This window comes from Psychroserpens sp. BH13MA-6 (genome assembly GCF_052983595.1).
In genome coordinates this window covers 115,343-173,013 of the sequence record NZ_JBRJGE010000007.1, presented here as the reverse complement: position 1 = coordinate 173,013, position 57,671 = coordinate 115,343, and the positions used below count along the sequence as shown (strand labels likewise).

54 protein-coding genes (2 of these 54 running past the window's edge) are annotated in these 57,671 nt (G+C 37.9%); 14 read left to right on the top strand and 40 right to left on the bottom strand.

The features are described from left to right. Positions 1-1,346 carry the 3' portion of a fibronectin type III domain-containing protein gene (locus ACU8DI_RS13935; protein ID WP_447113399.1) on the top strand. The gene continues 190 nt to the left of window position 1, outside the view, so only the last 1,346 of its 1,536 coding nucleotides appear in the window; its start codon lies off the left edge, out of view; the stop codon is at positions 1,344-1,346. Positions 1,347-1,509: 163 nt separating this feature from the next. Continuing rightward, entirely contained in the window at positions 1,510-3,996 is a 2,487-nt protein-coding gene (locus ACU8DI_RS13930; protein WP_447113398.1) for a zinc-dependent metalloprotease, read from the top strand. A gap of 55 nt (positions 3,997-4,051) precedes the next feature. Here ACU8DI_RS13930 and ACU8DI_RS13925 read toward each other — a convergent pair whose 3' ends face one another. From ACU8DI_RS13925 to ACU8DI_RS13900, 6 genes are all read right to left on the bottom strand, one after another. Continuing rightward, positions 4,052-4,801 carry an alpha/beta hydrolase gene (locus tag ACU8DI_RS13925; RefSeq protein WP_447113397.1) on the bottom strand — a complete coding sequence of 250 codons (750 nt, stop codon included), beginning with the start codon at positions 4,799-4,801 and terminating at the stop codon, positions 4,052-4,054. Positions 4,802-4,835: 34 nt separating this feature from the next. Beyond that, positions 4,836-5,714, bottom strand: a complete 879-nt coding sequence (locus ACU8DI_RS13920) for an alpha/beta hydrolase (RefSeq protein ID WP_447113396.1) — start codon at positions 5,712-5,714, stop codon at positions 4,836-4,838. Positions 5,715-5,763: 49 nt separating this feature from the next. Next, entirely contained in the window at positions 5,764-6,459 is a 696-nt protein-coding gene (locus tag ACU8DI_RS13915) for a hypothetical protein (RefSeq protein ID WP_447113395.1), read from the bottom strand. A 68-nt stretch (positions 6,460-6,527) separates the two neighbouring features. After that, positions 6,528-7,010, bottom strand: coding sequence for a hypothetical protein (locus tag ACU8DI_RS13910; RefSeq protein WP_447113394.1), 483 nt, complete (start codon positions 7,008-7,010; stop codon positions 6,528-6,530). A gap of 37 nt (positions 7,011-7,047) precedes the next feature. Beyond that, positions 7,048-7,515, bottom strand: a complete 468-nt coding sequence (locus tag ACU8DI_RS13905; RefSeq protein WP_447113393.1) for a hypothetical protein — start codon at positions 7,513-7,515, stop codon at positions 7,048-7,050. Between the two features lies 1 nt (position 7,516). Then, positions 7,517-7,675 (bottom strand): hypothetical protein, encoded by a 159-nt coding sequence (locus tag ACU8DI_RS13900; RefSeq protein WP_447113392.1) that lies wholly within the window; start codon positions 7,673-7,675, stop codon positions 7,517-7,519. A 149-nt stretch (positions 7,676-7,824) separates the two neighbouring features. Between ACU8DI_RS13900 and ACU8DI_RS13895 the strand changes: the two genes are divergently transcribed. The 3 genes from ACU8DI_RS13895 (at position 7,825) to ACU8DI_RS13885 (ending at position 10,333) form a co-directional block, all read left to right on the top strand. Next, entirely contained in the window at positions 7,825-9,336 is a 1,512-nt protein-coding gene (locus ACU8DI_RS13895) for a hypothetical protein (protein WP_447113391.1), read from the top strand. Between the two features lie 94 nt (positions 9,337-9,430). Further along, positions 9,431-9,892 carry a hypothetical protein gene (locus ACU8DI_RS13890; RefSeq protein ID WP_447113390.1) on the top strand — a complete coding sequence of 154 codons (462 nt, stop codon included), beginning with the start codon at positions 9,431-9,433 and terminating at the stop codon, positions 9,890-9,892. A gap of 114 nt (positions 9,893-10,006) precedes the next feature. Further along, the gene (locus ACU8DI_RS13885) at positions 10,007-10,333 is read left to right on the top strand and encodes a hypothetical protein (RefSeq protein ID WP_447113389.1); all 327 of its coding nucleotides are present in this window, start codon (positions 10,007-10,009) and stop codon (positions 10,331-10,333) included. Between the two features lie 55 nt (positions 10,334-10,388). Here ACU8DI_RS13885 and hemL read toward each other — a convergent pair whose 3' ends face one another. The 3 genes from hemL to ACU8DI_RS13870 are packed head-to-tail and all read right to left on the bottom strand — an operon-like array spanning position 10,389 to position 13,383. Then, positions 10,389-11,675, bottom strand: coding sequence for a glutamate-1-semialdehyde 2,1-aminomutase (gene hemL, locus ACU8DI_RS13880; protein WP_447113388.1), 1,287 nt, complete (start codon positions 11,673-11,675; stop codon positions 10,389-10,391). A gap of 1 nt (position 11,676) precedes the next feature. Continuing rightward, positions 11,677-12,486, bottom strand: coding sequence for a glucosaminidase domain-containing protein (locus ACU8DI_RS13875; protein WP_447113387.1), 810 nt, complete (start codon positions 12,484-12,486; stop codon positions 11,677-11,679). A gap of 6 nt (positions 12,487-12,492) precedes the next feature. Then, positions 12,493-13,383, bottom strand: a complete 891-nt coding sequence (locus tag ACU8DI_RS13870) for a 1-aminocyclopropane-1-carboxylate deaminase/D-cysteine desulfhydrase (RefSeq protein WP_447113386.1) — start codon at positions 13,381-13,383, stop codon at positions 12,493-12,495. Between the two features lie 160 nt (positions 13,384-13,543). Here ACU8DI_RS13870 and ACU8DI_RS13865 point away from each other — a divergent pair, with 160 nt between their 5' ends. Beyond that, positions 13,544-18,580, top strand: a complete 5,037-nt coding sequence (locus tag ACU8DI_RS13865) for a T9SS type A sorting domain-containing protein (protein ID WP_447113385.1) — start codon at positions 13,544-13,546, stop codon at positions 18,578-18,580. Here the strand turns inward: ACU8DI_RS13865 and ACU8DI_RS13860 are convergent. Continuing rightward, positions 18,575-18,898 carry a hypothetical protein gene (locus ACU8DI_RS13860; RefSeq protein WP_447113384.1) on the bottom strand — a complete coding sequence of 108 codons (324 nt, stop codon included), beginning with the start codon at positions 18,896-18,898 and terminating at the stop codon, positions 18,575-18,577. The two genes, ACU8DI_RS13865 and ACU8DI_RS13860, sit on opposite strands and share 6 nt — an antisense overlap. A 47-nt stretch (positions 18,899-18,945) precedes the next feature. Between ACU8DI_RS13860 and ACU8DI_RS13855 the strand changes: the two genes are divergently transcribed. The 4 genes from ACU8DI_RS13855 to ACU8DI_RS13840 all read left to right on the top strand — a co-directional run bounded on the left by ACU8DI_RS13855 (position 18,946) and on the right by ACU8DI_RS13840 (position 23,477). Next, entirely contained in the window at positions 18,946-19,107 is a 162-nt protein-coding gene (locus ACU8DI_RS13855; RefSeq protein ID WP_447113383.1) for a DUF5522 domain-containing protein, read from the top strand. Further along, positions 19,107-21,110, top strand: a complete 2,004-nt coding sequence (locus tag ACU8DI_RS13850; RefSeq protein ID WP_447113382.1) for a urocanate hydratase — start codon at positions 19,107-19,109, stop codon at positions 21,108-21,110. The genes ACU8DI_RS13855 and ACU8DI_RS13850 overlap by 1 nt, the downstream gene beginning before the upstream one ends. A 21-nt stretch (positions 21,111-21,131) precedes the next feature. Next, a complete protein-coding gene (locus ACU8DI_RS13845; protein WP_447113381.1) occupies positions 21,132-21,683 on the top strand; it encodes a DUF4136 domain-containing protein in 552 nt (183 codons plus the stop codon). 117 nt (positions 21,684-21,800) lie between these two features. Next, a complete protein-coding gene (locus tag ACU8DI_RS13840) occupies positions 21,801-23,477 on the top strand; it encodes a SulP family inorganic anion transporter (RefSeq protein WP_447113380.1) in 1,677 nt (558 codons plus the stop codon). A gap of 48 nt (positions 23,478-23,525) precedes the next feature. Here the strand turns inward: ACU8DI_RS13840 and ACU8DI_RS13835 are convergent, their stop codons facing one another. From ACU8DI_RS13835 to ACU8DI_RS13760, 16 genes are all read right to left on the bottom strand, one after another. Beyond that, the gene (locus ACU8DI_RS13835) at positions 23,526-23,897 is read right to left on the bottom strand and encodes a hypothetical protein (RefSeq protein WP_447113379.1); all 372 of its coding nucleotides are present in this window, start codon (positions 23,895-23,897) and stop codon (positions 23,526-23,528) included. 65 nt (positions 23,898-23,962) lie between these two features. Beyond that, entirely contained in the window at positions 23,963-26,041 is a 2,079-nt protein-coding gene (locus ACU8DI_RS13830; RefSeq protein WP_447113378.1) for an alpha-ketoacid dehydrogenase subunit alpha/beta, read from the bottom strand. A 26-nt stretch (positions 26,042-26,067) separates the two neighbouring features. Beyond that, entirely contained in the window at positions 26,068-27,360 is a 1,293-nt protein-coding gene (locus ACU8DI_RS13825) for a dihydrolipoamide acetyltransferase family protein (protein ID WP_447113377.1), read from the bottom strand. A 2-nt stretch (positions 27,361-27,362) separates the two neighbouring features. After that, positions 27,363-27,959, bottom strand: a complete 597-nt coding sequence (locus ACU8DI_RS13820; RefSeq protein WP_447113376.1) for an acyltransferase — start codon at positions 27,957-27,959, stop codon at positions 27,363-27,365. A gap of 1 nt (position 27,960) precedes the next feature. Beyond that, on the bottom strand, positions 27,961-28,713 hold the full coding sequence (locus ACU8DI_RS13815; RefSeq protein ID WP_447113375.1) for an enoyl-CoA hydratase/isomerase family protein: 753 nt from the start codon (positions 28,711-28,713) through the stop codon (positions 27,961-27,963). A 25-nt stretch (positions 28,714-28,738) separates the two neighbouring features. Continuing rightward, the gene (gene paaZ / locus ACU8DI_RS13810; protein ID WP_447113374.1) at positions 28,739-31,237 is read right to left on the bottom strand and encodes a phenylacetic acid degradation bifunctional protein PaaZ; all 2,499 of its coding nucleotides are present in this window, start codon (positions 31,235-31,237) and stop codon (positions 28,739-28,741) included. Positions 31,238-31,348: 111 nt separating this feature from the next. After that, entirely contained in the window at positions 31,349-32,560 is a 1,212-nt protein-coding gene (gene pcaF / locus ACU8DI_RS13805; protein ID WP_447113373.1) for a 3-oxoadipyl-CoA thiolase, read from the bottom strand. A gap of 10 nt (positions 32,561-32,570) precedes the next feature. Beyond that, the gene (locus ACU8DI_RS13800) at positions 32,571-32,978 is read right to left on the bottom strand and encodes a PaaI family thioesterase (protein WP_447113372.1); all 408 of its coding nucleotides are present in this window, start codon (positions 32,976-32,978) and stop codon (positions 32,571-32,573) included. Then, entirely contained in the window at positions 32,979-34,133 is a 1,155-nt protein-coding gene (locus ACU8DI_RS13795) for a 3-hydroxyacyl-CoA dehydrogenase NAD-binding domain-containing protein (protein WP_447113371.1), read from the bottom strand. It abuts the gene before it with no gap. Positions 34,134-34,156: 23 nt separating this feature from the next. Then, on the bottom strand, positions 34,157-34,942 hold the full coding sequence (locus tag ACU8DI_RS13790; protein WP_447113370.1) for an enoyl-CoA hydratase-related protein: 786 nt from the start codon (positions 34,940-34,942) through the stop codon (positions 34,157-34,159). Between the two features lie 120 nt (positions 34,943-35,062). Then, a complete protein-coding gene (gene paaD, locus ACU8DI_RS13785; protein ID WP_447113369.1) occupies positions 35,063-35,560 on the bottom strand; it encodes a 1,2-phenylacetyl-CoA epoxidase subunit PaaD in 498 nt (165 codons plus the stop codon). A 36-nt stretch (positions 35,561-35,596) separates the two neighbouring features. Continuing rightward, positions 35,597-36,352: a 1,2-phenylacetyl-CoA epoxidase subunit PaaC gene (gene paaC / locus ACU8DI_RS13780; RefSeq protein ID WP_447113368.1), complete on the bottom strand. Its 756-nt coding sequence runs from the start codon at positions 36,350-36,352 to the stop codon at positions 35,597-35,599. Beyond that, the gene (gene paaB / locus ACU8DI_RS13775) at positions 36,352-36,639 is read right to left on the bottom strand and encodes a 1,2-phenylacetyl-CoA epoxidase subunit PaaB (RefSeq protein WP_431137168.1); all 288 of its coding nucleotides are present in this window, start codon (positions 36,637-36,639) and stop codon (positions 36,352-36,354) included. Before paaB ends, paaC begins: the two co-directional genes overlap by 1 nt. A gap of 72 nt (positions 36,640-36,711) precedes the next feature. After that, positions 36,712-37,668, bottom strand: coding sequence for a 1,2-phenylacetyl-CoA epoxidase subunit PaaA (gene paaA / locus ACU8DI_RS13770; RefSeq protein WP_447113367.1), 957 nt, complete (start codon positions 37,666-37,668; stop codon positions 36,712-36,714). A gap of 95 nt (positions 37,669-37,763) precedes the next feature. Then, the gene (locus ACU8DI_RS13765) at positions 37,764-38,837 is read right to left on the bottom strand and encodes a 2Fe-2S iron-sulfur cluster-binding protein (protein WP_447113366.1); all 1,074 of its coding nucleotides are present in this window, start codon (positions 38,835-38,837) and stop codon (positions 37,764-37,766) included. Between the two features lie 68 nt (positions 38,838-38,905). Further along, positions 38,906-39,475 (bottom strand): TetR/AcrR family transcriptional regulator, encoded by a 570-nt coding sequence (locus ACU8DI_RS13760; RefSeq protein ID WP_447113365.1) that lies wholly within the window; start codon positions 39,473-39,475, stop codon positions 38,906-38,908. A gap of 49 nt (positions 39,476-39,524) precedes the next feature. Between ACU8DI_RS13760 and ACU8DI_RS13755 the strand changes: the two genes are divergently transcribed. Further along, on the top strand, positions 39,525-39,830 hold the full coding sequence (locus tag ACU8DI_RS13755) for a rhodanese-like domain-containing protein (RefSeq protein WP_447113364.1): 306 nt from the start codon (positions 39,525-39,527) through the stop codon (positions 39,828-39,830). On the opposite strand, the gene ACU8DI_RS13750 is transcribed toward ACU8DI_RS13755, so the two are convergent. From ACU8DI_RS13750 to gldB, 3 genes are read right to left on the bottom strand one after another with little or no spacing between them, the layout of a single operon-like run. Further along, the gene (locus ACU8DI_RS13750; RefSeq protein ID WP_447113363.1) at positions 39,825-40,439 is read right to left on the bottom strand and encodes a DUF4230 domain-containing protein; all 615 of its coding nucleotides are present in this window, start codon (positions 40,437-40,439) and stop codon (positions 39,825-39,827) included. The genes ACU8DI_RS13755 and ACU8DI_RS13750 overlap by 6 nt on opposite strands. A gap of 7 nt (positions 40,440-40,446) precedes the next feature. After that, positions 40,447-40,782, bottom strand: coding sequence for a gliding motility protein GldC (gene gldC / locus ACU8DI_RS13745; protein WP_447113362.1), 336 nt, complete (start codon positions 40,780-40,782; stop codon positions 40,447-40,449). Further along, a complete protein-coding gene (gldB, locus tag ACU8DI_RS13740) occupies positions 40,782-41,741 on the bottom strand; it encodes a gliding motility lipoprotein GldB (protein ID WP_447113361.1) in 960 nt (319 codons plus the stop codon). Before gldB ends, gldC begins: the two co-directional genes overlap by 1 nt. Before the next feature lie 104 nt (positions 41,742-41,845). On the opposite strand from gldB, the gene nadE reads away from it, so the two are divergent. Both nadE and ACU8DI_RS13730 read left to right on the top strand, forming a co-directional pair. Then, positions 41,846-42,634 carry an NAD(+) synthase gene (nadE, locus tag ACU8DI_RS13735; RefSeq protein ID WP_447113360.1) on the top strand — a complete coding sequence of 263 codons (789 nt, stop codon included), beginning with the start codon at positions 41,846-41,848 and terminating at the stop codon, positions 42,632-42,634. Between the two features lie 136 nt (positions 42,635-42,770). After that, complete coding sequence (locus tag ACU8DI_RS13730) at positions 42,771-43,400, top strand: response regulator (RefSeq protein ID WP_447113359.1); 630 nt, start codon at positions 42,771-42,773, stop codon at positions 43,398-43,400. Here the strand turns inward: ACU8DI_RS13730 and dnaG are convergent. The 5 genes from dnaG to ACU8DI_RS13705 all read right to left on the bottom strand — a co-directional run bounded on the left by dnaG (position 43,397) and on the right by ACU8DI_RS13705 (position 49,011). Continuing rightward, on the bottom strand, positions 43,397-45,364 hold the full coding sequence (dnaG, locus tag ACU8DI_RS13725) for a DNA primase (protein WP_447113358.1): 1,968 nt from the start codon (positions 45,362-45,364) through the stop codon (positions 43,397-43,399). The two genes, ACU8DI_RS13730 and dnaG, sit on opposite strands and share 4 nt — an antisense overlap. 87 nt (positions 45,365-45,451) lie before the next feature. Next, entirely contained in the window at positions 45,452-46,525 is a 1,074-nt protein-coding gene (locus ACU8DI_RS13720) for a hypothetical protein (protein WP_447113357.1), read from the bottom strand. Positions 46,526-46,550: 25 nt separating this feature from the next. Beyond that, on the bottom strand, positions 46,551-47,375 hold the full coding sequence (locus ACU8DI_RS13715) for a hypothetical protein (protein WP_447113356.1): 825 nt from the start codon (positions 47,373-47,375) through the stop codon (positions 46,551-46,553). Continuing rightward, on the bottom strand, positions 47,362-47,928 hold the full coding sequence (locus ACU8DI_RS13710; protein WP_447113355.1) for an RNA polymerase sigma factor: 567 nt from the start codon (positions 47,926-47,928) through the stop codon (positions 47,362-47,364). Before ACU8DI_RS13710 ends, ACU8DI_RS13715 begins: the two co-directional genes overlap by 14 nt. Before the next feature lie 105 nt (positions 47,929-48,033). Then, entirely contained in the window at positions 48,034-49,011 is a 978-nt protein-coding gene (locus ACU8DI_RS13705; protein ID WP_447113354.1) for a polyprenyl synthetase family protein, read from the bottom strand. A gap of 157 nt (positions 49,012-49,168) precedes the next feature. Here ACU8DI_RS13705 and ACU8DI_RS13700 point away from each other — a divergent pair, with 157 nt between their 5' ends. After that, on the top strand, positions 49,169-50,098 hold the full coding sequence (locus ACU8DI_RS13700) for a T9SS type A sorting domain-containing protein (RefSeq protein WP_447113353.1): 930 nt from the start codon (positions 49,169-49,171) through the stop codon (positions 50,096-50,098). Positions 50,099-50,149: 51 nt separating this feature from the next. On the opposite strand, the gene rlmN is transcribed toward ACU8DI_RS13700, so the two are convergent. The 6 genes from rlmN to ACU8DI_RS13670 all read right to left on the bottom strand — a co-directional run. Further along, the gene (gene rlmN / locus ACU8DI_RS13695; protein ID WP_447113415.1) at positions 50,150-51,190 is read right to left on the bottom strand and encodes a 23S rRNA (adenine(2503)-C(2))-methyltransferase RlmN; all 1,041 of its coding nucleotides are present in this window, start codon (positions 51,188-51,190) and stop codon (positions 50,150-50,152) included. A gap of 183 nt (positions 51,191-51,373) precedes the next feature. After that, positions 51,374-52,423 (bottom strand): tRNA preQ1(34) S-adenosylmethionine ribosyltransferase-isomerase QueA, encoded by a 1,050-nt coding sequence (gene queA / locus ACU8DI_RS13690; protein ID WP_447113352.1) that lies wholly within the window; start codon positions 52,421-52,423, stop codon positions 51,374-51,376. Between the two features lie 68 nt (positions 52,424-52,491). After that, positions 52,492-53,718: a 3-phosphoshikimate 1-carboxyvinyltransferase gene (locus ACU8DI_RS13685; protein WP_447113351.1), complete on the bottom strand. Its 1,227-nt coding sequence runs from the start codon at positions 53,716-53,718 to the stop codon at positions 52,492-52,494. Between the two features lie 31 nt (positions 53,719-53,749). After that, positions 53,750-54,076, bottom strand: a complete 327-nt coding sequence (locus tag ACU8DI_RS13680) for a nucleotide pyrophosphohydrolase (protein WP_447113350.1) — start codon at positions 54,074-54,076, stop codon at positions 53,750-53,752. 1 nt (position 54,077) lies between these two features. Continuing rightward, positions 54,078-56,099, bottom strand: a complete 2,022-nt coding sequence (locus tag ACU8DI_RS13675; protein ID WP_447113349.1) for a transglutaminase domain-containing protein — start codon at positions 56,097-56,099, stop codon at positions 54,078-54,080. 3 nt (positions 56,100-56,102) lie between these two features. Continuing rightward, on the bottom strand, positions 56,103-57,671 hold the 3' portion of the coding sequence (locus ACU8DI_RS13670) for a DUF3857 domain-containing protein (protein ID WP_447113348.1). The gene runs 336 nt beyond the window's last position; the window shows 1,569 of its 1,905 coding nt (coding positions 337-1,905); the start codon falls outside the window, past its right edge — the gene reads right to left on this strand; it ends in the stop codon at positions 56,103-56,105.

The following is a 57,671-nucleotide window of genomic DNA, read 5'->3' as shown; positions in this document are numbered from 1 at the left end:
CTGGTTTCGCGCTCGGATCTGGAACACAAACGACTGCAACAACTGCTACAACAACACTTACAGCGCTACAATCCAACACGGGTTACGATGTATATATTATTTCGGTTTGTTCTGAAAATAATGAGAGCATGTATTCTGAGATACACAGTTTCACAACCTCTGTAACGCCATGCGAAATAGTCACCAATGTGACTGTAAGTTTGATATCAGACACAACAGCAACCATAACCTGGGAAGACACCATAAACAACGTAGATTCTTATGAGGTTGAATATGGTCTTTCAGGTTTTACTGTGGGTTCCGGAACCATTATTAACACTGGAGAAACGACGCTTGAAATCACCGATTTAAATCCAACAACTCAGTACGATGTCTACGTAAGAGTGATTTGCTTTGAAGGCAACTTGAGTCTCAATACAGAAGTTCAAAGTTTTACAACCTTAGCGATTCCTGTCATTCCTGAGTTTAGACCAACACTTTCAGAATTGAATTTGTTCGTAGGAGATTTAGCTAACCTTGATCCTTCACCCTATGCTTTCAACTATGAACTGAGCACAAAGTTATTTACTGATTACGCAACAAAACAACGGTTAATTGTTTTACCTAACGGTGAAAAATTAACGTATAATGGTAATGGTTTCCCACTATTCCCAGACAATACCTTAATTGCCAAAACATTTTTCTATAACAACGATGATACCGATTTGTCACAAGGGCAACACATTATAGAAACAAGAATTCTTATAAAAATAAATGGATCTTGGGAAACAGGTAATTATAAATGGAACGATGCTCAAACAGATGCCGTATTAGATACTGCAGGCGCTATTGTTCCTGTCACATGGATTAATGCTCAAGGTGAATCACAGAGTATCAATTACGAAATTCCATCGAGTACGGATTGTACTGTATGTCATATTTCGAATGGTGCAACTACACCTATAGGACCGAAATTAAGGTCACTTAATTTTGAAGTGAACGGATCAAATCAATTACAAGCGTTAATTGATTTGAATTTATTGGAAGGTTTAGCTGATCCTTCAACTGTAGATGCCCTACCAAATTGGGAAGATGACTCTGTCACTTTAGATAGACGTGCGAGAGCATATATGGATATGAATTGCGCACATTGCCATATTTCTGGAGGATTTTGTGAAGAACAATCTAACTTAAGATTATCCTATGAAACACCCTTCGGAGAGTCTAATATTATGGAAAGTAGTAATAGTATTTTAGCTAGAATTCAAAATACCATTCCAGAATATGGGATGCCTTACATTGGTACGACAATTTTGCATGACGAAGGTGTCGCTCTTATGATTGATTACATTAATTCCTTGGAATAAAAGACCATAAGATATCATTCACACAGCCACTTCACTTCAAAGTGGCTTTTTTTATAGAATTTTACAGACCATATTCGTTAAAATAGTATTAAAAGCATTCCTACTTTTTTCATGCCAAGCACAGATTTCTTATTTTAGGAGACTAATTTAAAAATCAACTACATTGAAACAATTTTCTATTAAGCTACTTTTGGTAGCTTCGGTATTCTTTGTTGCTGTTTCCTGCTCAACTTCAAAAAAGGCAAACTCATCCAAAACAGCTTCAACAACAGCTAAACCACCAGGAAAAAAACCCGGTAAAAATGACCCTAAACCTTATGACAAAGTCATAACTAAAGATGCAAAAAGTGATCAAGGATTGTTCACTGTACACACCTTAGACGATAAATACTACTACGAAATTCCTGACTCTTTATTTGATAGAGAGATGCTTATGGTAACGCGAATTTCTAAAACGGCTAGTGGCTTAGGTTTTGGTGGCGGAAAGCAAAACGAGCAAGTTTTGCGCTGGCAGAAAAAAGATAAAAAAGTCATTCTTCGTGTTGTTTCATATAATGTGACTGCTGCAGATTCACTACCAGTGAATGAAGCAGTGACCAATTCTAATTTTGAACCTGTGCTTTTTACGTTTCCTATTGCTGCGTTTAGTAAAGACTCGACAAGTACTGTCATTGATGCATCTCCTTTATTTGAGAAGGATGTAAAATCGTTAGGATTACCGCAATTTAGAAGATCACCATACAAGGTTTCACGATTGGAGAGTGACAAGTCCTTTATTGAAAGCATCAAAAGTTACCCAAGAAACATTGAGGCGAGACATGTAAAAACCTATGCGGCTGGTAATCCACCATCCAATTCTAGTACTGGATCCATTTCAATTGAAATTAATAACTCTATGATTTTGTTACCAGACAACCCAATGAAACGTCGTTATTTCGACGAACGTGTTGGGTGGTTTACTAGCAGTACGACAGATTATGGTCAAGAGGATCAGAAAAGTAAAAGCTTGACCTATTTAGATCGTTGGAGATTAGAAGTAAGAGACGAAGATATTGAAAAATTCAAACGAGGTGAATTGGTTGTTCCTAAAAAACAAATTGTTTATTATATCGATAGAGCAACACCAGTTAAATGGCGTAAATATATCAAACAAGGTATTGAAGATTGGCAAGTCGCTTTTGAAGCCGCAGGATTTAAAGAGGCTATTATAGCCAAAGACCCACCTTCTGTAGAGGAAGATCCAGAGTGGACTCCTGAAGATGTTCGCTATTCCGTGGTACGTTACTTGGCGTCTCCTATTCCTAATGCCAATGGTCCTCACGTGAGTGATCCTAGAACCGGTGAAATCCTTGAAAGTGACATTAACTGGTATCATAACGTGATGTCCTTATTGCGTGGTTGGTTCTTTGTTCAAACTGCAGCTATCAATCCAGATGCTCAAAGTCCACAGTTTAAGGATGAAGTAATGGGACGTCTTATTCGATTTGTTTCAGCGCATGAGGTTGGACACACTTTGGGTTTACCTCATAACATGGGAAGTAGTGTTGCCTATCCAGTTGAAAAACTTCGCGATGCTGAATTCACTCAAAAATACGGAACAGCACCATCTATTATGGACTATGCACGTTTTAATTATGTGGCACAGCCAGGCGATGAAGGTGTTGCACTCATGCCAAATATTGGTGTTTACGATAAATATGCCATTGCTTGGGGTTATAAACCAATTTTAGATAAAAGTGCTGAGGAGGAAAAACCTATTCTTAACGAATGGATTATGGAGCATGCAGGTGATCCAATGTACCGATTTGGCCATCAACAGGTTGGAGATATTCACGACCCTAGCTCTCAAACAGAAGACTTAGGAGACGATGCTATGCTCGCTAGTGAATACGGTATCAAAAACCTAAAACGTATTGTACCAAATTTAATTGATTGGACTACAGAAGACGGTGAGGATTATGATGACTTACAAGAAATGTACGGTCATGTGGTATCACAATTTAATCGTTATATGGGCCATGTTTCTAATAATATTGGTGGTGTTTATGAATACTACAAAACCGCCGATCAAGAAGGCGTTGTTTATACACCTGTAGCAAAAGATCATCAAGAACGTGCCATGGCATTCTTACAAGAGAATTTATTTACAACACCAGACTGGTTAATTAATAAAAATATTTTTGATCGTATAGAATATTCAGGGTCTGTAGATCGTATACGTTCGCTACAAGTGAGAACCCTTAATAATATTTTAAGTTTAGGTAAAATGCAGCGATTAACAGAAGCTCATACTTATGACAACAATGCTTACGCACTTACAGACATGATGAAAGATCTTCGCCAGGGCATTTGGAGCGAATTGCGTACGGGTGAGAAAATAGATACTTACAGACGTAATTTACAGCGTGCTCACATCGATAGATTAGCTTACTTAATGACCGCTGAAAACCAAAGTGGACGTACGAGAAGTCCCTATATGAAAGCCACAGCTGTTAACACAAGCCAATCTGATATTAGAGCCGTTGTAAGAGCTGAGTTAAAGTCTTTAAGAAGCCAGTTGCGATCCGCTCGTGGTGCAGATGCTATGAGTAGAATTCATATTGCTGATGCTTTAGAACGTATTGATGCGATATTAAATCCGAATGGCTAGGATATAAGTTTATAATTATACAAAAAAAAGCTTCAGAGATATCTGGAGCTTTTTTTTATTTTAGTATATCTTCAATTCCTTTTCTATATTGCTCAAACTCCACCAAATTATTATGACTTCCACCTTCTAAAGTAATGAATTTGGTGCTTTCAGAAGGCGCAACGATATGTAACTTTTCTGCAGAAGAATAAGGTACCACACTATCTGCTGTGCCATGAAAAATAGCAATGGGACAAGTCACATTTTTGATATATTGATGGGATGGAAACTTATATTTTAATAAAACCGACACTGGAAAAATTGGAAATCGATGTTTTGCCACATCTAGTATACTATAGTAAGGTGTTTCCAAAATGAGTTGTTTCGGCTGGTTTTTGGATGCCAAATACGTCGCAATTCCTGTTCCTAATGATCGCCCATAAATCGTGACATCAGCTTCTGAATAGTGTTGCAAAAGATAGTTATAGCAAAATTGTGCATCATCATAAAAGGCCTGTTCATTAAGTGGACCAGTACTTTTTCCGTAGCTACGATAATCCATCACAAACACATCATAATCTTTGGCGACAAAGAATTCAGTAATTGTTCCCCATCGACTCAGATCACCAGCATTTCCATGTAAATAGAAGATCACTCCCTTAGGATTTTGAGTCTTAAAATGAATCGCATTGATCTGCACATCTTTGTCAGGCTCTAGAAACAACTCTTCAAATGGATACTTAAATTCGTATTGGTAATCTTGTGCTAAAACTGTTGGAAGAAACAGTATTTTTTCTTGTAAAAAATAAAGTGATGTGCCTATCATAACATATAAAATCAAAAGTAGATTAACTACTTTTTTAAGCTTTTTTCTTAGTGGGTTTTGAACTGTGTATGACATGGATACTTGTAGTTTCTAAATCGATGGTTTTAGGGGTTTTATTTAAAATATCATCCAACATTTGATGATAGGATTCAAAATTATTAAGATTTTTATGACCACCTCCAATGACCGTATGTAATGTCGTGAGTTTTGGGTTCACTTTAGACAATTTTACACTGGTTTTAAATGGAATTAACTTATCGTGTGTTCCATGAATAATATGAATTGGACATTGCACATATTTTAGCCACTTATAAGTCGGTAATGGGTATTTCATAAGTAACGAAAAAGGCATAAATGGTGCATAACGCGCAGTCACTTTTGTGAGGCTATAATAGGGTGCATCTAATATCAACATTTTAGGATGATTCATGGAAGCTAATTTTGCTGCGAAACCTGAGCCCAATGAGCGTCCGTAAAGAATAATGCGGTCTTCAGTTGTTTTTTCTTTTATCTTATTATATACCAATTGTAAATCACGCTTAATAGCCTTTTGAGTACGTCTGCCCGTACTTTTTCCAAAGCCTCGATAATCAACCATGAGCACATTATAACCATGCCTGGTAAAGTCTACGGCAAATTTTCCCCAACCTTTAATGCTTTTTGAATTACCTTTTAGGTATAACACAACACCTTTGCTTTCTCCTTTAGGAAAAAAACGCAAACCGTTAATGGTGGCACCATCGCGTGTTTCTAAGTTGTACTCCTTGGTTACCTGATTTTCATAATCAAATTGGAAATCGGCAGGCAGCTTTTCAGGCTTGAAAAGCATATAATCCTGCAAGTAATACAACGCAATACTAATCGCGATATAAATTATTAAAACAGTGATAATTGTGGATAACCAATAAGGCATTTCAAGAATTTTGTTCTAACAAGATAGGAAAAATTTGTGAGTGCTAGTGCTAATGAAAATACTTCAAAAACACGTCTGCAAATGGATCTTGATTAACAACAGTGTAATAAAACAAAGCACCCAACCAGCCATGGAATAGACCCAAAACATACAAGTTTTTTGCCTTCAAATAAACAGACGTGTACACCAATGCAAGTGTGAAGGTGCCAATTATTAGCCAAATCGACGGATAATGAACTAAGGAAAACACCACAGCTGTAATTAGTACTACCAGCCAATTCTTCAGCCTTATAGATTTCATTGTACTCAAGTTTCCCGCAACCAAAGCAATCGTTAAAAATTGTTGAATCGTTCCCCAAATAGGATACGTGACAAGCAAAGGTAATAGGTGCCAACTTAAGTTTAGCGTGTTTTGTATATATCCAATAACAAAGAAGGATATCACTGCAAGAATCACGAATGGCATAATCATAAACAGTACCGATTTAAAATTATCCCTTCGAAATCCCCAATCTTGCAATACAAGTGGATTTTTTCTATATCTCAACACGACATATGTTGACCATGCAAGAATGACAATGACTACATATGGCAATCGCCAATTGAGATAATCCATAAATACAAATTTCCCTGTACCTGTGACGATTACAGCCATAATTTCTAGCCATCGCGTTCTATCAGAAATCGGTCTCGTCAATTGAGAGTTCCAATAGTCAATTAAATAGGTGGTGAGTTTTGGTTTCATAACTAATGCATATTTTAAACCTTCCAGACTTACAGCCTGAAAGGTTTAGGGTTACAATTCAACCATCATCAAAACAAAAAAATCATATAAATAATGATGCCTTCTGCTATACCTGTAATGATGCTCATTCCCAGAACATCCTTTATTTTACTGCGCATAAAAAACACCATGCTGAGAATCGCCATAATGGCGGCCAATAGGATTTCAAGAGCGTCAATCTTAGTCATTAAATAAGTGATTCCTGTGAACATGGCGGTTATACCAATAGTTATAAGGCAAAATTTGAGTATTTCATCCTTGGTATAATTGCCATCTTTAAATCCCTTTCGCAAATCCCTTAAAATGGAGAGAATAAATAGCAAGGGTACTACAGACAAAAATGGCGCAAAAATGACTTTGATTCCCTTTTCAATTCTTAAATTGAATTGAAAGAAAAAAGCGATAGCTGTAAAAGCTAACAAACCAGTCACGATAATGGATTGAAATGTAAACAATAACTCACGTTTATGAGCATCTGTTTTGGGTTTTGGAGGTTGCATAATTGGATTCATAATTAAAAAGTTTTGATGATTTAACAATTAGTTTTGGTTAAGCGGATATAAAAAATACATGGACAGCTAATGCGAGTAGCATACCGCTTAAAATCCCATTAGCTCTCAAGTTGTTGTATAACAAATAATTAAGGACATAACTACTGATGGTTGTGGAATTTATTAAATGCGCAACGATGAGATGATCTTCTAATTTTTGACCTGTGATCCATTCCAAGATTTTCATAACTGACACACCAATAATCACGGTCACAACGAGAAGAATGGTTGCTGGTCTTTGATTTTCCAACTTATACTCATCCGTGTTTTCTGGCATGATATGCTCTATAAGTACAAAACGAACAAAAAACAACAATGGTAGTGGAAACAAAACGGATGCAACGATTTTAACGAGATCCTTTAGTGTTTTGATATCGTCATAGCCTAGAAACACTAGGTAGATGAACACCACTACAGATACGCCAGTAGTTACTAAGAAAGCCGTATTAACTTTTTTGAGTTGCATTCTAAAGTCCTATCGGATTGGTATTGGCTAAGGTGTTTCCTGCCAACTGATTTATGTAATATTCATAGTTCTGAGAAGCATAATTCTGAATCGATTTCGAACAAATAACTATGATTCCAAGACACATAATAATGACGGTGGTTTTCAAATACTGTTTCATTTTTTTGCTTTGTTGATTAGGTTACAAATATGATACGAAGCTCTCACATCCTCAATACAGATTTAAAATATTACTGACGATTTATTTATTTAATAATTTAACATTACCTTTATAATTACTAACATAGGAAACAATATACTGACGATAAAATGACAGACCTTAAAGCCATAATTCAGATACTAACTCCAGAAGAGGAACAGCGTTTTATTGCGTTACTCGAAAGAAACAACAAGCGAAATGACACCAAAAACATTCAACTTTTTAAGCTGCTAGCACAAAATGAATTGAGTTCTAATGATATTTGTTTTAAGATATACAACAGTCATAAAAAAGGCGCTTATCATGCGCTTCGTAAGCGTCTTTACCAATCACTTATTGACTTTATAGCCAATCGAAGTTTAGCTGAAGAAAACTCCGTAGACATGAAAGTTATCAAATACATTCTGGCTTCTAGAACATTTCTGATTCACAAAGAACCTAAAATAGCCTATGATGTTTTAGACAAAGCGGAAAGTCTTGCGCAAGAATATCAGCTATTTCCGATCCTCAATGAAATTTATCACACAAAGATCCAATACGCTTATCTCAATCCATCGATAGATCTAAACGATGTCATTACCAGCTTCCGAAGAAATCAAAAACAACATGCTATGGAAGAGGAATTGAATTTAGTCTACGCAAAAGTGCGACAAACGCTTAGCGATATGACTTATAATGGCAAAGTTCTCGATTTCGAAACCATACTCAACAACGTGCTAAAAGAACACCAAATTGATCTATCGCAAGCTTTTTCATTCAAATCGCTTTACCAGCTAATGACCATTGTGAGTATTTCAGCCTTTGTGAATAAGGACTATTTAAAGATTGAACCATTTCTATTGGCGACCTACGAAAAGATCCATCAACACAAGACTAAAGACAAACAGCTCATATACCACATAGAAGTAGTTTATATGATTGCCAACACGTTATTTCGAAACAAAAAATTCAATCAATCGATCGATTTTTTGGAACAAATGCGGAAGCTCATGAAGCAACAACGCAGTAAATATGAAACCGCCTTCAAACTGAAATATTATTTGCTAATGGCACTCAATAAAAACTATTTAGGTCATCAAGAAGCAGCTATTGATCTACTCGAATCCGTCAAAACCGAAAAACACGTAGATACCGAAAGTATTCTTGATATTCATTTAAGTTTGGTCATGTTTTACATGCAAAAAAACGACTTGAAAAAAGCAAAATCCCTTTACGCTAAATTTTATCACACCGATAACTATTACGCAGAAAAAGCTGGAAAAGAATGGGTAATCAAAAAGAACTTAGCGGAAATCATCCTATATATCGAATTAGGGGAAATTGACTTGGCAGATTCTCGATTTTTAAGTTTTAAACGCTCTTATTATAAGTATTTAAAGGCCATCAATCAAGATCGAGTTATTGTATACCTGAATTTCGTAAATACCTATTACAAACAACCTCATATTGTAAAAACCACCGCTTTTAAGGAGCGAGTTGAGCTCGCCTTTGATTGGGTAAATGAGCAACAAGAAGACATTTTTGTGATGAGCTTTTATGCTTGGCTAAAAAGCAAAATGGAACAAAGGGATCTGTACAAGACAACGTTAGATCTTATCACCAAAGCTCAAAATGTTAATTAGAGGTTAAAATCTAAGCGCTTATTAAACCATAATCCAAATCTAAAGTCAAAGCAGTATCAATTAAAAAACAATAACATATTTAATTACGAAACACATGAAGAAATTATTTTTAATTGCAATTGCTTTTACAACGCTTCAGGCAGTTGCCCAAGACGGAAAGAAACGTGCATCCAATGAAATGAGAAAAGAACGTATGGCAAAATTGCAAGACGTATCTCCTGAGGAAATGGCAACCTTGAAATCTAAAAAATTAACCTTAGCTCTGGACTTATCAGATAAGCAACAGAATGAGGTCAAAGCGCTAATACTAGATGAGGCCAAGAGTAGAAAGGCAAAAATGGAAGCTCATAAAAAAAAGAAGGAAAGCGGAGCATTAGAAAAACTTTCTAAAGAAGAGCGCTACAAAATGAAGAATGAGCGCTTAGATGCACAAATAGCATTTAAACAACAAATGAAATCTATTTTGTCTGAGGAACAATTCCAAAAATGGGAAAAGATAGAAAGCAGAAGACATCACAAAGGGAAAAACAAACACAAAGGGAAACAAAGGCACTAAATGTGATCTATTCGTCTGATTTATCAACAATGCATCGATTTTTGTAATCGATGCTTTTTTTTATCACAAAATTGATTAATTTTAAATCCTGTTGAATTAATTACTACAAAGACCATGAAAAAAATAGTTACTATTTGCGCATTTGCTTTAGCCCTTCTCTTTAGCGCCCAAACATTATCTGCACAAAACACTTTAGAGATTAATGCAGAAGCGAATACAAAGACAAAAGAGCTAAGAAAAGTGATCAAGTTTGAACAAGCCAAAATGCAAGATGTCTACGAAGCTTATCGTAACTATGCTATTGCTTACAAAAAGATCAGTGATAAAGTAGAATTAAATGCCGAACGCTTAGAAAAAATCAATAACAAATTTGACGAAGAACTAAAAGAAATTTTGACAGACGAGCAATACGAAAAATACTTGGCAACGTTTCGAAATTAATCTTTAAGACATCTATAAAAATAGAAAAGCGACCAAAATGGTCGCTTTTCTATTTTTATAAGGTTTGTGCTACTTTTTCAACAGCTTTTATGGTTTCATCGAGGTCAGCATAAGTCAAGGCATCTGTAATAAACCAGGTCTCAAAAGCACTAGGCGCAATATAGATTCCCTCCTTTAATAAGCCATGAAAAAAGGCTTTAAAGCTCTCATTATTACCTTTGGCTGCAGATGCAAAATCAACAACGGCTTCATCAGTAAAATGAATGGATATCATAGAGCCTTTTCTATTAATCGTATGAGTGATCCCAAATTTAGTCAAGGCTTGAGCACATCCTTCATGTAAATAACGGGTTTTTTCTTCTAAGCGTTGAAAAAGTGCTTGATCGTTATCAATGGCAGTCAACATCGCTAATCCCGCTGCCATGGCTAATGGATTTCCACTGAGTGTTCCTGCTTGATACACGTTTCCTAAAGGTGCTAAATGACTCATAATTTCATTACGAGCGGCAAATGCGCCTACTGGTAATCCACCACCTATCACCTTTCCGAAACAGACAATATCAGCATCCACGCCATAAAGTTCTTGAACACCACCTCTGGAAAGTCTGAAACCTGTCATCACTTCGTCAAACACAAGAAGTATGTCGTGAAGATCACAAAGCACACGTAATTGTTTCAGAAAATCATTTTTTGGTGGAATGCATCCCATATTACCAGCAACTGGTTCTAAAATAATACAAGCGATGGCTCCTTCGTTGGCTTCCACTAATGCTTTCACATGATCAATATCATTATAGGTAGCCAAAAGTGTATCTCGCGCAGTGCCCTGAGTAACACCAGGGCTGTTAGGACTACCAAAAGTAACAGCACCACTACCCGCTTGAATTAAAAACGCATCACTATGACCATGGTAACAACCGGCAAACTTGATAATTTTATCTTTACCAGTATAACCTCTGGCCAATCTTACAGCACTCATACAAGCCTCGGTTCCTGAATTCACAAACCTGATCTTATCGATATTAGGCACCATCGAAACCGCTAATTCGGCAATTTTAGTTTCTATTTCTGTTGGCATCCCGAAAGAAGTCCCCTGTTTTGCCTTCTCGATAACGGCATCGACCACTGGTTCATAGGCATGTCCCAAAATCATTGGTCCCCAAGAATTGATGTAATCTATAAAACGATTGCCATCTTCATCGTAGACATAGGCACCTTTAGCTGATTTTGCAAAAATAGGAGTACCTCCAACCGCCTTAAAAGCTCTAACCGGTGAATTTACACCACCAGGAATGACTGTTTCCGCAGATTTAAATAACGTACTGCTACGTTGATATAACATATTAATTTGATTTTACAATTAGCATTTGACCAAGAGAAAGGTCATTGTTCTTTAAGCCATTAAGACGTTTCAGTTCCTCAACCGTAGTATCATACCGTTTTGATAATGAATACAGCGTATCTCCCTTAACCACCTTATGACTAACCACTTCTAGTTCAGGTAAGTCTACTGATTTCGTAGTTTTTACACCATGAAGCACCATATCATCGTATTGATCTAATTGATAACGCTCTATAAGACTTATGAGTTTATCAGGATACTTTCTATCTGTTGCATATCCAGCGGCACGCAACCCTTTGGCCCAACCTTTGTAATCATTTTCACGAAGTTTAAACAAATTCGCATAACGGCCTCTTGAAGTCAAGAAATCAGAATGATCTTCAAAAGATGTTTTGGCATGATCATACTTTCTGAAACACTCTTGTGAACGATCATCATCGTGATAAATTTTCTTACCGCTCCAGCCATGACATTTGATTCCAAAATGGTTGTTAGCTTCTACTGAAAGACGACCTCTGCCTGAACCAGATTCCAAAATCCCTTGTGCCAAAGTAATACTCGCAGGTATTTTATACTTGCGCATTTCCTCCATAGCGATTAAATGATAATCTAAGATGTATTGTTCCGTAGCATTTAAAACGGTCCCTGTTGGTTTACTTATTATCGAGACAGGTTCCTTTGCTGGTTCTGTTTTTGTAGTTGGCTGAACAATCTCTGGCTCAGCGCGCTTTTTTTTAGTCACTATCCTTTTTTTAGATCCACAACTAAAAACGACCAAACCCACAAGTAAAACGATTAGTATTCTTTTCATAAAATTTTAAACGATTAAAGCCTTATTTTGTTGCTTTAATTTTTGATTCATTCCTATTATACCTTGCAATCCGCCAGTATGAATTGCCAATATTTTTGAATGCTTCGGAAAAAAGCCTTGTTGTAACAAATCATTAATTCCGAACATCATTTTACCAGTATAAATTGGGTCTAACGGAATTTGATGCGTTCTTTTAAAATCATTGATAAATGCGATTAAGGCATCATCGGTTTTTGCATAACCTCCAAAATGATAATTCGTTATTAACTCCCAATTCGACAGGCATGCAAATTTAGTAATTTCTTCTTGTAAAAAATCAGCTTTCAATGCAGGAAAACCAAGAATTTTTTGATGTGGCAATGCTGAATTTATGATCCCAGAAATAGTGCCGCCAGTCCCAATAGGACAACAAATAAAATCATAGATTGCATCGTCCTTATTGAGGATTTCTTCGCATCCCTTAACAGCCAAGGTGTTGGTACCGCCTTCTGGAAGCAGATAGAAATCATCAAACTCTGATCGTAATTCTTTTAGCATACTGGAACTTGTCTTGTTGCGATACTTTGCTCGTGATATAAATTTAAGTACCATGCCACAAGATTCCGCAAAGCGCAAGGTCGGATTGTCTTGATAAGAGGCAGCCAGTTCATCGCCTCTGATAATACCTATGGTTTGAAAACCTAGCTCCTGCCCAGCAGCTGCTAAGGCGGCTATATGATTGGAATAGGCACCACCAAAACTAAGCAAGGTTTTGACATTTTGTTTTTTTGCCTCAAAAAGGTTATATTTTAGCTTACGATACTTATTACCAGAAACATAGGCATGATTCAAATAATCGGGCTTTAAGTCTAGTTGATGACTTAGTTTTTGGTTAATATAATCTGTTATTTGTAACATGTTAACTAAAATTGTAATAATTATTTAAAAAAATGTTAAAATTATTATTATTTTTAATAATTTAACACCCTGTTTATCCCCAAATCTATAGCTAATAACATCTACAATTACCCTAGCCATTTTTAAGGAATGGTAAAGTTATTATTAAAACATATAGATTATGATTAAAAGATTACTTTCAAATGTCTTTTATAAGCACATCCCTCGATTACCCATTATTACCATTCTAAGTATTTTCTGTGTCAGCTTTTATTCAGAAGCTCAAACGACCTTGCTCGACCCAACGGGTGATGGTGGCTTTGAAAGCGGCACCACCTTTGCCGCCAATGGTTGGTTGAACGACAATCCTCCACAAAACAATAGAAATCAATGGACCATCAACACAGGTGCACAGGCAGGTTATTCAGGAGCAAGAGCCGCCTACATAACCGATGATGCTAATGGAGCACCACCAACACATACGTACAATTTTGGCACCAATAGGGTTGTACATATGTACAGAGACATTACAGTACCTGCTGGTGAAGATTTAATAACGTTAAATTTTGATTGGGTAGGTATTGGTCAAAATGGATCTGATTTCATGCAGGTTTGGGCAGCTCCAACTAGTTATGTACCAAGTTATGCCACGACCGTTTTATCAGCGGCTCCAAGCTCAACGCAACTTGGCGTTAATTACAGTGGTCAAACAAATTGGACGAACGTCAACCTCACAATTCCTGCCTCTTTCGCTGGCACTACCTTTCGGTTAGTTTTTGAGTGGAGAAATAATAACAATACAGGTTCTAATCCACCAGCAGCCGTTGATAACATTTCAATAATATCAGATACCTCAACTCCTCCACCTCCAAATAATGACTGTACAGGCGCTATTGGCCTAACCGTTAATGCAGATTTAGCTTGTGGTGTAGTAACGGCGGGAACCAATGTGGATGCGACGGCCTCGTCTCAAGCCGATGACGTTACAGGAACGCCTGATGATGATGTGTGGTTTAGTTTTGTAGCAACAAGTACGGTGCATCAAGTAAGTCTCACAAACATTGTGGCCATTGTTGGTGCCTCTACAAATATGGGTATGGGTGTTTATGATGGCTCCTCGGGCTGTGGCGCTTTAACATTTGAGGCGACTAGCGACCCTAACACACTAGACCTAAGTGGGTTAACCGTAGGAGTCACCTATTACATACGAGTTTATGGTTGGGTAGCAGGTGCAGGAAGCGCCCAAACCAATTTTGACATCTGTGTAGGAACACCACCTCCGCCACCTTCAAATGACGAACCTTGTAATGCTATTGCGTTACCGAATAACGCTACTTGTTCGTTTAGCACTTATACCAATGAATCTGCCACAGCGAGTTCTGGTGTGCCAGCACCTGGTTGTGCCGGATACTCTGGTGGTGATGTTTGGTTTACAACCGTAGTACCAGCAAGTGGTAATATCGTCATTGACATGGATACTGGCGTGATGACTGATAGCGGAATGGCCATTTACTCTGGTACTTGTGGCGCACTAACCTTAGTTGAATGTGATGATGATGATAGTCTAAATGGCAATATGTCTGCCATTACCTTAACTGGCAGAACGCCAGGCGAAACTTTATATATTCGAGTATGGGAGCTTGGCAATAATAACAACGGCACGTTCAATATATGTTCTTCACAGCCACCACCGCCACCCTCGAATGACGAATGTGTGAATGCTATTGGTTTGAGCGTTAATACCGATTTAAACTGTGGAAACACAACTCCAGGAACAACCGTTTCAGCAACAGCCTCAGCACAAGCCGATGATGTTATAGGAACTCCAAATAATGATGTTTGGTTTAGTTTCGTTGCGACAAGTTCAGCCCATCAAGTGTCACTTCAAAATGTTGTAGCCGTAAACGGCAGTACAGATATGGCCTTTGGAGTTTATGATGGCACCTCAGGTTGTGCCGCATTAGTATTAGAAAACGATAGTGACCCAAACACGCTTAATCTCACAGGACTAACAATAGGAAATACCTATTATGTGCGTGTTTACGGTTTTTACAACAATTCAAATGATGAAACAAACTTTAATATTTGTGTTGGAACACCTCCACCACCTCCTGTTAACGACACTTGTGCTGGTGCCATAACGTTAACAGTTGATACGGTTTGCAACTATGCGACCTACACGACTGAAAGTGCACTCGATAGCGGTGTAGGTAGTCCAGGCTGTGCTTTTTATTCCGGAGGCGATGTCTGGTTTACAGTTACCGTACCATCTAGTGGTGAAATTACGGTAGATAGTCAAACAGGGGTCATAACCGATAGTGGTATGGCCATATATTCAGGAAGTTGTGGTGCTTTATCACTTATTGAATGTGACGATGATGACAGCCCTAATGGCGCTATGTCTTTAATCACTTTAACTGGACGAACGCCAGGCGAAGTTTTGTATATCAGATTTTGGGAATATGGAAACAATAATAACGGGACGTTTGATATTTGTGTGACGTCGCCAACACCTCCTGTTATTTGTGAAGGTGGTAGCGGCACAATCACATCTGGTATATCATGTAATGGAACTACGAGTTTAGGTGATGCCATAACTGGTAATCTTAATGCCGCAACCGACCCAATTGCTAACCGCCCAATTATTTTTATTGATGATGCAGATGGTTGTGCTTTTGATGCCACTCTTACCTCGAACTATACCACCGTGGATTTTACAGTCACGGTGTCTGGTACTTACTCCTTTACTTCGAACTCTGGATTTGATTGCATGGGTTATATTGTAACCAATACACCAACCGCATTCACTCCGGGTTCTTGTGCTACAGGTACATGGATTACTGGTGATGATGACAATGGACCGGGACTGGAAGCCATGTTAACTGCTAATTTAACCGCAGGAACCACTTATACCTTGATTACAACAGTTTACGATTTTGCTAGCACCACTATTACCTCTGGTTTTACTTGGAATGTTTCAGGTCCTCCTACGGGTATTGAATGGTATACAGCTGCAACTGGTGGTACCGCTATAGGTACAGGATCACCTTTCAATCCAGTTGGAGTAGCAGGTTCTGGATTGCCAGATACCAATACAGCAGGAACATACACCTTTTATTCTGCTTGTGCTAATAGTCCAGCAACTCGTGTCCCTGTAGATTTTGTTATCGAACCATTACCAACTGCGAACCTATCTGGATCGGGATCAGCTTGTGGTGGAACTGTCGATCTTACGGTTACTTTTACAGGTGCGCAACCTTGGAGTTTTACTTACACCGATGGTGTAACACCCGTTACTATAAATGGCATAACGTCATCTCCATACACCTTCAGCGTCACACCATCTGGTGCGACCACTTACTCGCTTACAGATGCTTATGATATAAATTGTATCGCTGACCCTACGGGCCTTACCGGAAGTGTGGTTATTTCTGGCGGCAAAACTTGGGATGGCTCTGCTAGTACCGATTGGAATAACGCGAATAACTGGACACCTGTAGGTGTTCCAACAAGTACCGACTGTGTCATCATTCCAAATAACGGGATTCAGTGTATAATTTCTAATACCACAGATGCCAATGCTTTTAATTTAACGGTAGAGATTGGAGGAAATTTATTAGTTAGACCAAGTGGTACAATCACTGTTCAAGATGCAGTTACTGTTGAACCAGGAGGTACTTTCCTATTAGATGGGTTTGAATATGATACAGGGAGTTTAATCCAAGTGAATGATGTGGCCAATTCTGGAGAAATTACCATGCGAAGAGATACCAATATTAGAAGACAAGATTATGTGTATTGGTCTACTCCTGTTGCTAATTACCCGTTATCGTCTGTATCTCCAACAACACCTGCAACTTTAATTAGTGAATGGATACCTACCATTGATAGACCTGATGGTCCGCCACCACAAAATGTTCCTAATGACTACGGTGAATGGGTCAATGTTACTGGAAATATGCAAACAGGAAAAGGATACATTATACGCGGCCCTAGTGCGTATGACATTGTAAATCCTGCATGGTATTCAGCAAATTTTACAGGTGTACCAAATAATGGAACAATTAGTAAGGCCATTAATAGAGGAACCTACACTGGCTCCAATTATGTGGATCAAGGCGGTCCTGTAACTAGTGATGATGACAATTGGAATTTGGTCGGAAACCCTTATCCTTCCGCACTTGATGCCAACGCTTTCCTGTCTTTTGCTGGAAATGATGTCATTGATGGCACAGTCTATTTATGGACTCATGGAACTAGAGTACAACAAGGATTTGGAAGTCCTTTTTATGGCAACTATGTTTACAATTATAACATTTCAGATTATTTAGAATATAACTTAAGTGGTCCTTCGGTTCAAAATGGCTTTAATGGTTATATCGGATCAGGCCAAGGGTTCTTTGTTCTAATGGAAGAATCACCAAATGCTTCTACCAACGAGAATCTTACATTCAACAATGCCATGCGAAGTAGTACATATGGTAATGATCAATTTTTCAGAACCAATAGCGACTACAACAGCACCACAACGATTCCTAAAGATAGAATATGGTTAGACTTAATTTCTCCGTCAGAAATTACTAGTACAACGCTCGTGGCTTATGTTCAAGGAGCAACCAATAGTGATGACCGACTATATGATGCTTCAACCATAGGCGGAACCGGGAAAAGTATATATTCTCTAATTGGAAATGAGCCTTATATTATTCAAGGTAGAAGTTATCCTTTAGATGTTTATGATCAAGTACCGATTGGAATGTTGATTGAAGAACCAGGAAATCACACCATTGCCATCCATGGCATTGATGGGTTGTTCGCAAGTGATCAAAATGTATACTTAGAGGATCTTGAACTTAATATTATTCATGATCTTAAAAATGCACCTTACACTTTTACTGAAACGATTTTAGGAAATCTGGATGACAGATTTATATTAAGATACACAGAGGACACCTTAGGTTTGAGCGAGTTTGAGAATAGTGCATTAATTACCATTATGGCTCCTAAAGGAGCGTTTATTAAAGTACAATCCAATAGAGATTTAATCGATCGTGTGATAGTTTATGATTTATTTGGTAGAGTCCTTATTGATAAAACAGCAATTAATGCACATGAATTGACTTTAAACCGATTGAATTTTTCTGATGGCGCCTACATAGTTAAAGCCATTCTCAGTAATCAAAAACAAAAAATTCAAAAAGTCGTTATCAAATTATAAATACTTTATAAAACTCCAAAATGGCCTTGATTTTAAATAATCAAGGCTTTTTTCATTGCTATAAGCTTCTTTTTCAAATGAAATACTTGAATATGCAAGTCGCCAATTGCGTTTGTGTATCAACCTTATCACAAACTCCAACACATAAAACACATAAAAAGGTATCATCAATAACTCAAGTTGTTGTCGTAAATGAATGCGCTCATGGTTCATTAAAACACGGTCCTTTTTTAATCGATAATCTTTCAACAAAATAAATGGAAAAATAGTCATCCCTACATACCCTTTAGGTACCAAATATTTTGAAACTAAAACCATATTAACGTGCTTTCAAAAATCTCTCCAATTTACATTATCTTTGTGACATGAAGAAGATTATTCCAATTGAGGAAGGTGATTATTATCTAACTCCTGAGGGCTATCGCTGTTTTACAGAGCAATATCATTTAAAAAGAGGTTATTGTTGCGAAAGCGGCTGTAGACATTGTCCTTACGGTTTTGATAAAAACAATTTAAAAACAAACTAATGCATACATCGACATTATCTTTTAAAGATCAAATCAAAGAAGGTATTCCTAATAAGCTTCCTTACCCAAAACCGTATGATGATAGCATCAATCATGCACCAAAACGGAAAGCCATTTTATCAGTCGAAGAAGAAAAGTTAGCATTAAAAAATGCCCTTCGATATTTTGAAAAATCCCATCACGAATTGTTATTGCCAGAATTTAAGAACGAACTACGTCGTTATGGAAGAATCTATATGTATCGTTTTCGTCCAGATTACAAAATATATGCGCGACCTATTGAAGAATACCCTGCCAAATGTCATCAAGCCGCAGCGATAATGCTCATGATCCAAAATAATTTAGATGACGCCGTAGCTCAACACCCTCATGAACTCATTACCTATGGTGGAAACGGAGCGGTTTTTTCTAATTGGGCGCAGTACCGACTCACAATGAAGTATTTATCAGAAATGACAGACGAACAAACCTTAGTGATGTATTCTGGTCATCCCATGGGACTTTTTCCAAGTCATAAAGAGGCTCCAAGAGTTGTAGTCACAAATGGTATGATGATTCCCAACTACTCTCAACCCGATGATTGGGAAAAATTTAATGCTTTAGGTGTTACCCAATATGGACAAATGACGGCGGGAAGTTATATGTACATTGGTCCGCAAGGCATTGTTCATGGCACAACAATCACAGTGTTGAATGGATTCAGAAAAATAAAAAAGACTCCGAAGGGCCATCTTTTTGTCACTTCAGGATTAGGAGGCATGTCTGGTGCGCAACCAAAAGCTGGTAACATTGCAGGATGTATTACTGTTTGCGCCGAAGTCAATCCTAAAATTACACAAGTAAGATTGGATCAAGGTTGGATTGATGAAAAAATCACAAACTTAGATGCTCTAGTTTCAAGAGTTAAACAGGCGAAAGAACAATCAGAAACCATTTCAATTGCTTATTTAGGGAATATTGTGGATGTCTGGGAAAAATTTGACGAGGAGTCCATTCAAATCGATTTAGGCAGTGATCAAACCTCACTTCACAATCCATGGGCTGGTGGCTATTATCCAGCAGATCTATCGTTCGAAGCTGCTAATGACATGATGGCCAATGATCCAGAACAATTTAAATTGAAAGTTCAAGAAAGTTTGCGTCGCCATGCCACAGCCATCAACAAACACACTGCAAAAGGCACCTATTTCTTTGATTATGGAAACGCCTTTCTCTTAGAAGCTTCAAGGGCTGGTGCAGATATCATGGCTGAAAATGGTATTGATTTTAAATACCCTTCCTATGTACAAGATATTATGGGACCTATGTGTTTCGACTACGGCTTTGGACCTTTTAGATGGGTTTGCGCTTCAGGCAAGCCAGAAGATTTACAAAAAACTGATACCATTGCTTGTGAAATTTTAGAGCAAATAAAATTACAGTCACCTGAAGAAATTCAGCAACAAATGAGTGATAATATTCAATGGATCAAAGGGGCTCAAGAAAATAAACTCGTGGTTGGTTCGCAGGCAAGAATTTTATACGCAGATGCAGAAGGTAGGATGAAAATAGCGGAAGCGTTCAACAATGCTATTGCTGCAGGTCATATTGGTCCTGTGATTTTAGGTCGTGATCATCACGATGTATCTGGAACTGATTCGCCCTATAGAGAAACTAGTAATATATACGATGGTTCGCGCTTTACTGCAGATATGGCTATTCACAATGTGATTGGTGACAGTTTTAGAGGTGCAACTTGGGTCAGTATCCACAATGGAGGTGGTGTTGGTTGGGGAGAGGTTATAAATGGTGGTTTTGGTATGGTTCTTGATGGTAGTATAGAAGCTGAAAGACGCTTAAAATCAATGTTGTTTTGGGATGTTAACAATGGAATTGCCAGGAGAAGCTGGGCTAGAAATGATGAGGCAATTTTTGCGATTAAACGTGCCATGGAGGTTGAACCTAATTTACAGGTGACACTTCCTCATACCGTTGATGAAAAACTTTGGGACTCGTTATTTTAACTCAAATAAAAAGAAAAAGAAATGAAAAATTTATTCAAACTACTACCACTATTGCTCGTGACTGTGTTCATGACGTCATGCAGCTCTGTAAAAGTCGCTGCAGATTATGATAAAAGCGCTAATTTTGACAACTACAAAACGTTTGCGTTTTTTAAAACTGGTATCGATAAAGCTGAAATCAGTGACCTAGATAAAAGAAGAATCTTAAGAGCTATTGAGTCTGAACTATTGGCTCAAGGGTATACCAAATCTGAAAACCCAGATATTTTGGTAAGCATTTTCACCAAATCACAAGAAAGAGTTTCTGTCTATAACAACAACTGGGGCGTTGGCGCTTGGGGTTGGGGCGGTTTTGGTCCAGGATTGGGCTGGGGTTGGAATACCCAACCAACAGTTACGACACGATCTGAAGGCACTCTTTTTATCGATTTAATTGATACCAAAAAGAAAGAACTCATTTGGCAAGGAATGGGAACAGGCTATCTATCGAAAAATATGGAAAAAAAGGAAGAGCGTATTAAAGAGTTTGTTTCAGAAGTCATGAAAAAATATCCGCCAGAATCAAAAAATTAATTCTATCGGTTTTCTAAAGCACTAGCATTATCATGTTGGTGCTTTTTTTTGTAAAACCTAATCATTTTATTCTTCATTTCTAAAACCCTATATTTGCCGACTTCTAAAACAAGTACTATGATATTAGGTCAAGAAACAAGAAAAAACTTCACCCAAAACCCTAAAAACGATATTTTATCGGGCTTAACGGTTGCCCTAGCATTAGTCCCTGAAGCTGTAGCCTTTGCGTTTGTTGCAGGAGTGGATCCGTTGGTAGGTCTTTATGGTGCTTTTATGATGGGGATTGTAACCTCTCTATTTGGAGGTCGACCTGGCATGATTTCAGGCGCAACAGGTGCTATGGCAGTTGTCATGGTGCACCTGATACAAAAAGGAAATGAGGTTGGAATGACTCTCGAAAATCCAACAGAAAACTTAGGACTTCAATGGTTGTTTATCACTTTGCTCATAGTGGGCGGAATTCAAATTTTGGCAGGAGTTTTCAAGTTGGGGAAATTTGTTCGATTGATTCCGCATCCAGTAATGATGGGTTTTGTTAACGGCTTAGCCATCGTAATTTTCCTTTCTCAATTACGATTATTCCCAAATGTAGTTCCTAAAGATATTTCATTTATCAATGATACTTCAGAGTGGTTTTCAGCATTGTTCTCAAACGGAACATTCTGGACCATGATGGCATTTATCGGACTTACCATGGCTATCATGTATGGTTTACCTAAACTTACTAAAAAAATTCCAGCAGCTCTTATAGCGATTATCGCTGTTGCCTGCATCACTATCTTTGGAGGTATCGAGGTAAGTACTGTGGGCTCCTTTATTCGTGAAGGTGGAGGAAGCGGCTTGGAAGGTTCTTTACCGACGTTTCAAGATCAAATTTTCGGATTGTTCGGTTCACTTTCAGGGCATTGGAGTTTGATCATATCTACAGCAATTATTTTAGCTGCTGTTGGTTTAATAGAGTCATTAATGACCTTAAATTTAGTTGACGAAATTACGGAAACACGAGGCAATGGAAATAGAGAATGTATGGCACAAGGTGGTGCGAATATATTAAACGGACTATTTGGTGGCATGGGTGGTTGTGCAATGATCGGACAATCGATTATCAATGTAGATTCTGGTGGTCGCGGACGATTGTCCGGAGCTGTAGCCGCCATTGCTTTATTATGTTTTATTTTATTCGGTGCACCATTGATTGAGCAAATTCCTATTGCGGCCTTAGTAGGTGTCATGTTTATGGTGGTCATCGGTACATTCGCATGGAGTAGTTTCAGAATCATAAGAAAAATCCCCTTATCTGATGCCTTAGTTTTAATTGCAGTATCTGCTATTACTGTTTGGAAAGATCTTGCCATTGCTGTTATTGCTGGCGTCATAATTTCAGCATTGGTGTTTGCTTGGAAAAATGCTACCATGATTAGAGCACGTAAACGTATACAAGCTGATGGTACAAAAACGTATGAGATTTGGGGACCTCTATTTTTTGGTTCCATCCAAAATTTTAATTCAAAATTTGATGTTAAGAATGATCCGCAGCATGTTGAAATCGACTTCATTGAGTCTCGCGTGAGTGATCATTCAGCGCTAGAGGCTATATTCAATTTAGTTCATAAATATGAGGCCGAAGGGAAGTCTATCAAACTGAAGCATTTAAGTGAAGATTGCAAGCGACTCATGTACAAAGCGAGTGCCAAATTTAAAGAAGTCATTGTTGAAGATATTGACGACCCAAGATACCATCTGGCTGCAGATCCAGAAAAATTTACGAAACCTTTATCTGAGTACAACATATAAAAAAAGCGACCCTTTTAGGTCGCTTTTTTTTTGTTTGCTAAAGACGAATTACTTCGCCGATACTTTTTTCATATAAATTTCATATTGCTCAGACGATAAAACCTGCTTCAATTTTGAGTTGATATAATTCTGCATTTTCTCTTTTTTAAGAGCTCTTTCCGCAGGATCTTTAACCGCGTCAATTCCTTGCATTTTTTTATCTACGGCATTGTAAATATCATAGACTTGAGCTTTCTGCTTCGCATCTAACTTTGCCGATCTTTCCAACATTTGAATCACCTTATCTGCATTTTTCTTAGCAGAACTGGCATCATTGTTTACAGATTCAATTTGTGATTTGGATTTAGCCTGTGCAAACGATATTTGAGTTCCTGCAAATAAAAAACATGCAAAAGTTAAGAGTAAGAGTTGTTTTTTCATGATATAAATTAATGAATTAGAGGTTCAATATACAAAATTCAAGGCATTAAATTAAAAATTTTTTACTAATACGCCATTAATTCCTCGATCTTCCGCTTTACTTTTTCTGAAGACGGAATCATCGTTTCTTCTAAGGTCCCATTTAAAGGAATTGCAGGCATATTTTCGCTGCCAATAGTCATCACTGGTGCGTCCAAATACTTAAAACACAGCTCTTGTATTTTTCCTGCCAATGCTCTCGCAAAACTATTATTTGAAGGTTCTTCCGTCACAACTAAACACTTGCCTGTTTTCTTTACGGAAGTCATTATGGTCGTCTCATCTAATGGATACAATGTGCGTAAATCAACAATCTCAATTCGGTCACGAAGGCCTAATTCACCTGTAGCATTATAGGCCCAATGTACACCCATACCATAAGTAATAATGGTCATGGTCTCTTCAGCCTCTTGCTTCCATATTTCTTGTAGTAACCAAGCTTTTCCGAAAGGTAAAACGTAATCCTCATCGGGTTCCACAGACGTTGCTCCTTGTGTTCCTTTGACCTTACTCCAATATAATCCTTTGTGTTCTAAAATCACGACAGGATTAGGATCATGATAGGCAGCTTTCATCAAACCTTTTAAATCAGCACCATTACTCGGGTAAGCGATTTTAATTCCTCTAATGTTAGTAACGACACTTTCAACAGATGATGAATGATAAGGTCCACCACTGCCATAAGCACCAATAGGAACACGAAGAATCATGCTCACAGGCCATTTCCCATTAGATAAATAGCAGCTTCGACTTACTTCGGTAAATAATTGATTGAGCCCTGGCCAAATATAATCTGCAAATTGCACCTCAACAATGGGTTTAAGTCCAACAGCACTCATGCCTACTGTTGATCCAACAATAAATGCCTCTTGAATAGGTGTGTTAAATACGCGACTATCGCCAAATTTCTGTGCCAAGGTTGCAGCTTCCCTAAATACACCGCCTAAGCGACCACCAACATCTTGTCCATACAATAAACATGCTTTATGCTTTGCCATAAGTTCTTCCACTGCAAACAGTGCACAATCCACCATAACCACCTTATCAGCACCTTCCGGTGCGCGTACACCTTTTTCTTCTAAAATGGGAGTTGGCGCAAAATCATGCGTATATAAATCTTCAGCTTTTGGGTCTTCAGCTTTCAAAGCCTTTTCAAAATCGGCTTGCACATTGTTCTTAGCAACTTCTTCTATTTGAGAAACCTCTGTATCGGAGAAACCATGATCTAAAAGCTGCTGTTTTAGTACAGGATAAGGATCTCTAGATTTCGCTTCATCCAAATCATCACGATACCATTCCATGCGAACACCAGAGGTATGATGATTTAAGAGTGGTACTTTGGCATGGACCAAGAACGGACGTCTTTCTTTCCTGATAGTCTCTATCACCTTTTCAAGTGCTTGATAGCTTTCTATAAAATTGGCACCATCAATTGAAATGGCTTCAAGACCATGAAAACCTTTAGCGTATTCGAAGGCGTTTTGTGCTCTTGTTTCAGCTTCATTTGCCGAAATATCCCAGCCATTATCTTGCACCAGATATAAAATAGGCATTTGCTTTAATGCTGCCATTTGAAAGGCTTCAGCAATCTCTCCTTCGGTAACTGATGCATCACCTAATGAACATACCGTAATAGGAGGAACTTGCTTCGACTGCTTTTGAGTTTCTGTATCAAGAATCGGATTATCAAGCTCATGCTTTTCCAAGTATTGCATGCCCATAGCGACGCCAGTTGCTGGAATAGCCTGCATTCCAGTGGCCGATGATTGGTGCGGTATCTTTGGTTTATCCTGATCTTTTAAACTTGGATGAGAATAATAGGTTCTACCTCCAGAAAATGGATCGTCTTTTTTTGCTAATAATTGCAACATCAAGTCATAAGGTTTCAATCCAAATGCCAATAACATGGCATCATCGCGATAGTATGGAAAAGCATAATCTTGCGGCAACAACTGCATACCAAGAGCCGTTTGGATGGCTTCATGTCCTCGTGAGGTAGCGTGGACATATTTTGACACCAATTTAAAGTTCTCTTCATATAATTCAGCCATTGCTTTAGCTGTACATAAATTCGAAAATCCAGTTTTTAATAGTTCTTTATTCATTATCAGGTCTGCCAAAGCAGTCATTATTATATAGTTCTATGTAAATCAAATTTTTCAAAATAGTCGGCCACACGTCGTACGAAACTGCCTCCTAAAAAGCCATCTACGACACGATGATCAAACGATAATGACAGATACATCATACTCCTTATGGCAATTTCATCTCCCTTATCGGTTTCAATCACTTCAGGTCTTTTTTTAATAATTCCCAGAGCCAAAATTGCCACTTCAGGTTGGTTGATAATTGGTGTTCCCATAACGCTTCCGAAGGTTCCCACATTTGAGATGGTAAACGTGCTTCCTTTGATATCATCGCCACTCAATGCATTAGCTCTCGCTTTTTCAGACAACGCATTGACATCTGTTGCCAAGTCTTGTAAATTTTTTGTATCGGCATTTTTTACCACTGGAACAATTAAATTTCCGCTAGGTAAAGCCGTTGCCATACCTATGTTAACGTCCTCTTTTACAATGATGTTCTGGCCATCAACTGAGGCATTTATATTTGGAAAATCCTTAATAGCCTTTGCAACAGCCTCGACAAACAAAGGCGTAAATGTTAATCGTTGACCATACTTCTCCTGAAACGCCTTTTTATTTGCATTTCGCCACTTTACCATATTCGTTAAATCAGCTTCTACATAAGCTGTCACGTGAGGTGATGTGTGTTTAGAGTACACCATATGATCCGCGATCATTTGGCGCATGCGATCCATTTCAATAATCTTCCCTTTACCTTTATCAAAGTGCAACTGCGGAATACGATAAGCGGTTGGATCTGTGACTGATGGTTGTGCAAACTTATAAGGTCGACCATCCTCAATGTAAGCGAATACATCACTTTTTCGCAAACGTCCTTCATGACCCGTTGCTGGAATTCTCGCTAGCTCTTCAAAGCTGATATGATGCGCTTTGGCAATCTCTATAATTAATGGTGAGAAAAAGGTATTGGAATTTGATATATTGAATTGGTGAGACTGTGCACTTATCGCAGGTTTCACTTTCGCCTTTTTCTCTGGCTTAGGGGTCTTTTCAAGCTCTTTATTCGTGGTTTTGTCGGATTTGCTTACTGTAGCTTCTGACAACTCCAGTTCGGCAATCACTTCTCCTACTGGAACAACATCCTTAGCATGATGTATCAATTTTATTATAGACCCAGCTGCTGGTGCAGGGACTTCATTGTCGACTTTATCTGTCGCTACTTCCAGTAAAATATCCCCTTCTTCAAAAGTATCACCCTCCTCCAACAACCAATTGATTATTGTTCCTTCCGTAATACTTTCGCCCATTTTGGGCATTTTTAATTCAAATTTTGACATCCTTAATTTTTCATAAAATCACGCAATGTTTGATAAACATCATCTTGTAATTTCAATTCATTTGGAACCTCTCTTAAAGGCTCTACTTCTTTTAAACTTTCATGACACTCCGCAGGTAATTTTTGATACAACTTAGTGCCTTTGGTCTTCCAAGCTATCATCTCATCACTCACCTCTTTGATAATTTTTGATGGATTACCAACAACGAGACTTCGTTTCGGAATTTTCGTTTCAGCTTTAACAAAGGCCATAGCTCCAACAATCGCTTCATCACCAATATCGGCATCATCCATAATGACAGCATTCATACCTATCAAGCAATTTCTACCCAAATTGGCACCATGAATAATGGCACCATGTCCAACATGGGCACTTTCTTTGAGTACGATAGACTTCCCTGGAAACATATGCACGGTACAATTTTCCTGTACATTCACACCATCCTCAAGGATGATTTGACCCCAATCACCTCTGATAGCTGCTCCAGGACCGATATAACAGTTTTTACCAATAATGACGTTTCCTGTTACAGCAGCCAATGGATGCACAAAACTACTTTCATGAACTACCGGAATAAATCCCTTGAAACTGTAAATCATGCTACTTAAATCCTTTTAATTTTTCTTTAGTAAATTCTGAAAGCACCAATCGCCCACTTGTTTCTGCCCTTTCTGCCAAAAGATCATCCCAATCATCTGTGCCTTTCCAAAAGACTTTTTTCATCTCCTTCATGGCTTCAGGATTATAGGTACACAAATGTTCTGCAGTGGTTTTAACAGCCTCATCTAAGGCTTCCGTACTCTCATAAACAAGAGTATACAACCCTTTTGATTGCGCCCATTCTGGCGAATAAAATGTATTAGCATCGATGGCGATTTGAGACATGGCACTTAATCCCATTTTGCGTTCAATGGCTGGTCCCACAACAAATGGCCCGATACCAATATTCAATTCACTTAACTTAATTGCAGCAAACTTGGTGGCCATACAATAATCGGTTGAAGCTGCTAATCCGACACCTCCGCCCACGGTTTTTCCTTGAATACGTCCGATAATAAATTTCGGGCATTTGCGCATGGCATTGATGACGTTGGCAAATCCCGAAAAGAATACTTTACCAGTTGCAGAATCATTAATATTGATTAGCTCTTTAAAACTTGCACCTGCACAGAACGTGCGATCGCCACCACTTTTTAAAACAATGACTTTAATGGCATCATTTTGTCCTGCTTCGGTAATGGTTTTAGACAAATCTGCTAAAACAGCACCTGGCAAAGAATTATGTGCAGGATGAAAAAACTCTATATATCCTACTTCATTATCGATATCTAACTTCACATAAGGTTCACTCATATTTCAAAATATTTTATCTAATTAATTATATCAATCCGAATTGTTCGAAATGATGGTTTAAATGTTTTCGTTCTAAGAGATAAGACTCATATCTATTTAATTCTCCAAAGACCAAGTTTTTCAATGTGGCATCTGGATGTTCCTTGAAAAATTCTAAATACTTTTCTCTTTGTGTTTTAAATTTTTCGATGGCAGTAGTCAAATCTGGATGCTTCAACTCCGCTAAGGTATCCTTTTCCAATAATGGGAAATTGGTGTTCTGCGGAAACTTCTCGTAATTGTAAAGACTCGCATGTACTTTTTCCAGGATCTTTTCTGGTGTCGCCACCTCAAAATCTTGAATCTCTCCAGCAGCAATTTTATAAGTAAATTCTAAATGCTCAATCATGTGTTGCGGTGTCATAATACCCCATTTTGGCTTCATGTCTTCTGAAAGTTTCGATAAACAAGCATCTATTTTTTCATCAGTCATTTCTACAAATGTTTCTTGTTTCTTTTGAACCATGGTAAGCACCGTTGCTAATGCGACCAATTCATCATCCGCATCAAAAATTTCTGCTAACCATTTTACAATACCGCTAGGATGTTCGGCAGACGCCACATCCCGATCTACTTTTTGCTTACAAGTTAAACGTACATAAATGGTATCGTTATGATACAAAGGACGTAAGAAACGACACTCTTCTAAACCGTAGTTTGCTGAAACAGGTCCTTTATTTGGATACACGAACAAGCCAGCTGCTGCTGCAATTATGAAATAGCCGTGGGCAGTTCGCTTTTCGAAAATGCTTCCATCTAAAGATGTAATATCGGTATGCGCATAAAAGTGATCCCAAGTAAGATTGGAGAAATTGATGATGTCCGAATCCGTAATTGTTCGTTTATGCGTTTTCATGGACATCCCTGGTTGAATATCTTCCCAATGGTACTTAAACGGATGTTCCTCTGCCTCCTTATACTTGGCTTTTTGTTGATAGATTCCTGTAATTTCTGTAATCGTTGTTGGCGATCCTTGTATAGCAGTACGTTGCAAATAATGCTTTATTCCACGCATACCACCCATTTCTTCACCACCACCAGCACGTCCGGGACCTCCATGAACTAAATAAGGTAAGGGTGAACCATGGCCAGTACTTTCTTTGGCACTTTCGCGATTTAATACGAGGATTCTTCCGTGATGACTAGCCGCATTGACCACATAATCTTTGGCGATATTATCGTTAAATGTTGCTATGGAAGATACTAATGAGCCTTTACCCATTTTTGCTAATTCCACAGCTTCATCCATATTTTTATAAGGCATAATCGTACTCACTGGACCAAAGGCTTCACGTTCGTGAATGATGGTGTTTTGAAACGGATGGTCGGCACGAAGTAAAATAGGGCTTATAAAGGCACCTTTATTAGCATCGGCACCTATGGTTTCGAGATGGTCGAGATTGCCATAAACAATCTTAGCCTCTTTGGCTAAATCATTTACTGAATCCTTAACCGCTTGCACTTGTTGTTTACTGACTAAAGATCCCATTCTAACTTCCTTAAGTCTGGGATCACCTATGGTGACTTTATCTAATGCTTTCCCAAGGGCCATCTGAACATCTTCAACAAGATTTTCGGGTACAATGACACGTCGGATAGCCGTACATTTTTGACCGGCTTTTACCGTCATCTCTTTACGCACCTCTTTGATGAATAAATCAAATTCTGGTGTTCCCGGAACAGCGTCCTCACCGAGAATTGAAGCATTGAGCGAATCGGCTTCCATGGTAAAAGGCACTGATTCTTGAATCAATCGTGGATGCGCTTTTAACAAACGTCCCGTACTTGCAGACCCAGTAAAAGTGACCACATCTTGAGATTCTACAGTATCTAATATCGTTTTAACGGTTCCATTAATAATTTGCAGAGCACCTTCTGGAAGGATTCCTGAATTGATGATTTCTCGTGCAACGGCTTCCGCTAAATAAGAGGAGGAAGGTGCTGGTAAGACCACAGCTGGCACACCAGCCATCCAATTAACCGCACATTTTTCTAACATGCCCCAAACCGGAAAGTTAAAAGCATTGATATGTACAGCCACGCCTTTTTTCGGCACCATAATATGATGCGCCATAAAGCGGCCACCACGAGATAAATCTATAGGATCTCCTTCAACATGATAGGGTTGATTAGGAAATAGTTTTCTGAGAGACGCATTGGCAAATAAATTACCGAAACCGCCTTCAATATCAATCCAGCTATCGACACGCGTGGCGCCTGTTCGATAACTCAAATCGTAAAACTGTTCTTTTCTTTTTGTAAGATATAAGGCCAGTTTTTTCAACATATTGCCACGTTCTTGAAAGGTCATCTTTCTGAGAACCTCACCGCCTTTAGTTCTTCCGTAATGAAGGATTTCAGGAATATCTAATCCTTCAACAGCCACACTTGTGAATATTTCGCCAGTAATGGCATCATGGACAGGAGCACCTTCTTCCTTCCCAGTGGTCCATTGTCCTTGAACGTAATGTTGTATTTTATCCATTCTTATTCTTGTTTAAGACCGACACCTGCGTTAGCGATTGAACGGTCTGTTTGAGCGCCTTGAAAAGCGCGAGTAGTGAAAGCGCGACCCTTGGGTAACGCCCAAAACTCTTTAATAATTTATATTTTCAATAATGGCAGCATAGCCTTGTCCAACACCAATACACATGGTCACTAGGGCATACTTTTTACCTTGCTCTTGCAACTCCAGCGCTGCCGAATAGGCAATTCTAGTTCCTGTTACACCAAGTGGATGACCAATTGCTACTGACCCACCATTAGGATTTAATCTCGGATCGTCATCTGACAAACCCCAAGCTCTAATACACGCTAAGGCTTGAGCCGCAAACGCCTCGTTGAGCTCAATAATATCCATATCTGCCATGGTAAGACCTGCTTTTTCAAGCGCCTTATTAGAAGCTTCAACTGGACCAATACCCATAATTCTAGGTTCGACTCCAACGACAGCTGAACTTACAATTCGTGCCAAGGGTTTTAAATTGTATTGTTTAACAGCATCTTCTGACGCAATAATTGTTGCTGCGGCACCATCATTCAATCCTGAAGAATTTCCAGCAGTCACACTTCCATCTTTTTTAAAAGCAGGACGCAGTTTTCCTAAAATTTCCAATGTCGTCGTAGGTTTTACGAATTCATCCTTTGAAAACTTAATTGGGTCTTTTTTGCGTTGTGGTATTTCTACAGTGACTATTTCTTTATCCAGTCGACCGTTTTCTTGCGCCTTGGTGGCTTTCATTTGACTCCAATAAGCAAACTTATCTTGATCGGCTCTCGAGATGTCATACTTTTCTACTAAGTTTTCAGCTGTCATACCCATCGCATCGATACCGTACAATTCCTGCATTTTAGGGTTTACAAATCGCCATCCGAAACTAGAGTCGTACATTTTGGCATCATTTCCGAAAGCACTTGAGGGCTTCGCCACCACATATGGGCCTCGCGTCATATTTTCAACACCGCCTGCGATAAATACATCACCGTCGCCTGCTTTGATTGCTCTATTCGCATGAATGATTGCTGATAAGCCAGAGCTACATAATCGGTTTACCGTTTCTCCTGGTACTGAAAATGGCAATCCTCCCAAAAGCGCTGCCATTCTAGCCACGTTACGATTGTCTTCACCAGCTTGATTGGCACAGCCTAAAATCACGTCATCGTATGCTTCTTTCGGGATGCTAGGGTTTCGTTTCACAACTTCTGAAATAACCAAGGCGGCTAAATCATCCGTTCTGACCGCTGATAAGGTTCCTTTATAGTTTCCAATTGGCGTTCTAATGCCGTCTATGATATATGCGTTTTTCATGTTGTTCAATTTAATCTTCCCAGTCTTTTTGTGTTCTATAAACCACGCCTTTGAATAGCGCTACTAATTGGTCATTGCGTTTCACTTCGATGACATTAAATCCTAATTTATTATTGACCTTTTCGATAACAGATTCAGCTACGAGGTAATCTCCTTCTTCTAAGGCTTCAATATGATTGATACTCGTTTCAATGGACACGGCATATTTACCATGCGTGTTTGCCGCAAAACCGAATGCCGTATCTGCCAAAGAGTAACTAATGCCTCCATGTGCTTTATTCATGCTGTTCAGCATGTCTTTACGTATGGTCATTGCCACTTTACAGCGTCCGACCTCACATTCTAAAATCTCGATACCTAACCATTGGCTAAACGCATCTTGACGTAACATTTTATATGGAATTAGTTCTCCTTTCATTTAAAAGAACGTTTGTTGTTCCTGATTCATTTTTCTCAAAAGCGGACTACAGCGGTAACGATCTTCATGATATATCGCGTAGAGCTCATCCATTTTTTTTACACACCAATCGATTCCCTTATCGTCTGCCCATTGTAACAATCCTTTAGGATAATTAACACCTTTAGTCATCGCGTTATCGATGTCCTCGGCCGAAGCAATATTTAAAAACAAGGCATCTGCAGCTTCATTGATCAGCATCACTAAGACTCGATCAAAAATTTGCTGTGCTAGTAATTTGTCTTCCCTTGGTTTTGGTGGGATGGCATTATCGGAATAATCGTAATAGCCTCGACCAGATTTTCGTCCTAAGTAGCCAGCTTCCGCAAAGCGTTTTTGTGTAAAGGCTGGTTTATAACGTGGGTCAAAATAAAAGGCTGTAAAAACGGTTTCCGTGACTGTATAATTTACATCGTTACCTATAAAATCCATAAGCTCGAAAGGTCCCATTCTAAAACCTCCTAAGGTCTTTAAGCTCCAATCAATAGTGGCAAAATCGGCCATGCCCTCTTCGTAGATTCGCAGTGATTCACCATAGAAAGGTCGCGCAACACGATTGACAATAAAACCTGGTGTGTCTTTAGCCACGGCAACAACTTTCTTCCAATCGGTAATGGTTTGAACAGCCGTTTCTAATACCTCATTAGACGTTTGGATGGCTGGAATCACCTCTACTAATTTCATTAAAGGCGCAGGATTAAAGAAATGAATCCCGATACAACGCTCAGGTTGATTGAGTGCTGCTGCAATTGATGCTATAGACAAACTAGAAGTGTTGGATGCAATGATGCAATCTGAGGACACATAGCCTTCTAATTCAGAAAAGACCTGTTTTTTGACATCCAAATTCTCAACAATCGCTTCAATCGTAAGATTAGAATCTGCCAAGTCATGAAGCTTGTCAACATAGGTTATATGATTCTGAATTCTTGCTTTTTCAGTGGCATCGATACGTCCTTTTTGAATGAGACGCAATAATATTTTTTCCAAGGCGGCTTTCGCTTTATCTAAAGCGGCTTGATTGGTATCATAAAGTTTTACTTGGCATCCAGCGGTAGCCGCAACTTGTGCGATTCCGCTTCCCATGGTGCCGCTACCAATAATTCCTACTCTCATAAATTCGTTGTCATTTTAAGTCTTTATTTTCCTTTGAACTGTGGCTGTCGTTTTTCGATGAATGCCGCCACACCTTCTTTATAATCATCACTTTGAGCCGCTTCTATTTGGTATTTTGATTCCATTTGCAATTGTTGCTCCAGCGTTTGAGTCATGGATGCATTGAACAATTCCTTGATCATACCGAGTGCTTTCGTGGGCATATTTGCCAATTTTAAAGTGAGTTTTTGAACGTCTTGGTCGAAGGACTCTAAAGGCAAAACTTTATAAATCATTCCCATGTTTTCGGCTTCTTCTGCAGAAACTTTATCGCCTAACATGGCCAAGGCAGATGCCTTTTGAAATCCGATTAACCGTGGTAAGAAATAGGTTCCAGCACTATCTGGAATTAACCCAATAAGACTAAAAGCCTGAATAAAACTCACTTTTTCATGAGCCACCACGATATCACAAGCCAAGGCAATATTTGCACCAGCACCAGCAGCTACACCATTCACGGCAGCTATCACTGGTTTTTTAATGGCTCTAATTTTTGTAATTATTGGATTGTAGTGCTCCTCTAGTATTTTTTTAAATCCAGGGTTTAAATCAGGTGTCGTGACTTCCTTCAGGTCTTGACCAGCACAAAATGCCTTCCCACTTCCTGAAAGGACGATGGCTCTGACCTCATCGTTGGCATTACAGTCATCTAAAATGGTCTGTAATTTTAGAGCCATCTCACGATTAAAACTGTTGAAGACCTCTGGTCTATTTAAAGTGACGTGTGCGACACTGTTTTCAATTTTTAATAGAATTGAATTATTGCTCATACCTATTATTTATGCAATGTATACATTGCCATTTTTAGTTTTGCGTTAAGGATGGAGGCTTTGTTGGAGCTCCTTGAAAAGAGCGACTGCCGAGAGCCTGACCCTTGGGTAACGCCATTGTTATTTTAAACATTTAAAATAGTCGAATGGTTCTTGGCAATCGTCACATTGAAACTGTGCTTTACATGCGGTTGAACCAAACTGACTGACCAATCGTGTATTTGTGGATCCACAATGGGTACATTTAACTTTTCGCTTACCTCGAAGCAGCACATCTTTATCGGCTTCTGGCTCCAAAGGTGCTGCAATGCCGTAATCTTCCAGAGCTTTTCGTCCTCGAGGAGTGATCCAATCGGTTGTCCAAGCAGGATGCAAAACGAGTTCTATGTGGGATTCATATCCGGCGTCTTTCAAAGCGCTTTTAATATCGTCACCAATGACGTCCATTGCAGGACAACCACTATAGGTTGGCGTAATCTCCACATGAACCACATGATCGATAATGACCGCAGAACGCACAACACCCATATCCATAATTGACAATACTGGAATTTCAGGATCTGACACCTGTTCCAAAATGGGTATTAATCTTTCATCAATTTGTTGTTCTGTTGTCATCACGTAACTACGACTCTTTCTTTTTTATATTGTTAATTACCATTCCATATTGGGATATGCGCGTTGCATATATTGTAATTCACTCAGAATGTATCCCATATGCTCGGTATGAATCCCTTGCTTACCACCTTTATGGAAGTATTTGGATTCTGGAACCTCTAGTGTGGCTTCTTGTAACACGTCACCGACCTTCTTATAGTAGCTTTCTTTTAGTGTTGTTACATCCACTCCAATACCTTCAGCTACCATAGCTTTATCGGCTTCTGTTTGATGAAACAATTCATCTGTGTACATCCATAAATCTGAAATTGCTTCTTGCATTTTTAATTTGCTTTCATCAGTCCCATCACCTAAACGTCTGACCCAATCTGATGAAAACCTCTCGTGATAACTCACTTCCTTGATTGATTTATTCGCAATGGCAGACAAGGTTAAATCCTTACTTTTTTGCAATTCACGTAAAAATGCTAAATGATAGACATCAAACAAAAACTGTCTTCCTATGGTATAAGCAAAATTCGTATCTGGTTGCTCTACTAATAGGACATTTAAATAATCACGTTCTTTGCGAAGCATGGCAATATCATCTTCAGATCTTCCATCACCAGCCAATTTTGCGGCATACTGATAGTAACTTCTTACTTGCCCAAATAAATCGAGGGAAATATTGGTACAAGCGATGTCTGTTTCTAAACTCGGTCCATGTCCTGTTAATGCTCCTAAACGTTGTCCTAAAATGAGGCTATTATCAGCGATACCAAGAATGTATGTGTATAAATTTTCGTTCTTCATTACATGTGTTTTACATCATCTGGCAAATCATAAAACGTTGGGTGGCGATAGACTTTATCTTGCGCTGGTTCAAATAATTCACCGTTGTGTTCTGGATTTGAAGCCGTGATATGTTTTGATTCTACCACCCAAATACTCACACCTTCATTTCGTCTGGTGTATACGTCCCGAGCATTTTCCAATGCCATTTCTGCATCTGCTGCGTGCAGACTACCAAAATGTCGATGCTCTAATCCGTTTTTGCTTCTTACGAAGATTTCCCAAAGCGGCCAGTTTTTTGTTGCCATAATCATTAGTATTTCATAGTAAGCACTCGTTGAGCGATGTGTTTTCTAACTCAATTGCGCACTTGTTTAAATTTAAACTGCTTGTTTTTCTTTGCGTTCTTGTTGTTTGTCGGCATATGCCATTGCTGCATTTCTCACCCAAGCGCCACGTTCCCATGCGCCAACTCTTGCTTTCATTCGTTCCTTATTCATTGGACCATGACCTTTAACAACTTGCCAAAATTCCTCCCAATCTATTGCACCAAAATCATAACTCCCGCGTTCCTCATTCCATTTTAAATCTGGATCTGGAATAGTCAACCCCAAAATATCGGCTTGTGGTACTGTTTGGTCGATAAATTGCTGACGCAATTCGTCATTGGTCTTACGTTTTAATTTCCATTTCATGGACTGTGCTGTGTGCACGGATTCGTCATCTGTTGGCCCAAGCATCATAAGACTTGGCCACCACCAGCGGTTCAAAGCATCTTGTGCCATTTCCTTTTGCTCTGGGGTTCCATTGGCTAATTTCAACATGATTTCATAGCCTTGTCTTTGGTGAAAACTTTCTTCCTTACATACACGAATCATAGCACGTGCATAAGGACCATAAGACGTGTTACACAAAGGAACCTGATTAATAATGGCTGCGCCATCAACTAACCAACCTATAGCACCCATATCAGCCCAAGTTAAGGTAGGGTAATTAAAAATACTTGAGTATTTGGCCTTACCTGAATGTAATTGTTCGTACAGTTCTTCTCGCGAAACTCCAAGAGTTTCACAAGCAGAATACAAGTATAAGCCATGTCCAGCTTCGTCTTGCACCTTTGCCAATAAGGCTACTTTACGTCTTAGAGATGGTGCCCGTGTTATCCAGTTTCCTTCAGGGAGCATTCCTACAATTTCGGAATGTGCATGTTGAGAGATCTGTCTGATATGCGTTTTGCGATATTTCTCAGGCATCCAATCTTTGGGCTCAATCTTTTCGTCACGTGCGATACGTGCTTCAAAATGGGCCTCTAAATTTTTAATTTGTTCTTCACTCATAACGATTGTTTTTTGTGATTTACGTTTTCTTTTTCAATATGTTGTTCGTTTCAAATAGACCAACCCTATGTTGGTCATTTCAAACTTCTAAAATGCTATACGTCGAAATCGACAATTACCTTTTCTGTAGTAGGAACGGCTTGACAACTCAAAACATAATTTTGAGCTACCTCCTTCTCTTCTAAAGCATAGTTGATTTTCATTTCTACTTCCCCTTCTTTCACTTGACACTTACAAGTACTACACACACCACCTTTACAAGCAAATGGTAAATCGGCTCCAGCACCTAAGGCGGCATCTAAAATATTGTCGTATTCTTTAGTCATGGTAAACTGGAATTCTTTTCCACCATCAACGATAGTGACTTCCACGCCTTCCACATTTTGTTTCGCCAGTCGTTCAGCCCGTTTGATATCTTCCTCAGACAATCCTGTAACGAATAATTCGAAGTGGATTAATTCCTTGGGCAAACCTGCTTGAATGAGGTAATCACTTACAAAGGTCACCATCTGTTCAGGACCACATAAGAACACTTCATTTGTATCTGGAATATCAATAAATGTTTTACTCAGCACCTCCATTTTTTCGTCGTCAAATCTTCCATTGAAAAGGTCGATGTCACGACGTTCTTTAGTTAGAAAATAATAAATTTCTAGGCGACCAAAAAATGTATTTCTCAACTGCTCTAGCTCTTCCTTAAAGATAATGGATTTCGCCGTTTTATTGACATAGAACAATTTACACGTGGCATTTGGTTCTGCATATAAATGCGTTTTGATCATAGAAAGCACTGGCGTGATCCCACTACCAGCCGCAAAGAAAAGATAATTCTTCGCTTGGTTAGGGTCTACATCTACCCCAAAGGTTCCACTAGGCACCATGACTTCTAAAAAATCACCGGATTTTAATTGTTCATTTACAAAAGTTGAAAATTTTCCTCCTGCAATTTGCTTAACAGCGACTTTCCATTGATGATCTCTCGGACTCGAGCACAAGGAGTAAGAACGACGTACATCTTCACCGTTTATATCGGCTTTTAGCGTTAAGTGCTGGCCTTGTCTGAAATTGAATTCATCTTGTAAATTCTCAGGGACCTCAAAAGTCACGACCGAACAATCATCGGTCTCTTTATAAATATCTTGTATTTTTAGCTTATAAAACTGAGCCATATATCTGCCTTAATATCTAACTAACACTTGTTAGTTTGGAGAACAAATATACGAAATTTAATTCTTAATTACTTGTTAATTCCTTCAATGAGGACTTCACTCAGGCTCTCGGCTAAATCGTTTGCGTCCAAATCTTCTTTTTTTGGAATCCACAGATATAACGAACGTAATGTTGTAAGCATTGAAAACATCACAATCTCTGGATTGGTCGACTTGATTTCAGAGGCATGGATTCCATTTTTGATAATCGTTAAAAAATTAGTCTCATACTCATTACGCAATCGCAAATAATAATCTAATTGATCTTCTAAGTGCATCCAATCATTGTTCAAGGATGCCATGCCATTGGTGTTTTGAGCCGTAATATTGACGTGTAAGCTCACAATCTTTTTCAGCTTAGAAATGTTAGACGTTTCAGAATTAATAATCTCAGTCATGCCTTCTGTAAATGTTTCAGCAATTGAGATAATAATATTTTTAAGAATATCTTGTTTTGAGGCTATATGATTGTACAAACTTGCAGCCTTCATTCCCATCGCAGTCGCTAAATCGCGCATAGTTACAGCACTATATCCTTTATCTTTAAAAAGTTTCGCTGCTGTTGAAATTATTTCGTCTTTTCTAGTTTCGAGTTTCAAAGGTTCGTGAGTTCTTGTAATTCTTTGTAAATTTAAATAAAAAGAAACTATGGGATTTTTTGATTTTATTTTTGGCACTAAAAAGCGACAAGTAATGTCCTATTTAAAAAATAATGCACTGATCTTAGATGTTCGAACACAACGTGAGTGGGATTGTGGTCATCTCGAACAGGCGAGACATATTCCTTTAGACGACTTAAACAATCGCGTGGAAGAACTTCAGTCTTTAAATCGACCGGTCATTATTTGCTGTGAAAGCGGTGTTCGTTCTTCTAAAGCCGCTAAATTCTTAAACCTTCATAACATCGACGCTATTAATGGAGGTGGTTGGGTGCGACTCTCAAAACAGTTATAGTTTTAAATCTTTTAGTTGCTCCAAATTGTTCACTGGATTTTCATTGTATTGGAGTGTCCATCCCATTGATTTGGTGAGGATGAAGAATTTAGCCAATTCACTGATGAGTCGATTTTGTGCATTGGATTTAAGATCTGAGGCTTCTATCTTTTTTAATAAAGATTTTTGTACTGTCTGTTTAATGGCATTGTAGTCCTTAGCCTCAAATTGATTGAGGAAATCAGCTTGAATATCATAATATTCGAAATCTGGACTTATCTTAATTTCTTCTTTTGGAATACTTAAAATTCGCAACACTTTTTGAAGCTCATCAATTTCATATTCGATTAGACTTAAGTCATAACCAATGGTGACATCTGCATTAACAACGACAATCGCTTTCTTCTCAGCTTCTATTAAATCGCCAAAAATCGCTTTAGAGTTTTTATATGTAAACACCTCAGAAAAATGTCCTTCAGTCACCACTAACTTCCCCACATTTTTCACCTGTTCTTGTATGAGTGCGGTGTTTTCCTTGAGCGTTATTTCATCTTTCCGCTTATCACCACAGTACTTAAAAGTGAGCATAATGACCAAAGTGATAATGATTCCAAAAAGAATTTTTCGCATAGTGATCTTACTTATTCAATTCTAATTTTTCTGCAAAATAATCACAGAAATCTTTCATTGTGGCTGTCATTTTCTCATCTTGAGTTGCCCTGTGAAATGTGTTAGACATTTCCACTAAGGTCTGATGAAAAAATTGCTTCATTTCGTCTACAGGCATGTCCTTGGTCCAAAGATCAATTCGCAAGGTCTCTTTGGCTTTAGAATCCCACACAGAAAGCATTACTGCCTTGGCTTCTTCCTGAGATATACCGCCATCTTCCGCTGACCAATGCAATTTTTCAGGGACTCTGTTTTCATCGAGTTCTACGCTTAGTTCTATTTTTGAAGTATGTGTTTCTGGCATTATTTAGGTGGTTTATAATTTGAATTGTTAAAAATTTCTATCGCCTCTGTTTGCAACATTTGCTCTAAGGTGACGTCATTGTTTTTCATGTAAGCTCTCACAATTTGCCAACCTATATATTGGCCCAATCGACCTGGAGTTTCACGGTCCAATTCCAAGTAGAACTTTGTAAAAGGCGCTTCAGCAATAAATCGACCTGGCAAACTGCTATCGGTGTCATACAACATTTCATGGGATACAAAATGTCGCCATATCATATCTTCATTAACTCGGGCAAATTCCAACTGATCCTCCGTATACCCTATTTTTTCAGCATCTGTTTTAAAAGGAATTACTTTGTCCTTAAAATATAATTGCTTGCCAAAATAGATCATTTCGTCCAATAAGGTTTTCTTTTGAAACTGAAAAATGCGACGCTCACTGTAAGCTTTGGCTAAGTCGACCACAATCTGTGATGCCTTCATATTTTCAGTTAAATACCGTGGAATTCCATCATAAAATTCATGATTTGTTCCCAGATAGTTATCAATAGCAATTAAAACAATCGTATCTGTAACAACGACTTTATTTCTATAATCGACAAAGTTCGAAAGAGTTACAACTCTTGGTTCAGAGAAGGTTTTATCGTAATACTTCAGGTGTTGAAACAAGCGTTCAATATCTAAAGTTTCAGACGTAAAATCACCAAACACTTCCCCAATCGCTTTATTCAAACCAATTTGCAATGTATCCTGCATTCTCTCTACCCAAACTGAATCTGGAATTCGGTTTGAGAACAAAAAAGGAAATGCCTTTTTTAACTCGTCCAAATTATCAGGTGCTGTATTTGCAAAGGCACGATCGAATCGTTCAACCATCACATTGGCGTCAATTTTAGCAATTTCAGAGGCAAGGCCATCGTCATTTTTACAATTAAAAAGTGTGAGAAAAACTAGAGTTAATAAAGCTATTTGTTTCATGTACTGAATTTATAAAAACTTAATCGAGTAAATTTTTATTACTAACGCTATTAGGTTATTTTTGTTTTGCAAAGGTACTCAATTAGACTAAAACACTCATTAAAATGCAAACAGAAAAAGTTATTGATCATATCGTAAAATGGTTAAAAGATTATGCCAACAATGCTGGTATGAAAGGATTTGTAGTTGGGATTTCTGGTGGTATTGATTCTGCAGTCACCTCAACGCTTTGCGCTAAAACCGGCTTGGAGGTCTTATGTATTGAAATGCCCATTCATCAGGCAGCAAGTCATGTAAGTAGAGCTCAGGAACACATTGAACAATTAAAGCAACGCTTTCAAAATGTTAGAGACACCAGAGTGGATTTAACGCCTGTTTTTGAAGAGTTTAAAACTGAAGTCTCCTTAGATGGTAAACAAGCCACTGTAGATATGGCCTTAGCCAACACAAGGGCAAGATTAAGAATGGCTACATTGTATTACCATGCTGGTCTTTTAGGTTTATTGGTGGCAGGAACTGGAAATAAGGTCGAGGATTTTGGCGTTGGATTTTATACGAAATATGGCGATGGTGGTGTCGATTTGAGTCCGATAGCAGACTTACTGAAGTCGGAGGTTTATCAACTAGGAGCGTTCCTAGATGTGCCTGATTCTATTATGACAGCCGCACCAAGTGATGGTTTATTTGGTGATGCTAGAAGTGATAAAGACCAAATTGGGGCATCATATCCAGAATTGGAATGGGCTATGGCCATGAAAGACCAAGGAAAAACAGAAGCCGATTTTGAAGGACGTCAAAAAGAAGTGTTTCAGATATTTATGAGATATAATCGATCGAACACGCATAAAATGATTCCTATTCCAATTTGCGAAATCCCTAATAATTTAAAATAATCCTTGAATTTTATATCGTTAAAAATGGGTTATGTTGATTTTTTTACTAATTTTGCATTGCAAATCTCCACATCCTTGAATTTATTGATATAAGTTCTGGCACTCTATTACTAACTAACCAAAAAATTTATGTATCATGATTAAGGTATTAATCGTTGACAATCATCCTATCGTCACTACTGGTTTTCAGTTGTTATATGAAAATCATGAAGATATCAAAATAGTCGGTACTGTAGGGAGTGGTGTTGAAATCTTTGAATTTGTAAGAAGACATGACGTGGACGTTATCGTCTCCGAAATTGAATTACCTGAATTAAATGGTATCACGGCGTTAAGAGCCATTAAAAAAGAGCACAGCCATATTAATATTGTAATGTTCAGTTATCATCCTGAAGAAATTTATGCCATAAGCACTATTAAAGCAGGTGCTTCCGGCTATGTCTCTAAATCTGAGCCTATAGATGTTATTACCAAGGCTATTAAACTGGCTGCTGAAGGTGAAATACATTTGAGTAATAAAATGTCTAAACATCTCAATTACAACGACACCAAGCAATCTAAGAGTAGAATTTACAAACGTCTTTCAACACGGGAAGTTGAAGTTCTTAAATTATTGTCTTCTGGTAAGAAGAACAAGGAAATTGCACAAGAATTAAATATCAACGAAAAAACAGTCAGTACCTATAAAGCCCGATTGTTTAAAAAATTGAATGTGAATAACCTCATTGACTTAGTAAATCAAGGGAAGCAATTGGATCTGACTTAAATTTTACCTCCAACAACTTTACCCAGTTTTCTGGACAACAACATTTTTAGTCCTAAATAATCTTTAACATCCTCCAATATTCCTCTGGTATTTGTTTCTTCACGCAAGGTATCATTTTGATACTCGGCCACTTTTTTATCAATGAGATAACACCTTAGGGTCAAAATCGTTTGTGTAACTAATTGCGCAATGGTATGTTTTTTTTCCTTCGGAATGATGTTATTACGCTCCCAGTCATGCAGATTGTAACGCTCATCATTCATCAAAATAGTAGTGACGTCACTAGCTAATTGTTGCTCCAGTTGATTGACAAAATTCTTGGTAGAAAACTCTGGATCTTGGTGAAGTGTATCAATAATCGTGTAATACAACGACTTAAAATTCGGATTGGAGAATTGCATTTCATCCTCTTGCAAATCAAGATATATTTTTTCAAAAACTTTAGCGTTATGCACAACGGGTTCTAGTTTCAGCTCACCATCATCCGTTTCTTTTAAAACCAAATCTTCAAAATCTTCAGTTTCGGTCCCGTACAACAGTAATATTTCAATAATCTTCCGTTCTAGCTCATATTGCAAATCCACCTTAGGCGCTTTAGGTTCGGGCTTTACAACATTAAAAGCCTTTTGTTCAGACTTATAAGCTTTTTGACTCTCCTGAGCGTCCTTTTTGTTCATCTGTGCCAAGGTACTGAAGAGCACCTCTTCGCTAATATCCATGATGCGAGAACACTCTTGAATATAGATTTCCTTTTTTATCTGGTCTGGAATTTTTGAAATACTGTTGACGATATCCCGAATGGTTTCCGCTTTCTTTATAGGATCATTGTTCGCTTCCTTTATCAGTAGCGATGCTTTAAACTGAATAAAATCTTTGGAGTGCTCTTCGAGAAACTCCTTTAATTCTTCAAGTGTGTTTTGTTTCGCAAAACTATCTGGGTCTTCACCTTCTGGAAATGAACATACTTTGACATTCATCCCTTGTTCTAAAATAAGATCAATCCCGCGGAGCGATGCTCGAATACCAGCAGCATCTCCATCAAAAAGCACGGTAATATTGTTGGTAAGACGATTAATGAGTCGTATCTGTTCTGGTGTTAAAGCGGTACCTGAGGATGCCACCACATTTTTGATGCCTGTTTGATAAAACTGAATTACATCTGTATACCCCTCAACCAAGTAGCAATTATCTTCTTTAGCAATGGCTTGTTTCGCATGGTAAATCCCGTAGAGAATCTTACTCTTATGATACACTTCACTCTCGGGTGAATTCAAGTATTTCGCCGCTTTTTTATCTGTTTTAAGAATGCGTCCACCAAATCCTAAAACACGTCCGCTCATACTGTGAATTGGAAACATGACACGTCCTTTAAAACGATCAAACTGGCGTTCAGGCTTTACAATGGTTAGTCCTGTTTTTTCAAGGAAATCTAATTGATAGCCTTTTTTGATAGCCTCATCTGTAAATGCTTGCCATTCATCCAAGGCATAGCCCAAATTAAATTGCTTGATGGTCTCATTAGTAAAACCACGCTCTTTAAAATAGCTTAACCCAATAGCCTGCCCTTGATTTGTTTTAAATAAGATACGCTCAAAATAGGATTGTGCAAATTCATTGACCAAATAAAGGCTTTCGCGTTCATTAGCTTCCTGCTTTTGTTCATTGGTCTGCTCCGTTTCCTCGATTTCTATGTTATACTTCTTAGCCAAGTATTTTATAGCTTCCGGATAGGTAAAGTGCTCATGCTCCATTAAAAATGTCACGGCATTACCTCCTTTGCCACTTGAAAAATCTTTCCAGATTTGCTTAACAGGAGACACCATAAAGCTCGGTGAACGTTCATCACTAAACGGACTCAACCCTTTGAAATTACTTCCTGCTTTTTTTAACTGCACAAAATCACCAATAACCTCCTCTACTCGGGCGGTTTCAAAAACTTGTTCTATCGTGGATTTTGATATCAATTTATAGCGTATTAAGAGGCGTAAATTTAACAAAAAAGCTCCATTTCCGAAGGAAATAGAGCTGATAATATAATTATGTTAGGAACTTTAATCTAAGTCAAATCGCATTCCTATTGACAAGTTGTGTTGATCAAAAGCTTGGTCTTTAAACATGGGACTTAAATCATACTTCACATACAAGCCTACACCACTGTAACCAACATATCCGCTCAATCCGTATACAAAAGGTGATGCATTGTAATTACGTCTAATCTTTTGTTTAACACGATCTCCATCTTCTTCAAATCGCAATTTTTGTTGGGTCCCAATATTGAAACCTGCATATCCTCCAAAACCTACTTTAAAATGATCTGAAGTGCTATATCTAAAATAATCATCGCGCTCAATCTTCCGGGAAGGTCCAAATTCAAAATGAATAGGCACAACTAAATTAGTGATTCGAAACTCTGATTCTTTTAATTCACTCGGAAAAACTTCCAAGGTGGTTGTATTTCCATTTTGAACAAAATACCGATCCCCTTTTGGTGTCAACTTATTCCATTGTACGGATAATCCATATTTGAAACGCATGGCATTTGATTCTTTAAAAACTCTTGTTTTCCATGCCAGACCCAATTCTACGAAACCAGAGGTTAAAAAGGTATATTTATCACCAATTTTTTGTCCGTCTCCTATCGCATTATTAGCACCTAAGGCAAATACTAAATCGCTCGTCGTACGTTTGTCATATTTTCTAGGCTTATTTTTTCTTTTGAATTTGATGCCACTAAACTCACCAAAATTATTGAATCCGATTCTTACTGCGTCCTCAATGTCATCTTCATAGATGGCATCATTGCGTTTGATTAATGCAATTTTGTTCTCAATAATGGCGATTCTGTTCTCAATGTTTGAAGCCCGTTTTTTGGCCAATTCCATCTTTTTCTTTTCAGCTTCAGCTTCTGTGAGTTCACCGTTTTCCATGCGCTGATTTACAGCTTCCACCTCGGCTTTTAGAAATTCCCGCTCTTCATCTTGAATCAATTTCTTTAACTTTTCAAGGTTTTCAATTTTATATATCAACGGTGTTGAAATTGAATCTGTTTGAGTTTCTTGTGCATTCACTCGACTAACAATTAGACATAGGGTGACTAGCACTACATACTTTGTAATAGTGTTCATAATGTTTGTTTTTAATTGATGTTTATTATTGGTTACGCTCGGCAACTGCAGTTTTTACCGTTCGATAACTAGATTTTAAGCTTTCAAATACTCGTGTTCTAAAGGATTGTTCAAGATCGTACTCTACGTCTTCGAGGAGTGCTCTTGCATCAACCGTTCTGGTAGTTTCACTATATATACGCTCACGCAAAATTTCTTTTTCTGCCTGTTTCAAAAGGGCTTCTATTTCAGAATCCGAAACAGTACCCTCTAGTAATTCTAGCCTTTTTATTTCCTGAACCACTTCAATGACCTTTGCCTCCTCCAGACTCATTGTCGCTAACACTTTTTCTTTTTGTGGCGTATTAGGTGTATGCGTAATAGCAGCTACAGTATTTTCAGAATTATGGATAGATATTTTAGGATCTGCTTCAATAACATTGACCTTGGGAACGTTTTGAGATGCCACTAGCAACTCTGATTCTTCCTTTCTAGGGGTTACTGAAGTATCCATCTCGAGTACATCCTCATTCGTCTTAATATCATCATCTATATTTTCAGACAACTCAGTAGCCAATTTATCTTGCTGAGACTTCATAACGGGTTCCTTCTTAACATCCGTTTTCATTTCCGTTTCAACAATAACTGGTGAGATATTAGAACTTTCCGGAGATTTAAAAAACAGCGTTGTTACTAGTAACACACCCACCAAACTTGCCGCAATGCCTACATAGAGAAATAACCCTTTCGACTTACGCTTGTCACGCGACTCTAATTGATCTTCAAGTTTTACCCAAGCATCTGCTGACGGCTGAAGCGTTCGCTTTTCTAATTTTTGTTTTATATTTTCATCAAACTTAATTGGTGCCATAACTCGTGGTATTAATGTCTTTAATTTTCTTTTGAAGCATTTGTCTTGCCTTGAACAGTTGTGATTTTGAGGTGCCTAATGAAATATTCAAAATTTCAGCAATCTCTTGGTGTTTGTAACCCTCTATAGCATACATCACAAACACCACCTTATAACCTTCAGGCAGTTCATCAATAAGCTGTTGAATCTGCGCCACTTCTATCTGGGATTCTACATTGTTGTACGGCTCCTGTTGTAATTGGTCCTCCTCAACTGAGAATTCCATCTGTTTCTGTTGGCGTAAAAAAAAGATACTTTCTCTTACCATGATTCGTCTTAACCAACCTTCAAAACTTCCTTCATGCTTAAAGTTTTTCAGATTCACAAATGCTTTATAAAAAGCGTTTAACATCACAGACTCGGCATGTTGCATATCCTTTACATAATAACGACAAACACTCAACATTTTTGGCGCATGGATTTCAAACAAAGTTTGCTGCGCATTGCGCTTTCCTTTTGCGGCCTTTTTTAAAAGGGTTGTATTGTTCTTATGATGTAATTGAATGACTTTCAAAATCACTAATGTTTTGCCTTCTATTTATATAGACGCTTTATTTAAAAAAATGGTTGCCTGGGTGTGAAAAAAAATTACAAAATACTGTATTTCAGTAATATAATTTTACTTTTTTCTTTCTATTACGTAGTTCACCATCAATTTCAATGCCGATTTATATTCAGAATCTGGGTAAGTATCTAAGATTTGTAGGGCTTGGCTTTGAAACGCATGCATTTTTTCAATCGCATAATCTAGGCCATTATTTGTCTTGACGAAATCAATAACCTCCTTAACACGTTTCTTGTTCTTGTTATGGTTTTTGACTGAATTGATAAGCCAAGCCTTTTCTTTTTTTGTGCAAGTGTTGAGCACATGAATTAAAGGCAAGGTCATTTTTTGTTCCTTAATATCGATACCCGTAGGTTTACCGATGGCTTCCTCGCCATAATCGAATAAGTCATCTTTAATTTGAAAAGCCATACCAATAAGCTCACCAAATTTGCGCATCGATTCAACATCTGGTGCATTGGGTTTTACGGAGGCAGCTCCCAAACTACAGCACGCGGCAATTAAGGTCGCCGTTTTTTGCCGAATAATGTCGTAATAAATCGCTTCCGTAATATCTAATTGCCGCGCTTTTTCGATTTGCAATAATTCCCCTTCACTCATTTCGCGTACTGCCACAGATATAATTTTCAATAGATCGAAATCATTATTATCAATTGATAGTAATAAGCCTTTTGACAATAAATAATCACCAATAAGAACGGCTATTTTATTTTTCCATAAGGCATTTATAGAGAAAAATCCGCGTCGTCTATTACTATCATCAACCACATCATCATGTACCAAAGTAGCGGTATGAATCAATTCAATAACTGCTGCTCCTCGATAAGTACGCTCACTTACTTGACCATTATCAACCATTTTAGCCACCAAGAAGACAAACATCGGACGCATTTGTTTGCCCTTACGGTTAACGATATAATGTGTGATCCGATTTAATAAAGCTACCTTACTAGACATAGATAATAGAAACTTTTGTTCGAAAAGTTCCATTTCATAGGCGATAGGCTGTTTTATTTTTTCAGTAATCTTCAATTAGGATGCTCAAAATTTTAGGAATACTACAAAATTACTAATTAAGTCGCTAAGGAAATGAAATACTAATAATAAATCGTTAAAATTTACTTGTAGGAAAAGGTCACACCAATAATTTTGTATATTTAATTGTTAATTAATTTAAAACCCGAACTTTATGAAAAAAATTACTCTTTTACTTTTAACTCTCATTGCTTTTACTTTCGGTTATGCTCAAGAAACGATTTCTTTTGAGGCTGCTGAAGGTTATACTTTGGGTGACATCAACACACAAAATGGATGGACAACTACTGGAACTGGTCCAGGGACCTTTATCACAAATCAAGTAGTGAGCAATGAGCTGGCTACGGATGGCACTAATTCCTTAAAAATTGTTCAAGAAACGGCTTTTCCCGGGCAAAGTTCGGCGATTGTTGGAGCATTTTATAATTATGCAGTCCCTGTACCTCAGGATGGCTCTGTTTTTTCGGCAGACATGCGTATCACATTGCAAAGTGCGAATAGCTCCAATTTTATTTTTGGAATAGTTAATTTAACAGCTGGGTCATTTATCGCTTGGTTAGAATTTGATTTTGGCGGTAATATTTTTGTGCTTGTTGACGATGGCTTAGGTACCGTTGTAAGAAATGATACTGGTGTGAGCTGGAGCCAAGACACTTGGTACAATGTGCGTATGGAAATTGCAGCTTCGACTATTACTTTCTATGTAGATGACGTTTTGGTAAGTACAGGCACCGTTATTATTCCTGACGCTGTTGAGCAAGTACGTTTTTCACATGATAACTTTGAAGGTGATGCTTTTGTTGATAACTTCAGAACTAACGATGAAGACTTATCTGTTAATGAATTTGATGCTAATGCTTTCACGCATTTTTACAACAAGAATTCTAAAACCTTAGAATTATCATCGAGCCAAACAGCTTTGACTAATATTCAGATTTTTGACGTGTTAGGAAAGCGTATTTTAAACAGTAGCTTGACTGGAAACGACGCTACCGTAAATACCGCAAATTTTAAAGATGGTATTTATATTGCGAGAGTAGCTACTGATCAAGGTACAGAAACTATTAAGTTCCTTAAAAATTAGGAAGTTGATGATCTATGAAATTAAAAAAAGCGACCGATGGTCGCTTTTTTTTTAGGTCTTATTAGCTAATTGTCCGCAAGCGGCATCAATATCTTTTCCTCGAGAGCGTCTAACAGTTACGGTAATTCGGTGAGCTTCCAACATATTGACATACATATCTATGGCTTTTGAATCTGCTTGCTGAAATTCACCATCGTAAATTGGATTGTATTCAATTAAATTCACTTTACTAGGCGCAAACTTACAGAACTCAATAAGAGCATCCACATCTTTTTTTGTATCGTTAATGCCATCCCAAACCACATACTCATAAGTAATCCTATTTTTAGTCTTAGCATACCAGTATTCTAAAGCTTCCCTCAAATCTTCCAACGGAAAGGTGGCATTAAAAGGCATGATGGATGTTCTGATAGCATTGATGGCTGAGTGCAAAGACACCGCTAAATTGAATTTCACCTCATCATCGGCCATTTTCTTGATCATTTTAGGAACACCTGAGGTTGATACGGTAATTCTTTTTGGAGACATGCCTAAACCTTCGGGTGAGGTTATTTTATCGATTGATTTAATAACATTATTGTAGTTCATGAGTGGCTCACCCATACCCATAAAAACGATATTTGTTAATGGTCGGTCAAAATACAATCGACTTTCATTATCTATGGCAACGACTTGATCAAAAATTTCATCAGGATTGAGGTTCCGCATTCTTTTGAGTCTAGACGTTGCACAAAATCGGCAATCCAAACTACAACCTACTTGACTTGACACACACGCGGTTGTTCTTGTTTTTGTTGGAATCAATACAGATTCTACCACCAATCCGTCATGTAATCGTACCGCATTTTTGACCGTACCATCTGAACTACGCTGCATTTGGTCTACCTTGATATGATTGATCACAAAGGCATCCATAAGCATTTGACGGGTTTCCTTGGAAATGTTGGTCATATCGTCAAAGGTATGTGCACCTTTGTTCCATAACCATTCATAGACCTGGTTTCCGCGAAAAGCTTGATCGCCTTGTTGGACAAAAAAGTCTCGCAATTGTTCTTTGGTTAGTGCGCGTATGTCTTTCTTTTTAGTACTCATAAGTTCTGCAAAAATAGGATATTTTATAGGACGAGCCATGCATTAGCGGTTGAAACGGCATCCTTTTGTTCCCAACAAAAGATATAGTGGAAAACGCGGCGCGCCGAAGCTACAGCGAAGGCGCGCAATGCCCAAAAAAAAAGCCTTGTAATTTACAAGGCTTTTACTGAATAGTTATATCATTTAGATGATGAGCATGGCATCACCGTAAGTGTAGAATCGGTATTTTTCCTTAACCGCTTCCTCATACGCTTTTTTCATAAATTCATGACCAGCAAATGCAGACACCATCATCAATAAGGTGGATTTAGGTGTGTGAAAATTCGTGATCATACTATTGGCAATACTGAATTCGTATGGTGGAAAAATAAATTTATTCGTCCAACCTGAATATTCATTGAGTAAACCATTTGAAGACACCGAACTCTCGATAGTTCTCATAGCCGTTGTACCTACAGCACATACACGTTTTTTATTCTTGATACCCTTATTGATAACATCTACAGCTTCCTGTCTAATTATAATTTCTTCACTATCCATTTTATGCTTGGACAAATCCTCAACTTCAACTGGGTTAAACGTACCCAATCCTACGTGTAAGGTAACCTCTGGCAACTCAACCCCTTTAATTTCTAATCGTTTAAGCAAATGTCTTGAGAAGTGTAATCCTGCTGTTGGTGCTGCTACAGCGCCTTCGTTTTTAGCAAAAATGGTTTGATAACGCTCTTCGTCTTCTGGCTCAACGTCTCTTTTGATGTATTTAGGCAATGGTGTCTCACCGAGCTCTGTCAGTTTTCTTCTGAATTCACTATAGGAACCATCATAGAGGAAGCGCAATGTTCTACCTCTTGACGTCGTATTATCGATAACTTCGGCAACTAACGTTTCGTCTTCACCGAAATATAATTTATTCCCGATACGTATTTTCCTTGCAGGATCAACCAACACATCCCAAAGTCGTTGTTCTTCATTTAATTCTCGTAACAAGAACACTTCAATTCTTGCACCAGTTTTCTCTTTATTCCCGTACAAGCGTGCTGGAAATACTTTCGTATTATTTAAAATCATCACATCTCCTTCATCGAAATAATCGATGATATCCTTAAAAAGTTTATGTTCGATGGTTTGATTTTTCCTATCCAAAACCATCAATCGAGATTCGTCTCTTATTTCTGATGGACGCTCTGCTAATAATTCTTCTGGAAGGTCAAAATTAAAATGTGATAATTTCATTTGTTATATTTTTTTAAAGGTGCAAATATACAATGTCTAGATAGGGGTTGTCAAGTAAAACACCGTATTTATTTAGAAAATTTAAATCCGATCGCTTTTAAATCATCCCAAAACGTCGGATATGATTTAGAAACGACCATATAATCTTCAATGTTTAAATTTGTTTTTAATGCTAATGGTGCAAATGCCATGGCCATGCGATGATCGTTATACGTGGCAATAGTGACATCGTTATGCCATTCCGAGATAGGCTGTAATTGTAATGCTTCCGATGTAATAATCACTTGAGCCCCAAACTTCTGAAGTTCGTTTTGTAAGGCCACTAAGCGATCTGTCTCCTTAATTTTTAAAGTGTGTAACCCTGAAAGCTGACATTCCAGACCTAATCCCAAACAGGTTACAGCTATGGTTTGAGCGATATCTGGCGCATTTTTAAGATCGATTATAATGGGTTGTTTATCGCCATCTTCTTGCTTTATTAAGGTGAGTGCATGTTCATCAAATTTTGATGCCACACCAAACAGCTTATAAATATCTATAAGCACCGAATCACCTTGCAAAGAAGTTTTTTTATAAGATGACAGTGTAATTTCAGTACCAACAGGGCTTAGAGCGACCATACTGAAGTAATAAGAAGCCGAAGACCAATCAGATTCTACGGTTATTACTTTTGTTTTTAAAGGGCTGACTTTGGGTTGTACTGAAATTGTTTGATTCTTAAAATGTGACTCAATTCCTAATTGACTTAATAAATCCAGCGTCATTTGGATATATGGCATAGAAGTGATGTCACCTTCCAATGTTAATGCCAGTCCGTTTTCTAATTTGGAAGCTATTAATAATAATGCTGAAATGTATTGACTACTGACATTGGCCTTTAAACTGACCTGGTTTTTCGATAATGTTTTACCTTTAATTAAAAGTGGCGGACAACCTTCAGTCTCTAAATAGGAAATGTCTGCTCCTAATGCCTTTAGTGCTTCTACTAAAATAGCAATTGGGCGTTCCTTCATCCGTTGAGAACCTGTAAGCACCACTTCTTTTCCTGGGCGACTCGCAAAAAATGCTGTTAAGAAACGCATAGCGGTTCCAGCGTGATGGATATCTATGATTGAATCGTCACCAGCTAAGGCTTTTGCCATCACTTTACTATCATCGGAATTAGAGCAATTTTTTATGACCAATTCTGGAAAAAGTGCCTGCAAGAGCAATAAGCGATTGGACTCACTTTTAGAACCAGTAATGGTAATACTTGACGCTCTGTGTACCTCCGATTTATGTAATTTCAATATCATCAAAAAGTTCCTGTTTACAACAAGAAATGGATTATTTTAATTTGTCATTATTGTGGTGCCTATCGTGATCTCTTTTTGTTTTTTTGTCCATTTTTTTATCGAAGGCCTTTTGCAAATCGATTCCTGTTTGGTTCGCTAAGCACAAAACAACAAATACCACATCGGCTAACTCTTCTCCTAGATCTTTGTCCTTATCACTTTCCTTCTCACTTTGTTCGCCATATCTGCGTGCGATTATCCTAGCAACCTCACCAACCTCTTCAGTAAGCTGAGCCATGTTAGTTAACTCATTAAAATATCTAACGCCATGTTCCTTTATCCAGTCATCAACCGCCTTTTGAGCCTTAGCTAAATCCATACTATAACTTTTTTAGAACGATTTTCTCCGATTGCTTCTCGATAACTCTTGTGTAAAATTTCTTAAAAATTTCGTAGTCTTGTGCTATAATGATAGGAGACCTCATATCTAAGGCGATGGTCAATTGTAAGAAGCTGCCATTTTCTTTTACTAAGTATGTAAATCCGCCAACATTTGAATTAAAGTCTAACTTCTCACTCTTTGGCAATGATTCTACCGCATACCCTTCAGGTATCATGACGTTCACCATATACTTTGTTGAAAAGGGATAGGTTAAATCGATAGGATACTGTCTCTTTTCTTGCTTAAATGGGTTCTCTTCAGAAGCCATAAACAGCATAGGAGAGACATATAAATTACCACCTATGTCTTCAACCGCATTTTCTAATTCATAATTGTAGGTGATTTTTACCGGTTCCGTATACGCCGTCTCATTTTCAATTTGCAAATCAGATACGAGCAATTCGCCATTATCCTTTTCAATGCTTTTGATATATTCGTCTGGACTGGTATTGGCAAATTTATTTCTAAAATCCATCGCTAAATAATCTGTTTTTTGCTGACGTACCTTTCCATCAATAGTAAGGTCTGGGTTTATCTTCACATTTAAAGAGGTCACTTCAGAAGATAAACTATTTGGATATAAATTAATCCAAGCAGAACTACCACTCTCGCGAACGACACGTCCTTGCCAGTTGAGCACTCGAGCAGGAAGCACATTAAAGCTACTGTAAGGCGAAGAGGCATCTAACAGCACATTAAAGCCTTCATGCTCTACCATACAGATTACATAATTGAAACCTTGCTGCGTTGGAAATAATGGAATACCATGATTTTTGGTGCTTACCAAGACTGGATTTGCTTGAATTCCTGCGTATCGCAACATGGCCGTTAGCATTAAATTAATATCGGCTACATTTCCAGCACCATCTTTGTAAGCTCTTCTTACACCAATATCACTTGTGAAACCATAAAACTCATTCCACTGCATTTTTGATTTTACAAAATGATAAATCATTCCCGCTTTTTGAATAGGATCTTCAACACCTCCAACCAATGCATCAATATCATTCTCAAAATATCCAGATTTCGACAATTGGCCTCCAAATCCATCATTACTATAAATGGTTTTTGTTACGGCATCCCAATTTGTTGAGAGTGGTCTTAATTGCTGATTTGGAAATTTTACCGCTGATAATTCCATGATTAATTTAGCTCTATAATTATCAACATTATCTACAAATGGTTCTGGCTTTAAAGCAGGCACATTATCGCATGAGCTAGATAGCACATTTACCCTATAGGATTCTTTGGATTGTGTGGTTTTAATTCTAGAGGGTTTCAAGTCAGTTGAACCTATGTTAGAATTTGTATTGGTAAACACAATGGTTTTGCTGTCTAAAGACTCCTCAATAGGTGGTGTATATGAAGCCCTTGGGTTTAAGAGCTTATTATACATATAATATTCAGGTGTTTTAATATCTAATTCAAATTTGTTAATTGGAATTGTGTATTGATAATCTATGTCATCTATTGCAGAAAACGGTGATCTAATTTGATAGGTATACTCAATCACCGCACCTTCCTTTATATTGGGCATTGTAAAGGATTCTGTTTTCCAATATTTATTAGTCTCTTCAGAAAACATCCCGTCCTTTCTAAGTTTATCTTCCTCAATTTTACCATTGACTAGATTATAAGTATACCCCTTTAGCTTTGTTAAATTTTCTTTTTTGGCATTCGTTTCATTGTAGATTTTGATACGCTTGGTTGCCCATTTATAGCCTTCCTTATTGTAAATTTTAATACGTTCATGCACTTCCTTAACTTGCGTAAATCCGTCACCTTGTATATAATCAAATCGAACATGTTCGTTACGATATAGAACGGCTGCGTCGGCCAAAGAATCTAGTGGATGTGCTTTTTCCATTAACTCTTCTTTAGATACTTTTCCGAATTTAAAATCTTGGGACTTTGCACTAAATACTATTAGGAATAAGGCTATAGTAAATTTGAATTTCATTATTTAAGTTTTTGATATGAATACAATTTTGGTTTTGTCGTGTCTGGTGACTTCTTTTTGAAAATCACGGAATTCTTTATACTGCTCTTTTGAATAATAGCCTTTATTTAAAACATAGGTTCTTTTATAAAGCAGTTCATGTTCTGATTTTTTTTCGATGGAAAAGGTGTAACTTCCATATTTATTCGAAATAGCGACTGGATCTGGCATGGCCTCTACAGCGAGAGACGGGTCAATTTTAATGACAAATTCATCTTTATCAATAAACCCTCTTTGAATTTCAAAATCCAATTCGCGCTTTTTGTACCTCGGTGGAATGGTGGTCACCCTATTAAACGCATTTGGTTGAAACAGGAAACGTTTGCCACTCTTAGTCGCATAATTTGCCGAGGAGACTTTTGCTGTTTCTGTGAATATGACATTTGTCTTGTCATTATTGTATGATAAACTTTCAACAGACAAATTATTTATATAGCTCCAGTATTCTTTTATATCCAGTTCTTGTTCACGCGTTGGTTGAAGTTGCACACCTTCGTGCAATGCGTATTGAAATCCATGGGTTTTTATAACAACATCAGCTGATATCGCACCATCTACGTCTAACATGATGGTCGCATTTGTCAGTTGTAAATTTTCTTCCGTAGGATATACGGTAGTATGCACAATTTTACCGCCTTCTGGCGTGATGAGTAAAGCGTCTCTATCGTCTGTGAAATTGGCAATATAACCAAACGGATTCGTCTGACTTGTACATTCGAGCCATACGTCTTCTTCGGCATTTGGAATACACAGTACAACGTGATTACCTTCTGTCGCAGAAAATTCTTTATCGATATTAACCAAATCTCTGTCACCATAAATCACGGCATAATGAGATGTGACACCTACTGCTTTTAATAAAGCTTTGGTATAATTAGTCAACCCTTTACAATCTGCATAACCCAATCGATCCACATCTTGCGCTAACATTGGCTTCCATCCACCAATACCAATTTGAACACTGATATAACGTGTTTTATTCTGCATGTAATTGTATACAATTCTCGCTTTTTCCATGTCGGTTGTAGCTTCAGCCGTCAGTTTTTTTACGTCTTCAACAGCAGCACCAAATAAATCATCTGTATCTGTGAGCAATTCATCATACATCCATTTCCCAAAATCTTCCCAATGTTGATTGACGCCTTTCACGCCTTCCATGTCAAATTCTGTCAATGCTAACTTTAATTCAGGTGCGTAAGTAAAAAAAGACGGACTATAAGCTTCAGGTTTTAAAGACATAAGATGCTTTGCCGAATAATGGTAATCGCTGTGCTTTTCTATAGCATAATCTTCAAAATTGGATGCTTTAATTTTCAGTGCAACTTCGGAGTCATTGATAATCTTGAATTCTGAATACTCAGTACTACAGTAAAACCCTGTAATAGGTCGCCATCTAGGTAAAAATGCAGTAGAATTATGGACGACTTCTGTTTCTAATACCATGGTGTAGGGGTAATCGACGGGTGTGTAATCCAAATATTTTACGCGATTATCGGAATACAATGTTCCGCCACTTACAGCACTCACATCTTG

Excerpts from the sequence above, each read along its gene's own strand:
- ACU8DI_RS13925 (WP_447113397.1), bottom strand. The coding sequence starts at position 4,801 with ATGATAGGCACATCACTTTATTTTTTACAAGAAAAAATACTGTTTCTT.
- ACU8DI_RS13920 (WP_447113396.1), bottom strand. The coding sequence starts at position 5,714 with ATGCCTTATTGGTTATCCACAATTATCACTGTTTTAATAATTTATATC.
- ACU8DI_RS13915 (WP_447113395.1), bottom strand. The coding sequence starts at position 6,459 with ATGAAACCAAAACTCACCACCTATTTAATTGACTATTGGAACTCTCAA.
- ACU8DI_RS13910 (WP_447113394.1), bottom strand. The coding sequence starts at position 7,010 with ATGAATCCAATTATGCAACCTCCAAAACCCAAAACAGATGCTCATAAA.
- ACU8DI_RS13905 (WP_447113393.1), bottom strand. The coding sequence starts at position 7,515 with ATGCAACTCAAAAAAGTTAATACGGCTTTCTTAGTAACTACTGGCGTA.
- ACU8DI_RS13900 (WP_447113392.1), bottom strand. The coding sequence starts at position 7,675 with ATGAAACAGTATTTGAAAACCACCGTCATTATTATGTGTCTTGGAATC.
- ACU8DI_RS13895 (WP_447113391.1), top strand. The coding sequence starts at position 7,825 with ATGACAGACCTTAAAGCCATAATTCAGATACTAACTCCAGAAGAGGAA.
- ACU8DI_RS13890 (WP_447113390.1), top strand. The coding sequence starts at position 9,431 with ATGAAGAAATTATTTTTAATTGCAATTGCTTTTACAACGCTTCAGGCA.
- ACU8DI_RS13885 (WP_447113389.1), top strand. The coding sequence starts at position 10,007 with ATGAAAAAAATAGTTACTATTTGCGCATTTGCTTTAGCCCTTCTCTTT.
- hemL (WP_447113388.1), bottom strand. The coding sequence starts at position 11,675 with ATGTTATATCAACGTAGCAGTACGTTATTTAAATCTGCGGAAACAGTC.
- ACU8DI_RS13875 (WP_447113387.1), bottom strand. The coding sequence starts at position 12,486 with ATGAAAAGAATACTAATCGTTTTACTTGTGGGTTTGGTCGTTTTTAGT.
- ACU8DI_RS13870 (WP_447113386.1), bottom strand. The coding sequence starts at position 13,383 with ATGTTACAAATAACAGATTATATTAACCAAAAACTAAGTCATCAACTA.
- ACU8DI_RS13865 (WP_447113385.1), top strand. The coding sequence starts at position 13,544 with ATGATTAAAAGATTACTTTCAAATGTCTTTTATAAGCACATCCCTCGA.
- ACU8DI_RS13860 (WP_447113384.1), bottom strand. The coding sequence starts at position 18,898 with ATGGTTTTAGTTTCAAAATATTTGGTACCTAAAGGGTATGTAGGGATG.
- ACU8DI_RS13855 (WP_447113383.1), top strand. The coding sequence starts at position 18,946 with ATGAAGAAGATTATTCCAATTGAGGAAGGTGATTATTATCTAACTCCT.
- ACU8DI_RS13850 (WP_447113382.1), top strand. The coding sequence starts at position 19,107 with ATGCATACATCGACATTATCTTTTAAAGATCAAATCAAAGAAGGTATT.
- ACU8DI_RS13845 (WP_447113381.1), top strand. The coding sequence starts at position 21,132 with ATGAAAAATTTATTCAAACTACTACCACTATTGCTCGTGACTGTGTTC.
- ACU8DI_RS13840 (WP_447113380.1), top strand. The coding sequence starts at position 21,801 with ATGATATTAGGTCAAGAAACAAGAAAAAACTTCACCCAAAACCCTAAA.
- ACU8DI_RS13835 (WP_447113379.1), bottom strand. The coding sequence starts at position 23,897 with ATGAAAAAACAACTCTTACTCTTAACTTTTGCATGTTTTTTATTTGCA.
- ACU8DI_RS13830 (WP_447113378.1), bottom strand. The coding sequence starts at position 26,041 with ATGAATAAAGAACTATTAAAAACTGGATTTTCGAATTTATGTACAGCT.
- ACU8DI_RS13825 (WP_447113377.1), bottom strand. The coding sequence starts at position 27,360 with ATGTCAAAATTTGAATTAAAAATGCCCAAAATGGGCGAAAGTATTACG.
- ACU8DI_RS13820 (WP_447113376.1), bottom strand. The coding sequence starts at position 27,959 with ATGATTTACAGTTTCAAGGGATTTATTCCGGTAGTTCATGAAAGTAGT.
- ACU8DI_RS13815 (WP_447113375.1), bottom strand. The coding sequence starts at position 28,713 with ATGAGTGAACCTTATGTGAAGTTAGATATCGATAATGAAGTAGGATAT.
- paaZ (WP_447113374.1), bottom strand. The coding sequence starts at position 31,237 with ATGGATAAAATACAACATTACGTTCAAGGACAATGGACCACTGGGAAG.
- pcaF (WP_447113373.1), bottom strand. The coding sequence starts at position 32,560 with ATGAAAAACGCATATATCATAGACGGCATTAGAACGCCAATTGGAAAC.
- ACU8DI_RS13800 (WP_447113372.1), bottom strand. The coding sequence starts at position 32,978 with ATGAAAGGAGAACTAATTCCATATAAAATGTTACGTCAAGATGCGTTT.
- ACU8DI_RS13795 (WP_447113371.1), bottom strand. The coding sequence starts at position 34,133 with ATGAGAGTAGGAATTATTGGTAGCGGCACCATGGGAAGCGGAATCGCA.
- ACU8DI_RS13790 (WP_447113370.1), bottom strand. The coding sequence starts at position 34,942 with ATGAGCAATAATTCAATTCTATTAAAAATTGAAAACAGTGTCGCACAC.
- paaD (WP_447113369.1), bottom strand. The coding sequence starts at position 35,560 with ATGACAACAGAACAACAAATTGATGAAAGATTAATACCCATTTTGGAA.
- paaC (WP_447113368.1), bottom strand. The coding sequence starts at position 36,352 with ATGAAGAACGAAAATTTATACACATACATTCTTGGTATCGCTGATAAT.
- paaB (WP_431137168.1), bottom strand. The coding sequence starts at position 36,639 with ATGGCAACAAAAAACTGGCCGCTTTGGGAAATCTTCGTAAGAAGCAAA.
- paaA (WP_447113367.1), bottom strand. The coding sequence starts at position 37,668 with ATGAGTGAAGAACAAATTAAAAATTTAGAGGCCCATTTTGAAGCACGT.
- ACU8DI_RS13765 (WP_447113366.1), bottom strand. The coding sequence starts at position 38,837 with ATGGCTCAGTTTTATAAGCTAAAAATACAAGATATTTATAAAGAGACC.
- ACU8DI_RS13755 (WP_447113364.1), top strand. The coding sequence starts at position 39,525 with ATGGGATTTTTTGATTTTATTTTTGGCACTAAAAAGCGACAAGTAATG.
- ACU8DI_RS13750 (WP_447113363.1), bottom strand. The coding sequence starts at position 40,439 with ATGCGAAAAATTCTTTTTGGAATCATTATCACTTTGGTCATTATGCTC.
- gldC (WP_447113362.1), bottom strand. The coding sequence starts at position 40,782 with ATGCCAGAAACACATACTTCAAAAATAGAACTAAGCGTAGAACTCGAT.
- gldB (WP_447113361.1), bottom strand. The coding sequence starts at position 41,741 with ATGAAACAAATAGCTTTATTAACTCTAGTTTTTCTCACACTTTTTAAT.
- nadE (WP_447113360.1), top strand. The coding sequence starts at position 41,846 with ATGCAAACAGAAAAAGTTATTGATCATATCGTAAAATGGTTAAAAGAT.
- ACU8DI_RS13730 (WP_447113359.1), top strand. The coding sequence starts at position 42,771 with ATGATTAAGGTATTAATCGTTGACAATCATCCTATCGTCACTACTGGT.
- ACU8DI_RS13720 (WP_447113357.1), bottom strand. The coding sequence starts at position 46,525 with ATGAACACTATTACAAAGTATGTAGTGCTAGTCACCCTATGTCTAATT.
- ACU8DI_RS13715 (WP_447113356.1), bottom strand. The coding sequence starts at position 47,375 with ATGGCACCAATTAAGTTTGATGAAAATATAAAACAAAAATTAGAAAAG.
- ACU8DI_RS13700 (WP_447113353.1), top strand. The coding sequence starts at position 49,169 with ATGAAAAAAATTACTCTTTTACTTTTAACTCTCATTGCTTTTACTTTC.
- rlmN (WP_447113415.1), bottom strand. The coding sequence starts at position 51,190 with ATGAGTACTAAAAAGAAAGACATACGCGCACTAACCAAAGAACAATTG.
- queA (WP_447113352.1), bottom strand. The coding sequence starts at position 52,423 with ATGAAATTATCACATTTTAATTTTGACCTTCCAGAAGAATTATTAGCA.
- ACU8DI_RS13685 (WP_447113351.1), bottom strand. The coding sequence starts at position 53,718 with ATGATATTGAAATTACATAAATCGGAGGTACACAGAGCGTCAAGTATT.
- ACU8DI_RS13680 (WP_447113350.1), bottom strand. The coding sequence starts at position 54,076 with ATGGATTTAGCTAAGGCTCAAAAGGCGGTTGATGACTGGATAAAGGAA.
- ACU8DI_RS13675 (WP_447113349.1), bottom strand. The coding sequence starts at position 56,099 with ATGAAATTCAAATTTACTATAGCCTTATTCCTAATAGTATTTAGTGCA.